The sequence below is a fragment of the Nocardia anaemiae NBRC 100462 genome (assembly GCF_001612725.1).
GTDB lineage: Bacteria > Actinomycetota > Actinomycetes > Mycobacteriales > Mycobacteriaceae > Nocardia > Nocardia anaemiae.
Window position 1 is genome coordinate 1 of the sequence record NZ_BDAZ01000016.1, and the last position, 57,671, is coordinate 57,671.

General features: G+C 65.2%; 54 protein-coding genes and 1 other RNA gene (1 of these 55 running past the window's edge). 27 read left to right on the top strand and 28 right to left on the bottom strand.

The annotated features are described in order from the left end of the window. Nucleotides 1–1,469 (bottom strand): aa3-type cytochrome oxidase subunit I (gene ctaD / locus NA5_RS10540; protein ID WP_245672185.1); only part of this gene is annotated, 1,469 nt, incomplete at its 3' end. Between the two features lie 291 nt (nucleotides 1,470–1,760). On the opposite strand from ctaD, the gene NA5_RS10545 reads away from it, so the two are divergent. Together NA5_RS10545 and NA5_RS10550 are read left to right on the top strand one after the other, a co-directional pair. Further along, complete coding sequence (locus NA5_RS10545) at nucleotides 1,761–2,045, top strand: hypothetical protein (protein ID WP_062984544.1); 285 nt, start codon at nucleotides 1,761–1,763, stop codon at nucleotides 2,043–2,045. Nucleotides 2,046–2,186: 141 nt separating this feature from the next. After that, a complete protein-coding gene (locus tag NA5_RS10550) occupies nucleotides 2,187–4,133 on the top strand; it encodes a bifunctional copper resistance protein CopD/cytochrome c oxidase assembly protein (protein ID WP_062984675.1) in 1,947 nt (648 codons plus the stop codon). 1 nt (nucleotide 4,134) lies between these two features. Here NA5_RS10550 and NA5_RS10555 read toward each other — a convergent pair whose 3' ends face one another. Both NA5_RS10555 and NA5_RS10560 read right to left on the bottom strand, forming a co-directional pair. Then, nucleotides 4,135–6,441, bottom strand: a complete 2,307-nt coding sequence (locus NA5_RS10555) for a heavy metal translocating P-type ATPase (RefSeq protein WP_281201702.1) — start codon at nucleotides 6,439–6,441, stop codon at nucleotides 4,135–4,137. Nucleotides 6,442–6,457: 16 nt separating this feature from the next. After that, entirely contained in the window at nucleotides 6,458–7,192 is a 735-nt protein-coding gene (locus NA5_RS10560; RefSeq protein ID WP_062984546.1) for a zf-HC2 domain-containing protein, read from the bottom strand. Between the two features lie 63 nt (nucleotides 7,193–7,255). Here NA5_RS10560 and sigC point away from each other — a divergent pair, with 63 nt between their 5' ends. Further along, nucleotides 7,256–7,822 carry an RNA polymerase sigma factor SigC gene (gene sigC, locus NA5_RS10565; protein ID WP_062984548.1) on the top strand — a complete coding sequence of 189 codons (567 nt, stop codon included), beginning with the start codon at nucleotides 7,256–7,258 and terminating at the stop codon, nucleotides 7,820–7,822. Nucleotides 7,823–8,030: 208 nt separating this feature from the next. After that, nucleotides 8,031–8,468 carry a VOC family protein gene (locus NA5_RS10570; RefSeq protein WP_062984550.1) on the top strand — a complete coding sequence of 146 codons (438 nt, stop codon included), beginning with the start codon at nucleotides 8,031–8,033 and terminating at the stop codon, nucleotides 8,466–8,468. Nucleotides 8,469–8,498: 30 nt separating this feature from the next. Here NA5_RS10570 and NA5_RS10575 read toward each other — a convergent pair whose 3' ends face one another. The 3 genes from NA5_RS10575 to NA5_RS10585 are packed head-to-tail and all read right to left on the bottom strand — an operon-like array spanning nucleotide 8,499 to nucleotide 11,469. Next, complete coding sequence (locus NA5_RS10575) at nucleotides 8,499–9,323, bottom strand: ABC transporter ATP-binding protein (RefSeq protein ID WP_062984553.1); 825 nt, start codon at nucleotides 9,321–9,323, stop codon at nucleotides 8,499–8,501. Further along, the gene (locus NA5_RS10580) at nucleotides 9,320–10,360 is read right to left on the bottom strand and encodes a FecCD family ABC transporter permease (RefSeq protein ID WP_084484026.1); all 1,041 of its coding nucleotides are present in this window, start codon (nucleotides 10,358–10,360) and stop codon (nucleotides 9,320–9,322) included. Before NA5_RS10580 ends, NA5_RS10575 begins: the two co-directional genes overlap by 4 nt. Next, nucleotides 10,357–11,469, bottom strand: coding sequence for an ABC transporter substrate-binding protein (locus NA5_RS10585; RefSeq protein WP_245672186.1), 1,113 nt, complete (start codon nucleotides 11,467–11,469; stop codon nucleotides 10,357–10,359). Before NA5_RS10585 ends, NA5_RS10580 begins: the two co-directional genes overlap by 4 nt. Nucleotides 11,470–11,613: 144 nt before the next feature. On the opposite strand from NA5_RS10585, the gene NA5_RS10590 reads away from it, so the two are divergent. Next, complete coding sequence (locus tag NA5_RS10590; protein ID WP_062984555.1) at nucleotides 11,614–12,069, top strand: STAS domain-containing protein; 456 nt, start codon at nucleotides 11,614–11,616, stop codon at nucleotides 12,067–12,069. Nucleotides 12,070–12,081: 12 nt separating this feature from the next. On the opposite strand, the gene NA5_RS10595 is transcribed toward NA5_RS10590, so the two are convergent. The 6 genes from NA5_RS10595 to NA5_RS10620 form a co-directional block, all read right to left on the bottom strand. Next, entirely contained in the window at nucleotides 12,082–13,260 is a 1,179-nt protein-coding gene (locus NA5_RS10595) for a DoxX family protein (RefSeq protein WP_063813289.1), read from the bottom strand. 327 nt (nucleotides 13,261–13,587) lie between these two features. Next, nucleotides 13,588–15,351: an N-acyl-D-amino-acid deacylase family protein gene (locus NA5_RS10600; RefSeq protein ID WP_062984557.1), complete on the bottom strand. Its 1,764-nt coding sequence runs from the start codon at nucleotides 15,349–15,351 to the stop codon at nucleotides 13,588–13,590. A gap of 4 nt (nucleotides 15,352–15,355) precedes the next feature. Next, nucleotides 15,356–17,026 (bottom strand): steroid-24-oyl-CoA synthetase, encoded by a 1,671-nt coding sequence (casG, locus tag NA5_RS10605; protein WP_062984559.1) that lies wholly within the window; start codon nucleotides 17,024–17,026, stop codon nucleotides 15,356–15,358. Between the two features lie 21 nt (nucleotides 17,027–17,047). Continuing rightward, the gene (locus NA5_RS10610) at nucleotides 17,048–18,088 is read right to left on the bottom strand and encodes an NAD(P)-dependent alcohol dehydrogenase (protein ID WP_062984561.1); all 1,041 of its coding nucleotides are present in this window, start codon (nucleotides 18,086–18,088) and stop codon (nucleotides 17,048–17,050) included. Continuing rightward, nucleotides 18,088–19,227 (bottom strand): serine hydrolase domain-containing protein, encoded by a 1,140-nt coding sequence (locus NA5_RS10615; RefSeq protein ID WP_062984563.1) that lies wholly within the window; start codon nucleotides 19,225–19,227, stop codon nucleotides 18,088–18,090. The genes NA5_RS10610 and NA5_RS10615 overlap by 1 nt, the downstream gene beginning before the upstream one ends. Nucleotides 19,228–19,237: 10 nt before the next feature. Further along, nucleotides 19,238–20,605, bottom strand: a complete 1,368-nt coding sequence (locus NA5_RS10620; protein WP_245672187.1) for a flavin-containing monooxygenase — start codon at nucleotides 20,603–20,605, stop codon at nucleotides 19,238–19,240. Between the two features lie 154 nt (nucleotides 20,606–20,759). On the opposite strand from NA5_RS10620, the gene NA5_RS10625 reads away from it, so the two are divergent. After that, on the top strand, nucleotides 20,760–21,380 hold the full coding sequence (locus NA5_RS10625) for a TetR/AcrR family transcriptional regulator (protein ID WP_084484027.1): 621 nt from the start codon (nucleotides 20,760–20,762) through the stop codon (nucleotides 21,378–21,380). On the opposite strand, the gene NA5_RS10630 is transcribed toward NA5_RS10625, so the two are convergent. From NA5_RS10630 to galK, 4 genes are all read right to left on the bottom strand, one after another. Further along, entirely contained in the window at nucleotides 21,377–22,606 is a 1,230-nt protein-coding gene (locus NA5_RS10630; protein ID WP_062984569.1) for an epoxide hydrolase family protein, read from the bottom strand. The genes NA5_RS10625 and NA5_RS10630 overlap by 4 nt on opposite strands. 73 nt (nucleotides 22,607–22,679) lie before the next feature. Continuing rightward, the gene (locus tag NA5_RS10635) at nucleotides 22,680–22,934 is read right to left on the bottom strand and encodes a hypothetical protein (RefSeq protein WP_062984571.1); all 255 of its coding nucleotides are present in this window, start codon (nucleotides 22,932–22,934) and stop codon (nucleotides 22,680–22,682) included. A 12-nt stretch (nucleotides 22,935–22,946) separates the two neighbouring features. Further along, complete coding sequence (locus NA5_RS10640; RefSeq protein WP_062984683.1) at nucleotides 22,947–24,653, bottom strand: sodium:solute symporter family protein; 1,707 nt, start codon at nucleotides 24,651–24,653, stop codon at nucleotides 22,947–22,949. A gap of 139 nt (nucleotides 24,654–24,792) precedes the next feature. Next, nucleotides 24,793–25,908: a galactokinase gene (gene galK / locus NA5_RS10645; protein WP_084484039.1), complete on the bottom strand. Its 1,116-nt coding sequence runs from the start codon at nucleotides 25,906–25,908 to the stop codon at nucleotides 24,793–24,795. Between the two features lie 194 nt (nucleotides 25,909–26,102). Between galK and NA5_RS10650 the strand changes: the two genes are divergently transcribed. From NA5_RS10650 to NA5_RS10660, 3 genes are read left to right on the top strand one after another with little or no spacing between them, the layout of a single operon-like run. After that, nucleotides 26,103–26,693 carry a pyruvoyl-dependent arginine decarboxylase gene (locus tag NA5_RS10650; protein WP_245672188.1) on the top strand — a complete coding sequence of 197 codons (591 nt, stop codon included), beginning with the start codon at nucleotides 26,103–26,105 and terminating at the stop codon, nucleotides 26,691–26,693. After that, the gene (locus NA5_RS10655; RefSeq protein WP_062984573.1) at nucleotides 26,690–27,301 is read left to right on the top strand and encodes a polysaccharide deacetylase family protein; all 612 of its coding nucleotides are present in this window, start codon (nucleotides 26,690–26,692) and stop codon (nucleotides 27,299–27,301) included. Before NA5_RS10650 ends, NA5_RS10655 begins: the two co-directional genes overlap by 4 nt. Further along, nucleotides 27,301–28,887, top strand: a complete 1,587-nt coding sequence (locus tag NA5_RS10660; RefSeq protein WP_084484028.1) for a GGDEF domain-containing protein — start codon at nucleotides 27,301–27,303, stop codon at nucleotides 28,885–28,887. Before NA5_RS10655 ends, NA5_RS10660 begins: the two co-directional genes overlap by 1 nt. An 80-nt stretch (nucleotides 28,888–28,967) precedes the next feature. Here the strand turns inward: NA5_RS10660 and NA5_RS10665 are convergent, their stop codons facing one another. The 8 genes from NA5_RS10665 to NA5_RS10700 all read right to left on the bottom strand — a co-directional run bounded on the left by NA5_RS10665 (nucleotide 28,968) and on the right by NA5_RS10700 (nucleotide 39,739). Then, a complete protein-coding gene (locus tag NA5_RS10665; protein ID WP_307188873.1) occupies nucleotides 28,968–29,783 on the bottom strand; it encodes a DUF6319 family protein in 816 nt (271 codons plus the stop codon). 347 nt (nucleotides 29,784–30,130) lie between these two features. After that, nucleotides 30,131–31,576 carry a PepSY-associated TM helix domain-containing protein gene (locus tag NA5_RS10670; protein WP_062984575.1) on the bottom strand — a complete coding sequence of 482 codons (1,446 nt, stop codon included), beginning with the start codon at nucleotides 31,574–31,576 and terminating at the stop codon, nucleotides 30,131–30,133. Nucleotides 31,577–31,867: 291 nt separating this feature from the next. Next, complete coding sequence (locus NA5_RS10675; RefSeq protein ID WP_062984578.1) at nucleotides 31,868–32,431, bottom strand: hypothetical protein; 564 nt, start codon at nucleotides 32,429–32,431, stop codon at nucleotides 31,868–31,870. A 133-nt stretch (nucleotides 32,432–32,564) separates the two neighbouring features. Further along, nucleotides 32,565–34,223 carry an acyl-CoA synthetase gene (locus tag NA5_RS10680; protein ID WP_062984580.1) on the bottom strand — a complete coding sequence of 553 codons (1,659 nt, stop codon included), beginning with the start codon at nucleotides 34,221–34,223 and terminating at the stop codon, nucleotides 32,565–32,567. A 153-nt stretch (nucleotides 34,224–34,376) separates the two neighbouring features. Next, nucleotides 34,377–36,002: an acyl-CoA synthetase gene (locus NA5_RS10685; protein ID WP_062984583.1), complete on the bottom strand. Its 1,626-nt coding sequence runs from the start codon at nucleotides 36,000–36,002 to the stop codon at nucleotides 34,377–34,379. 256 nt (nucleotides 36,003–36,258) lie between these two features. Then, a complete protein-coding gene (locus NA5_RS10690; RefSeq protein WP_062984584.1) occupies nucleotides 36,259–36,885 on the bottom strand; it encodes a hypothetical protein in 627 nt (208 codons plus the stop codon). A 205-nt stretch (nucleotides 36,886–37,090) separates the two neighbouring features. After that, the gene (locus NA5_RS10695) at nucleotides 37,091–38,311 is read right to left on the bottom strand and encodes an acyl-CoA dehydrogenase family protein (protein WP_062984586.1); all 1,221 of its coding nucleotides are present in this window, start codon (nucleotides 38,309–38,311) and stop codon (nucleotides 37,091–37,093) included. A gap of 33 nt (nucleotides 38,312–38,344) precedes the next feature. After that, entirely contained in the window at nucleotides 38,345–39,739 is a 1,395-nt protein-coding gene (locus NA5_RS10700; RefSeq protein ID WP_371856392.1) for an acyl-CoA dehydrogenase family protein, read from the bottom strand. A gap of 129 nt (nucleotides 39,740–39,868) precedes the next feature. On the opposite strand from NA5_RS10700, the gene NA5_RS10705 reads away from it, so the two are divergent. Both NA5_RS10705 and NA5_RS10710 read left to right on the top strand, forming a co-directional pair. Continuing rightward, nucleotides 39,869–41,401, top strand: a complete 1,533-nt coding sequence (locus NA5_RS10705; protein ID WP_063813293.1) for a glycosyltransferase family protein — start codon at nucleotides 39,869–39,871, stop codon at nucleotides 41,399–41,401. A gap of 278 nt (nucleotides 41,402–41,679) precedes the next feature. After that, nucleotides 41,680–42,645, top strand: coding sequence for an SMP-30/gluconolactonase/LRE family protein (locus tag NA5_RS10710; RefSeq protein WP_062984590.1), 966 nt, complete (start codon nucleotides 41,680–41,682; stop codon nucleotides 42,643–42,645). A gap of 28 nt (nucleotides 42,646–42,673) precedes the next feature. Here the strand turns inward: NA5_RS10710 and hisN are convergent, their stop codons facing one another. Next, nucleotides 42,674–43,456, bottom strand: a complete 783-nt coding sequence (hisN, locus tag NA5_RS10715; protein ID WP_084484029.1) for a histidinol-phosphatase — start codon at nucleotides 43,454–43,456, stop codon at nucleotides 42,674–42,676. 105 nt (nucleotides 43,457–43,561) lie between these two features. Beyond that, nucleotides 43,562–44,149, bottom strand: a complete 588-nt coding sequence (locus NA5_RS10720) for an NADPH-dependent FMN reductase (RefSeq protein WP_062984592.1) — start codon at nucleotides 44,147–44,149, stop codon at nucleotides 43,562–43,564. Nucleotides 44,150–44,353: 204 nt separating this feature from the next. Here NA5_RS10720 and NA5_RS10725 point away from each other — a divergent pair, with 204 nt between their 5' ends. From NA5_RS10725 to ssrA, 12 genes are all read left to right on the top strand, one after another. After that, on the top strand, nucleotides 44,354–45,211 hold the full coding sequence (locus NA5_RS10725; RefSeq protein WP_062984594.1) for a helix-turn-helix transcriptional regulator: 858 nt from the start codon (nucleotides 44,354–44,356) through the stop codon (nucleotides 45,209–45,211). Between the two features lie 56 nt (nucleotides 45,212–45,267). Continuing rightward, complete coding sequence (gene prfB / locus NA5_RS10730) at nucleotides 45,268–46,383, top strand: peptide chain release factor 2 (RefSeq protein ID WP_062984693.1); 1,116 nt, start codon at nucleotides 45,268–45,270, stop codon at nucleotides 46,381–46,383. Then, nucleotides 46,384–47,241: a mechanosensitive ion channel family protein gene (locus NA5_RS10735; protein ID WP_062984596.1), complete on the top strand. Its 858-nt coding sequence runs from the start codon at nucleotides 46,384–46,386 to the stop codon at nucleotides 47,239–47,241. Nucleotides 47,242–47,257: 16 nt separating this feature from the next. Then, nucleotides 47,258–47,383, top strand: coding sequence for a hypothetical protein (locus NA5_RS43550; RefSeq protein WP_503826372.1), 126 nt, complete (start codon nucleotides 47,258–47,260; stop codon nucleotides 47,381–47,383). A gap of 60 nt (nucleotides 47,384–47,443) precedes the next feature. Further along, nucleotides 47,444–48,124 carry a cell division ATP-binding protein FtsE gene (ftsE, locus tag NA5_RS10740; RefSeq protein WP_371856393.1) on the top strand — a complete coding sequence of 227 codons (681 nt, stop codon included), beginning with the start codon at nucleotides 47,444–47,446 and terminating at the stop codon, nucleotides 48,122–48,124. After that, complete coding sequence (gene ftsX, locus NA5_RS10745; RefSeq protein WP_062984600.1) at nucleotides 48,124–49,029, top strand: permease-like cell division protein FtsX; 906 nt, start codon at nucleotides 48,124–48,126, stop codon at nucleotides 49,027–49,029. Before ftsE ends, ftsX begins: the two co-directional genes overlap by 1 nt. Before the next feature lie 186 nt (nucleotides 49,030–49,215). Continuing rightward, nucleotides 49,216–51,102 (top strand): DNA helicase RecQ, encoded by a 1,887-nt coding sequence (gene recQ, locus NA5_RS10750; RefSeq protein WP_157110327.1) that lies wholly within the window; start codon nucleotides 49,216–49,218, stop codon nucleotides 51,100–51,102. Beyond that, complete coding sequence (locus tag NA5_RS10755; protein ID WP_062984604.1) at nucleotides 51,099–52,166, top strand: metallophosphoesterase; 1,068 nt, start codon at nucleotides 51,099–51,101, stop codon at nucleotides 52,164–52,166. The genes recQ and NA5_RS10755 overlap by 4 nt, the downstream gene beginning before the upstream one ends. Before the next feature lie 53 nt (nucleotides 52,167–52,219). After that, nucleotides 52,220–52,465, top strand: a complete 246-nt coding sequence (locus NA5_RS10760) for a WLR motif membrane protein (protein ID WP_062984606.1) — start codon at nucleotides 52,220–52,222, stop codon at nucleotides 52,463–52,465. A 51-nt stretch (nucleotides 52,466–52,516) separates the two neighbouring features. Then, nucleotides 52,517–52,990 (top strand): SsrA-binding protein SmpB, encoded by a 474-nt coding sequence (smpB, locus tag NA5_RS10765; protein WP_062984608.1) that lies wholly within the window; start codon nucleotides 52,517–52,519, stop codon nucleotides 52,988–52,990. Next, nucleotides 52,987–53,850, top strand: coding sequence for an EamA family transporter (locus tag NA5_RS10770; RefSeq protein ID WP_084484030.1), 864 nt, complete (start codon nucleotides 52,987–52,989; stop codon nucleotides 53,848–53,850). Before smpB ends, NA5_RS10770 begins: the two co-directional genes overlap by 4 nt. Nucleotides 53,851–53,915: 65 nt before the next feature. After that, nucleotides 53,916–54,286, top strand: a transfer-messenger RNA (tmRNA) gene (gene ssrA / locus NA5_RS10775). Nucleotides 54,287–54,323: 37 nt separating this feature from the next. Here the strand turns inward: ssrA and NA5_RS10780 are convergent. Both NA5_RS10780 and NA5_RS10785 read right to left on the bottom strand, forming a co-directional pair. After that, a complete protein-coding gene (locus tag NA5_RS10780) occupies nucleotides 54,324–55,580 on the bottom strand; it encodes a tyrosine-type recombinase/integrase (protein ID WP_245672189.1) in 1,257 nt (418 codons plus the stop codon). Further along, nucleotides 55,567–56,049 carry a helix-turn-helix domain-containing protein gene (locus tag NA5_RS10785; RefSeq protein ID WP_062984610.1) on the bottom strand — a complete coding sequence of 161 codons (483 nt, stop codon included), beginning with the start codon at nucleotides 56,047–56,049 and terminating at the stop codon, nucleotides 55,567–55,569. Before NA5_RS10785 ends, NA5_RS10780 begins: the two co-directional genes overlap by 14 nt. 112 nt (nucleotides 56,050–56,161) lie before the next feature. Between NA5_RS10785 and NA5_RS10790 the strand changes: the two genes are divergently transcribed. From NA5_RS10790 to NA5_RS10805, 4 genes are all read left to right on the top strand, one after another. Next, nucleotides 56,162–56,356, top strand: coding sequence for a DNA-binding protein (locus NA5_RS10790; protein WP_218020076.1), 195 nt, complete (start codon nucleotides 56,162–56,164; stop codon nucleotides 56,354–56,356). Between the two features lie 104 nt (nucleotides 56,357–56,460). Next, the gene (locus tag NA5_RS10795) at nucleotides 56,461–56,913 is read left to right on the top strand and encodes a hypothetical protein (RefSeq protein WP_157110328.1); all 453 of its coding nucleotides are present in this window, start codon (nucleotides 56,461–56,463) and stop codon (nucleotides 56,911–56,913) included. Continuing rightward, nucleotides 56,910–57,272: a hypothetical protein gene (locus NA5_RS10800; protein ID WP_062984613.1), complete on the top strand. Its 363-nt coding sequence runs from the start codon at nucleotides 56,910–56,912 to the stop codon at nucleotides 57,270–57,272. Before NA5_RS10795 ends, NA5_RS10800 begins: the two co-directional genes overlap by 4 nt. 250 nt (nucleotides 57,273–57,522) lie before the next feature. Beyond that, nucleotides 57,523–57,671, top strand: the beginning of a protein-coding gene (locus NA5_RS10805; protein WP_062984614.1) for a bifunctional DNA primase/polymerase. 598 nt of this gene lie beyond the right edge of the window; the window shows 149 of its 747 coding nt (coding positions 1–149); the start codon lies at nucleotides 57,523–57,525; its stop codon lies off the right edge, out of view.

Sequence of the window (57,671 nt, forward strand, 5' to 3'; positions counted from 1 at the left end):
ACGTTCCAGATGAACGGCAGCATCGACGCGCCGAGGATGAAGGCGCCGATCGTGGAAATGGTGTTGAGCGTGGTGAATCCGTCAGTGGGCAGGTAGTCGGCGTAGCGGCGCGGCATACCTTCTGCGCCGAGCCAGTGCTGCACCAGGAAGGTGGTGTGGAAGCCGACGAGTGTCGTCCAGAAGTGCCACTTGCCCAAGCGCTCGTCGAGCATCCGCCCGGTCATTTTCGGGAACCAGAAATAGATCCCCGCGAATGTCGCGAACACGATGGTGCCGAAGAGCACGTAGTGGAAGTGCGCGACCACGAAGTACGAGTCCGTCACGTGGAAGTCCAGCGGCGGTGAGGCGAGGATGACACCGGACAGGCCGCCGAAGAGGAAGGTGACCAGGAAGCCGAGGGAAAACAGCATCGGTGTCTCGAAGGTCAGCTGGCCGCGCCACATGGTGCCGATCCAGTTGAAGAACTTCACACCGGTCGGGACGGCGATCAGGAAGGTCATGAACGAGAAGTACGGCAGCAGCACCGCACCGGTGGCGTACATGTGGTGGGCCCACACCGCGACCGACAGCGCGCCGATGGCCAGCGTCGCGTAAACCAATGTGGTGTAACCGAATAGCGGCTTGCGACTGAATACCGGGAAGATCTCGGTGACGATGCCGAAGAACGGCAGCGCGACGATATATACCTCGGGGTGCCCGAAGAACCAGAACAGGTGCTGCCACAGCACGACGCCACCGGTACCGGAATCGTAGATGTGAGCGCCGAGATGGCGGTCATAGGCCAGCGCCATCAGAGCCGCGGTCAGAATCGGGAAGGCAAGCAGGATCAGGATGCTGGTGACCAGGATATTCCAGGTGAAGATCGGCATCCGGAACATGGTCATACCGGGGGCGCGCAGGCAGACCACCGTGGTGATCATATTGACGCCGCCGAGGATGGTGCCGACACCGGAGACCGCCAGCCCCAGGATCCACAGATCCGCGCCCGCTCCCGGCGCGTGCTCGATGGTGCTCAGCGGGGTGTAGCCGGTCCACCCGAAATCGGCGGCGCCGCCGGGCGTGACGAAGCCCGCCGTGGCGATGGTGGCGCCGAACAGGTACAGCCAGTAACTGAGGGCATTGAGCCGGGGGAACGCCACATCCGGCGCGCCGATCTGCAGCGGCAGCACGCAGTTGGCGAAGCCGAACAGGATCGGCGTCGCGTAGAACAGCAGCATGATCGTGCCGTGCATGGTGAACAGCTGGTTGAACTGCTCGGTCGACAGGAACTGCATACCGGGGCGTGCCAGCTCGCCGCGCATCAGCAGCGCGATGAGACCACCGATGAAGAAGTAGGTCATCGCGCTGGTCAGGTACATGACCCCGAGCACCTTCGGATCGGTGGTCGTGAGCATTTTCCAGAAATAGGAGCCCTTCGGCCCGACCCGCTGCGGATAGGGCCGTACAGCCTCGAGTTCGGTCGTAACCACGGCCGTCGCCACCTTCCGATCGCTGATCAGCCTTGTCCGGATTATGCGCCTTTTCTATCTCCGACATGCGCGCTTTGCACCATTGCCGCACTCGTTTCTACGCTTGGCTCCCAGCATATTCCGGTTGTGGTCGCGTTCCGCGCGTAGGCAAGATCCGGTGTCGCGGGCATGCCGCAAACGGTGGTGTGCGGCGTATCACGAGTAACGGCTAACGATTGGCTAACGATTGTTGGAGTGTGGGGACGCACGTGGTCACCGCATTCCGGATCGAGCCGTAGGGAGGCATTGCCGATGGATATCGCCTCGGCCCCAACGATTTTCGAGGATGTCGTCGAATCGTTGGACCGACTGCCCGGCTGCACCTTCCGCTTCGACAATGTGCCCTGCCGACATCGCGCCGAATGGCATATCCGACGACGCCGCTGCTGTCAGCCCAGCGGCGTCGACCTCATGTGCGACACCTGCTATTTCCGCATCCACTGCTTCTTCGCCATGGGCGTGCGATTCCAATGCGCCGGGTGCGGTGCGCGCTCGGATACCTTCGGCGCCATGTATCCCGTCGCTGTTCGGCTGTGACGCCTGCCGGATCCGCCATGTGATCTGCGTCGCACCGGTCGACGCCCGGGAACCAGCGTCGGGCCGCGGCCGACCTGTGTGCGAGGGCTGGCACCTCCATCGCCCGTCGCGGCTCTCCGGTATCGAGGATTGGTGGAAAACGTGCAGGTCAAGCGATCGCTCGAGCACGTCGTCTGGCTGATCGCGGTGATAGCCGCCGCTGCACTCGTGCTGGCATCGGTGCTCGCGGCCGGTGATATGCCCTACCGGTCGGCGGGTATCGCGTATCCCGGGTTTTTGGATGTCCTGCTCTATGTCGCGCTGCGGGTGGTCGCCGCGCTGGCGGGCGCGTTCACTCTCGGTGCGTTGATCTATGCGCTGTGTTGCACCGCTGTCACCGCGCGCGGTCGGGTCGACGTGGATGGATATGCGGGGGTCCGGGTTGCCGAGCGGGCGAGTCTGGTGTGGTTCGGCTCGGCGCTGGTTCTGATTCCGGTGAGCGCGGCGAATGTGGGCGGGTTGTCGATGACTGCCGCGCTGGAGCGGGGTGCGGTCGGCGCACTGATCGATGCGAGCGAGAAGCCGAAGGCGTGGATCGTGGTGGCGGTGCTTGCCGGTGTCGTCGCGCTGCTGACGCGCCTGACCTTGGCGTGGACGGGATTGGTTGTGCCGACCGTGCTGACGATGATCGCGGTGCTGCCGCCCGCAATGGTCGGCAATGCGGGGGAGGGGCCGAATCACGACTTCGGCACCGGCGCGATGATCATCTTCCAACTGGCAGTCTCGGTGCTGCCTGGTATGGCGTGGTGTGTGGCGGCACAGGTACGGCGCGACGGTGCCGAGGTGGCGACCGTGGTTCGGCGATACGTGTTCATCGGGTTGTTGTGTCTGGCCGCGGCCACGCTCACCGGGCTGGCGCTCGGTGCCATCCTGTTACCGTGGTCGGCGCTGTTCAGCACGGGCTACGGTCGGCTCGCGCTGGTGGTCGTCGGCTCGGGCGTCGCGATCGGCATTACCCTGAGAAGGGTTGTCGCCGAACCTGATTCGAGCGCCCTGATCGCAGGAACGGGCGCGCTGTCCGTCCTCGCGACGGCCGCCCTGGTTTCGATGGCCGTCCAACCGGCTCCGGCCTTCGCCGATCGCTCGTTCACCGCACAGGAGGTGTTCCTCGGATTCGATCTACCGGGGGAAGCCGATTTCTGGCGACTGATGACCATGTGGCGCTTCGATATCGTCCTGGGTACGGCCGCTCTCGCCGGTATCGCGCTGTACGCCGCCGGGGCCGTGCGGCTGCGGCGGCGCGGGGACAGCTGGTCGCCATGGCGCATGCTGTCCTGGACGAGCGGCTGTGTGGCCCTGCTGATTTCGACGTCATCGGGCATCGGCGCCTACGGCTACGCCATGTTCAGCATGCACATGATCACACATATGGCGCTCAATATGTTCGTACCGGTGCTGCTGGTGCTCGGCGCGCCGGTGACCCTGCTGCTGCGCACCGTCCCCGCCGCACCCAAGGACGCGGTTCCCGGTGTGCGCGAATGGGTTCTGTGGATGCTGCATTCGCGCCCGACCGCGATTCTGGCCCATCCCGGCACCGCGATCACCGCATTCGTGCTCTCGCTCTACGGCCTGTACTTCACACCGCTGTTCGAGAATCTGATCCGGTATCACTGGGGGCACGTCTTGATGAACGTGCACTTCCTGATCATCGGCTATCTGTTCTACTGGGCCATTATCGGCATAGACCCCGGCCCGCGTCGCCTGCCGCATCTGGGTCGGCTCGGTATGTTGTTCGCCATCATGCCTTTTCACGCCTTCTTCGGCGTCGCGGTGATGTCGATGAATACCATCATCGGCGAGCGTTTCTACCAACAACTCCAATTGCCATGGCATTTGGACCTGATGGCCGATCAGCGGGTCGGCGGCGGCATTGCCTGGGTCTCCGGCGAAATCCCGATCTTGCTGGTCGTCGGTGCGCTGCTGACGCAATGGGTGGCGCAGGATCGCCGCACCGCCGTGCGCACCGATCGCAAGGACGACGAGTACGCAGACTCCGAACTCGCCGCCTACAACGCCATGCTGGAGAAGCTGGCGCAGTCGCGCCGCTGACTCAGCGCGCGAACCGAACCTTTCGCAGCCGCAGACTGTTCGAGACCACGAAGAACGACGAGAACGCCATGGCCGCACCGGCGATCAACGGATTGAGCAGACCGAGCACCGCCACCGGAATGGCGACCACGTTATAACCGAAGGCCCACACCAGATTTCCCTTGATGGTGCGCAGGGTGGCGTGCGCGAGTTCGATGGCATCGGCAACGGCGGCGAGATCGTCGCGGACCAGGATGACATCGGCGGCGGCGATCGCGACATCGGTACCGGCCCCGATGGCCATGCCGAGGTCGGCGGTGGCCAGCGCGGCGCCGTCATTGATGCCGTCGCCGACCATGACAATGCGGCGGCCCTGCTCCTGCATGCGCGCGATGAGTTCGACCTTGCCCTCCGGCAGCAGTTCGGCGACCACCTCATCGATGCCGATCTCATCCGCGACCGATTGCGCGGCATAGGCGTTGTCACCGGTGAACATCATGACGCGCAGGCTGAGCGCGTGCAGCCGGGCGATGGCAGCTGCGGCGGTATCCTTCACGGTATCGGCGACCGCGATCACCGCGCGGGCTGCGCCGTCGATTGCCACGAGTACCACCGTGCGTCCCGCGCGCTCCTCTTGGCGCACAGCCCGACTCAGCTCTTGCGGAACATCGATGCCGCGATCGTTCAACAGGCGCAGTCGGCCGACCATGACCTCGCGACCCGCCACCACACCGCGCGCACCCAAACCCGGTAGCGCCGCGAAGGATTCGACCTCGGGCAGGTCCTCGAGCACCGTCTTCGCGTGCCGAGTGATGGCCGCGGCCACGGCATGTTCGGAGGCGGCCTCCACCGCACCCGCCAACCGCAGCGCCTCGTCCTCGGTCACCGAATCCGTCACGGTCACTCCGACGACGCTCATCACGCCGTTGGTGACGGTCCCGGTCTTGTCCAGCACTACCGTGTCCACATCGCGGGTGGCCTCGAGCGCCTGATGCCCCTTGATGAAAATGCCCAGCTGGGCTCCGCGGCCGGAGGCCACCATCAGTGCCGTCGGAATCGCCAATCCCAACGCGCACGGACAGGCGACCACGAGCACCGCGAGGGCCGCCGAGGCGGCCCCGTCCACACCGGAACCGAGCAGCCACCAAGTCGCGAAAGTGCCTGCCGCCACGGCGAAGACGAACGGCACGAAGACCGAGGAAACCCGATCGGCGACGCGCTGCATGCGCGCCTTCCCGGTCTGCGCCTGCTCGACCAATCGGATCATGCCGGAGAGCTTGGTATCGGCGCCCACTGCGGCCGCCTCCACGATCAGCCGACCGGTGAGTGCGGTGGTGCCGCCGATGACCGCCATACCCTCGCTCACCTCGACCGGAAGTGATTCGCCTGTCATGGCGCCGGCATCCACACTCGACTCGCCGGAAACCACCAGGCCGTCGGTGGCGATGGTCTCACCGGGACGTACCACGAACCGCTGGCCCTCGACGAGTTCGCCGATGGGAATTCGCATTTCGCGATGGTCGGGGGTCAGCACGGTGACCTCGCGGGCCCCGAGCGCGGCCAGCGCACGTAGCGCACTGCCTGCCGAACGCTTGGCCTTCGCCTCGAAATATCGTCCGGCGAGCACGAAGGTGGTGACACCCGCGGCGGCTTCGAGGTAGATCGAATCGCCGGACCAGAATGCGTCCCAAACGCCGTTCGGGGTTTCGGTTCGGTCGGCGTGCAGGAACATGGTGTCCAGTGACCACAGCGTCGCGGTCGTCACTCCGACGGATACCAGGGTGTCCATGCTCGCGGTGAAATTCTTCGCACCCGCCAGCGCCTTTCGATGAAATGGGGCGGCCGCCCACACCACGACGGGCAGCGCCAGCGCGGTCAGGATGACCTGCCAGCCGGTGATTCTGGTGGTGGGGACCATCGCGAACATCACCGATAGATCGGCGAGGGGAAAGAACAGCAGCAGCGCAACAACCAAGCGGCGGAACAGATCCCGGACCGCAGCCTCCTCCGGGGCGGAGCAGACCAGCCCGGTGCTCTCGGTTACCGGCTCCGCGCCATAGCCCGCCGCGGCCACCTCGGCGCAGAGTTGCTCGGCCGAAATGCCCTCGGCCGCATCGACGGTGGCGACGCCGGTCGCATAGTTCACCGAGGCCAGTACACCGTCGACCTTATTGAGCTTGCGTTCCACCCGGTTCGCGCAAGCGGCACAGGTCATTCCGGATACCGCGAGCGAAATGCGAATGGTTTCACGTTCCGGACGGAGGAGATCTGGGTCACCGGCCGCCCGAGCGCCATCCCTCATCGAATCGCTGCGCAATGCTGTGTTCATTCGATTCCGTTCGGTCTCAGGCGGCAGGATCTTCGGTCGAGCGCAGATGGCCGGTGCGGCGGCCGAATCGCGCGACGGGTGGCAGTACGAGATCGGTGGGTGCCGGATTGCTGGTACGCGTCGGCGGTGAGGTTTCGGGTCGGCGAGTGCGATGCACCACCACGACCAGCACCAGCGCGGCGACCAGAATGCCGTGCGAGAGCACCCGGGAAATCGGCACAACCCCCGAATACAGATCACCGATGACGAATGCGGTGAGCGTTGTCACCAGCACGCCGAGCACCGGAAGCACACCGGAGGTGGCGTGCGGCCGCAGCGCGCAGTAGCTGACTCCGATGCCGATCGCCAGGCTCCATGCCGTCGACTCGTTCATCAGATGCTGGGTCATCGCGGCACCGTGGTGATGGGTCATACCGAAGTCGAATCCGGCGAACTGGCCGATCGCCAGCATGCACTGCACGACGCCGAGCAGGCCGAGCAGCATCCTTGCCCATGGCAGCTCGAAAAGTGGTGTCCGCCAACTCGGTCCGCGCGGACGCTGCAACTCGGCGGCGGCGAAAATGGCGTCGGTGAGGTCTGGTGCGTACGCCGAACCGCCGCGCAGCAGGCGCGAGGTCTCCACGGCGGCCGCGTACCAGGAACAGCACTGTGCGCACTGTTCCAGGTGTTCGTCGACGCGCGCCGCGGCCGCGGTTTCGCGTTCGCCATCGATCCGGGCCGACAGCGCGGTCCGGCATACCTTGCACTCCACATCCAGTTTGTCGTCCGCGAGGACCGCAAAGTTCCCCGGCGCGCAAGGGTTATTGTCGAGCTCATGCCGACGCCCGCCGAGGATGACGAGACGACTCAGCTGGCACTCGCGGCGGCGCGTGGGGATCGACGAGCTCTGGAAGCTTTTATCCGGGCCACCCAGAAGGATGTCTGGCGGTTGTCGGCCCATCTCACCGAGCTGTCGCGTGCCGATGATCTGACCCAGGAGACCTATCTGCGCGCGCTGGGCAGTATCAAGCGTTTCGAGGGTCGTTCCAGCGCCCGAACCTGGTTGCTGTCCATCGCGCGTCGCGTCGTCGTGGATCAGGTGCGGATGGCCGTGGCGCGGCCGAGCATTGCACAGGGCGTCGACTGGGTGGCCGCGGCGGACCGTCAGGTGGCGCGGCGCGATGGGCTCGCCGACATTGTCGAGCTGAAGCTGCTGCTCGAGGATCTGTCCGCGGAGCGGCGGGAGGCGCTGGTGCTGACGCAGGTGCTCGGGCTGTCGTATGCCGAGGCGGCAGCGGTGTGCGGGTGTCCGGTGGGCACGGTACGCTCCCGAGTCGCACGTGCCCGCGAAGACCTCGTCGCCGCAACGCGTTTCGGCGGTAAGCGTCGCGCCAACGGCTGACTTCGGTCGACCGCTATCGAGACGTCCCGCGACTACCGGAGCCGAACTGGGTTGGTCGACTGGTCGCTGTCGGTGGACTCGACGATCGCCCAGGCGCATCAGCACGCGACGAACACAACCCGCCACACAGGGGGCTGGATCGAATTACACGAATCCGGCCGCCTGATCACGGTGTGGGCCGAGACCTAGGCTCGGTAGCATGCAACCCATGGCCATCAAACTCGAGAACGTCGGCATCGCCGTTCGCGACCTCGAAGCAACGATCGCGTTTTTCACCGACCTCGGTCTCACGGTCGTCGGCCGTGACACGGTCAGCGGCGAGTGGACCGACACTGCCGTCGGCCTTGATGGCAACCACGCAAAGGTTGCGATGCTCCAGACGCCAGACGGTCATGGTCGCCTCGAGCTCTTCGAGTACATCCATCCCAAGGCGATCGAGTCGAAGCCCACTCGTCCCAACGAGATTGGTATGCACCGCGTCGCGTTCTCAGTCGATGACATCGACAAAGCCCTCGAGATAGCCGCGAGGCACGGCTGCCGCCCGCTTCGTGGCGTGGCGACCTATGAGGACGTCTACAAGCTCACCTACGTCCGCGGTCCCAGCGACATCATCGTGATGCTCGCCGAGGAGCTGAAGAAGAGCTGACGGCCGATCGACCCATTCAGGGTGTGTTGATTATTGAGCGGCCAAAGGCCTTGCGGCGTAATGCAATCGGACGACACCATCGTCGTGCTGTTCGGCACTGGCATTGACACCGAAGACATCGCGCAACAGCTCGGGCGTCATGACGCTCAGCACCGCGCCCGCCGCGACGACCTTGCCGTGATCGAGGACGACCAGCTGATCGCAGCAGCGCACCGCCAGATCCAACTCGTGCAGCACGGCCAGCGTGGTGATACCGGTCGAGCGGACCAGATCGAGCAGTTCGAAGCGCGCGCGCACGTCGAGATGGTTGGTCAGTTCGTCCAGGACGAGCAGGCGCGGTTGCTGTGCGAGCGCCCTGGCCAGCAGCACCCGCTGACGCTCACCACCCGAGAGCGAGCCGATCGGACGTCCGGCGTAGTCGGTGACACCGGTACGCGCCATGGCATCCGCGACCGCCGCATGATCGGCAGCGGTGTCCCGGCTGAATAGCGCATGATGCGGATTGCGGCCAAGACAGACCAGCTCCTCGACGGTCAATTCCGGTGCACCAGAACCATTTTGGAGAACGGCGGCCGTGTTACGTGCCGCCGCGCGCACCGACATCGCACTGATATCGGTATCGTCGATCAGCACCGTGCCCCGCTCCGGTCGCAGCGAGCGATAAATGGTGCGCAACAGCGTCGTCTTACCGCTCCCATTCGGCCCCACCACGCCGACGAACGACCCCGGCGGCGCATGCAGTGTCACCGCATCCAGCACCCGCGCGCCCCCGAACGCGATAGTCACCCCGGCCACCGTCAACTCGGCGATCCGGCCACCCGGCGACTCGGCGCTACGGGCGGGTTGCCCGGTCATGCGGGACCTCCTTCGCGGCGGAGCAGCCAAAGGAAGAACGGCGCGCCGAATGCGGCGGTGAAGATGCCGAGTGGGAGTTCGTTGGGAGCGTCGACGGTTCGCGACAGCAGGTCGACCAGGACCAGGTATGCCGCGCCGAGCAGTGCCGCCAGCGGTAGCACCCGACCGTGGTCCATACCGAATGCCAGCCGTATCAGATGCGGAATCATCAAGCCCACGAAGCCGATTCCGCCCGCCACCGCGATCAGCACGCCGGTCAGCAGGGAGGCCAGCACCAGCAGAGTGATCCGGGTGCTGCGAACGTCGACACCCAGCGCGGTCGCCTGTTCGTCACCCGTGCCGAGCACATTGAGGCGACGGCCGAAGGCCAGCACGACAGTCACGACCACGAGGACCACCAGCGTCACCGGTCCGAGCCGGGACCAGCTCGCGCCCGAGACACTGCCCATGGTCCAGAACATCACCGCCCGAAGCTCATTCGGGGTCGCGCGTAACTGGAGATAGTTCGTCGCCGCCAGTAGGAGATATCCGACAGCGACACCGGCGAGCACCAGTCGGGTAGGAGCCAAGGTGCCTCGCCGCTGTCCGAGTGCGAAAACCACTGCGGCGGTGCCGATTGCGCCGATAAAGGCCGCAGCCGAGACGCCGATACCGCCGAGTGCCGCACCGGCGGTGACGATTACGGTAATCGCGCCGAGCGAGGCGCCGGAGGACAAGCCGAGCACATACGGGTCGGCGAGCGGATTGTTCACCAGTGCCTGCAGAAGCACGCCCGAGATCGCCAAGCCGCAGCCGCAGAGCGCGGCGAGGATGACCCGGGGGAGGCGGTAGTTCCAGACGATCTGGTCGACGGTGAACCCGACATCCGTTGTCCCGCCGAACAAGTGCGCGATGATGACTCGGCAGGTATCGGCAATCGAGACCGTCACCGAACCCGCACCGATGGATACCAGCATGACCATCAAGAGAATTGCCAGTGAGACGGCGATCGCAACGGGCAGGGGCGTCAACTGTTGCCTTCGGAGTGAGTTGGTCATGAGAACTGTTCGGGGTGTACGAGTTTGGCGATCTTCGCCACCGCGATGTCATTGCTCGGTCCGAGGTAGATCGAATCCGAGAGCACCGTGTAGTTGGTGTTCTTACTCGCATTCCACTGCGGGAACTGCTCGAGGATCCGCTTGGCCGCGCCATCGATATCGGAATTGCGATAGTTGACCACGATCAGCCCATCGATCGGGGTGACGGCCAGCTGTTCCTTGCTGATCGTGACGAAGGTGGTTCCGTCCGCCCGGTTGAACGGATTCAGCGCACCGGCCTGTTCGATAATGTCGTTCCACATGCCGCCTGCCGCAATGGCTGAAAAGTCGCCCCCATCGCCCATCCCCATATCCGGGAAGATGAGCAGCACATTCTTCTCGGGCTGTCCCGCCACCCGCGCGGAAGTCTCGGCGATCCTGCGCTCGGTGTCCTCTATGAGCTGTTCGGCGCGGCCGGGCACATCGAAGATCGTGCCGAAATCACGCAGCATGGCGTAGCTGTCCTCGATGGTCGGCGTGCCGGTGACCGCACCGTACAAACCGCAATTGGACCGGGGCACATAGGTATTGGCACCCGCGCTGGCCAGCTCCGCGCGCGTGGCGAAACCCTGATCGGCGGAGAAGCCGCCGCCCCCGGTGGAGATGACGAGGTCGGGATGCTGGGCGAGCATGGCCTCGCGGGGAATGTCCTGAAGGTTGTTGGGCGTGATACCGCCGGTCGGCAGGGCGGCGATGGCATCGGCGCGACCGGAGACATCGGAGGAGCCGTAGGACTGGGCATTGGCGATGACGCGGTCCGCGACGCCGAGCGCGACCAGCGACGAAACCTCGCCGATGGAACCGCCGTTCATCACCACGACCCGCTTCGGTGCCTCGGTGAAGGTGTAGCTCTTACCACAATTCTGCATGGTGACGGGATATTTCGTGACGCCCTCGGTCACCGCGGCGGGTGCGGTGGATGCGGATTCGGTGATTGTCGTCGAACATCCGGCGACGGCGAGCGTGCCGATGACCAAGGCCAGCACAGCGGCACATTTCAATGGCGGGCTCGGTCTTTCGATGCGGTCGCCGATTTCGGTAGGGCGCATCCGTAGTGCTGTGTGCTGCATGAACACTTAGTCGTACGGCACCACGGCCTGGTTCCCGAAAATTTTTCGTATCCGTTACCGTGTGGCCCGCAGGATCCCTGTACAGACCCGGCGGACCCTGCTTGACTGGTGAGACAGGTCCGACCGGACCGCAGGAGCCAGCGCATGTCCACCCATTTCGCTTATCCGGCAGGTAGACCCGCTGACCGTGGCAAAACCGAACACGGTGAGTGCGTCGATATTTCGACCGTGCCCGGAGCTCGGATCATCCAATTCACGGTCAGCCATCCGCGTGGTGATGTCACGCTGGTGGTCGTCGCAGGCGAGGTCGATTTGGCGACCGCGCCGCGGCTACGCGATAAGCTATTGCGCGCCTTCGGTTCTCGGATCATGGTCGTGGACCTGTCCCCGGTCACCTTCTTCGCCGCCGCCGGGCTGACGACCCTGGTGGAGGCGCAGGCGGCGGCCGAAAAGGCGCACCGCCGAATGGTTTTGATCACCACGGTGCGCTGCGTCGATCGGGCCATCGAGCTCACCGGACTCGCCACCAACTTCCGCCGCGTCGGCTCCCTGGCCGCGGCGCTCGCGGACCCTACACCGGGATGTGCTGCCCCGGTGTAGGGTCCGCGTGGTTCAGCCGAGCCGCGCCTCCACGCGGGCACGTGCCTGCGCGATCCGTTCCTGCGCGATCGCCGCCCGCTCCTGAGCTTTATCGAGCTTGCGCAGCGCCCGATTGACCCGCGGCTGCGCCTTCTTGGCACGCCGCTCGGCCTTCTCGGTCAAGCGCGCACCGCGCTTCTGTGCCTTGCCCGAAAGTTCGGCGCCGCGCTTGCGTGCGGTCGAGGTGAGTTCCGGTCCGCGTTCCCTGGCGAGCTCGGCGAGCTCGATGCCGCGGTGCTGGGCCTTCTCCGCCAAGCGCGCACTACGCTTCTGCGTCTTCTCCGAGAGTTCGGCGCCGCGTTCGCGTGCGGTCGAGGCGAGTTCCGGTCCGCGTTCCCTGGCGAGCTCAGCGAGTTCGGCCCCACGATGCTGAGCCACTTCGGCGAGATGCGCACCGCGCTCACGCGCCGTCGCGGCGATTCCTGGCCCGCGCTCCTTGGCGAGCTCGGCGAGTTCGGCGGCCTTCTCGGCCCACTTAGCACTGCGTTCCTTGGCCAACTCGGCCCATTCCGGCCCGTGCTCCTTGACCGAATCCGCGATATCGGAGCCGCGCTCCTGCGCGACCGTCGCGACCCGCGTCGCCGCGACATCGCCGAGTTCGCGGGCCCGCACGGCGGCATCGACCGCATGCCGTCGCAGGTTTTCCCCGGTCGCCGAATCCGTTGCGGTGAACGGCAATGCGGCCGAAACCGCCGCCGTGGCATTGCTCGCGGCCCGTCGACCACGCCAGCCGAGCGACGGCCTGCCCTCGGTATCCGCGCTGGCGATCATCAGACCGCCGAGCAGACTCACATCCTTGAGGAAGGCGTTGCGCTTGGCCGCCTTGCGTTCCGGATCCTTCTCCGCCCAGAAATCCTGTTCGGTGATGGTCGCGGGAATCACCGTCGCGGCCAAGGTGAGCGAGGCCAGGCGCGGGAACTTACCGAGGGCGAGCAATACACCGGCCGAGACCTGGGTGATCGCATTGATCCGCACGACCGTCCCCGGATCGGCTGGCAATTTCGCGGCGATATTGTCGGGCAGCGAATGCTGACCCTGCTGGACCAGGGCCGATGCCGCTTGGGTGCGCGGCTCTGGATGGACCAGCGCGTCGACCCCATCGGCGACGAACGCGGTCGCCAGCAGTGGTCGGGCAAATCGGCGTAGCAACATGACGTCCCTTTCCTCGATGGCTGAGGTTCGGGTAACCGCGTTCGGCGCCGTCAAACAACAAGATCAACACCCGAATCAGGGTGTGACCGGGTGTTCTGTCGCGCCGAACGGCCGTACCTCCGGACTGGACAGAAAGGTGGTGATGATGTTCGTTACGGTCTCTGGATCCTCAACCATAGGCAGGTGGCCGCATTCTGTGAGCTGAATTCGAGTGTGCGGATGCAGCGTCGGTGAAGATCGCCACGTCGCCTCCTTGCGAGCGGATAGGCGAACACTTGTGTTCGCCAGTAACGCTCAACCTAGGGGTCCGGCGGCGAAGCGAATTGTCTAGCGGGTAGTCGGGCGAGGTCGGGCGCCCGCCCGAAGGAAGCGTCCGGTGCGGCGCGTGCCCAGGACCGGCGCCGCCACGCCCGCGCCGAAGACGTACTCCCCGCCGACGAGCACCGCGACCACCGTGGCGTCATTGCGATTGACCATGCGCGACAGATTGTCGAAGACGGCGATCGGGGCTTCGGCGTAGGCCTCGACGGTCTCGTCCAGGTGTGCGGGATCAATGACGACCAGATCGGCGCGGTCACCGTGCCGCAGGTGGCCCGCGTCGATGCCGTACCAGTCGGCGAGTTCGCCGGTGATGCGATGCACCGCGCGTTCGAGGGAAAGGAATGGATGCCCCGCGCGCTCGGCGTCGTAGACCCGGCGCAGGAACCGCAGCCCGAAGTTGTAGAAGGCCATATTCCGCAGATGCGCGCCCGCATCCGAGAAGCCGAGTTGCACACCGGGATCGGCGGCGAATTTGTCCAGCACCTGTGGCCGGTGATTGGAAATGGTTGTGCGCCAGCGAACTTTGCCACCGTATTCGACGACCAGATCCAGGAACGCGTCCACCGGGTGCAGACCACCACGATCCTGCCCGACCTGACCGAAGGTCTTGCCGATCACCGAAGCATCGGGGCACTCGACGATTTCGGCGTCGAAGAAGTCGCGATGCCATACCCGTGGTCCGAACTTCTTGTCGTAATCCTTGCGGAAAAGACGTCGATAAGCTTCGTCGCGCAGGAGTTCCCGTCGCTGTTCCAACTGGTTGGACAGATGCAATGCCGCCGCGCCCGAACCGAATTCCTCGAAAACCGGCAGATCGATGCCGTCGGAGTAGACCTCGAACGGCACCGGCAGATGCTGCCAGCGGAAGTCGCCGCCCAGCCGATTGAGCACCCGCGCGATCAGCGGAAAAATCTGGGCGACAGCGGGAATGGCCTTGATATCGGCAGCCGACAGCAGGCTGACCTTGAGCGGTTTGCGGAAGATCCCCAGGCTGCTCGCCGCCATCGCGACCAAACTTTGTGGCCGGGCCACATCCGGACCGCCCTGGAGCGCCCGGCCGCGACGCCGCAGGATCGCATTGAGCCTGCGGCGTTCCCGGGTGGTCGCATAGGTCGATGGCAGGGTGCGCGATCGGCAGAGCTCACCGTCGAGCTTGTCGAATAGCAGCTGTTGCGAGGACATGCCGACAAAGCCCGCATCCAATGCCTCATCGAGTTTCGCCGCCATGGCGGCCAATTCGGCCTCGGTCGGTCGAATCTCCTCGCGGGTGGCGCGATCCAATCCCATCTCGGCGGCGCGAATATCGGAATGTCCGATGAAGGCGGCCAGGTTCGGTCCGAGTGGTAGCGCCTCCAGTGCCTCGACATACTCATGCGCCGAAGTCCAGGACTTGATTTCGGTCATTGCCGCGAGCACATGTTTGCGCGGAATGGCTTCCACCCGGCCGAATAGATCACCGGCATCGGAGGCATCGACATGCACCGTCGATAACGAGCACGATCCGAGCAGCACGGTGGTAATGCCGTGCCGGATGGATTCGGCCAGCGCCGGACTCTGCAGCACCTCGACGTCGTAGTGGGTGTGGATATCGATCATGCCCGGAAGCACCCATTTCCCGGCGGCATCGATGACATGCGGGCAGTCGGTCTCGTCGAGCGGTTCGGCCGAGATGACAGCGATCCTGCCGTCCCGGATACCGAGTGTGCGAATGGCCGACGGCGAGCCGGTGCCATCGAACCACCGTCCGCCTTTGATGATCGTGTCATACATGACTTCACTCCGAGCCGGTGTCGGATAGGGTTTCGGCGATCCCGGCGCGCACGACCTTGCCGGTCGCATTGCGGGTCAGGGGGGTCGTGGTGATCCGCCACCGTGCGGGCACCTTGTAGTAGGCGATGCGTTGTTTCGCGAATTCCGCCAGTTCCTGTTCGGTTGTGGCGGAGGCATTCTCGACCACAACCAGTGCCGCGACCACTTGGCCGAGATCGGCATCGGGCACCCCGACGACGGCGGATTCGCGCACCGCGGGATGTTCGTCCAGGCACTGTTCGACCTCGGTCGGGTAGACATTCTCGCCACCGCGCAGGATGAGATCCGAACGCCTGCCGGACAATCGGAGTCGGCCCTGCTCGAGGACACCGATATCGCCGGTGCGCAACCAGCGCTCGGGTGTGATGGCGGCGGCCGTCGCGGCCTCGTCCGCCCAATAGCCGAGCATGACATACGGGCTGCGCACCCAGATCTCACCCTCGACGCCCTCGCCGACGGGTTCGCCGAGCGCGTCGCGGATCTGCAGGTCGACCCCGATCACCGGACGGCCAACGGTATCCGGAAATGCGGCGAGTTCGGCCGGTGCGGCAATGGTCGCCGCGGTACTGCACTCGGTCATGCCGTAGCTGGTCACCAGTGCGGTCTTGGCGACCGGAAGTTGTTCGCGCAGTTGCTGTTGCAGTGCCGCCGAGGACGGTGCCGAATTGAGCGAGAAGGCGGCCAGCGAGGTCAAGTCGTACTTGGACAGATCCACTTCGAGCAGGCGACTGGCCATGGTCGGCATCGCACCCCAGTTGGTGATCCGCTCCCGTTCGATCAGCCGCAGTATCCGGTCGGCATCGAACGCGCCCTGGTAGATGACGGCGGTATCGCCGGTCGCCATGCGCGGCAGCACCAGATTGTGCAGGCTGGCGATGTGGAACAGCGGGGAGGTGAGCAGGAATCGGCGGCCCTTCGGACTGCCGTCGTCGACGCCGCCCTGGAAGGCGGCGGCGAGTGCGTCGTTGAAGCGGTGATAGTCGATGACCGCCACCAGGTTTCGCTGCGAATGCACCGCACCCTTGGGGCGGCCGCTGGTGCCGCTGGTGTAGAGAATGACCGCGGGATCGTCCTCGTCCACCGGGGTGTTCGGTAGCTCACCGTCGTCGAATTCGGCGATCAGCGCGGGCAGGTCGTGCTCCATGGTGAGAACCGGAACCGGAATATCCAGCCCCGCCACCTGACCCGCGCGTTTCGCATCGACGATGAGGACCTTCGGGCTGGTGTGCTCCAGTCCGTAGGCGATTTCACGCGGCATCCACCATGCGTTGTAGCCGACCGCGATGGCACCGAGCGTCTGTGCGGCCCAGAAGGCCACCACCCACTCGGGAGTGTTCGCCGCGAGAATGCCGATCCGATCGCCCTTTTCGACGCCGTACCGGTCTCGCAGCGCGCGAGCCAACGCGCCGACGGCGGCCGCGTGTTCGGCATAGGATATCCGCCGGTCCTCGGTGACCAGGTATTCGCGATCACCCAGCGCGACCGATGCCGCGAGCACTTCGCGCAAGGAGCGGAGCCGGTCCCTGATGACCGGAATAGGGGCGCCGAGCACATCTTCGACCGTCATCTCGAACTGCCCGCCGGGACCGGTCAGTCGTGCAACTGCCTGTGCGGCCAATGCCTGTGGGTCTGTCATAGCAGGAAATTCCTCATGGGTTCAGGGCACCAGGACGGCGCGGCCGGTTATGAGCCCGCGTTCCAGTCGGTCGAGGGCCGTGCGACCGTCCGCCAGGTCGAAGCGTTCGGTTTCGACGGTCAGCCGACCCGACTGGGCCAGGGCAACGGAGTTGATCAGGTCGGATTTGGTACCGCCGTAGGACTTTCGGATCGAAGCGCCCCACGGCCAGCCCGGGCCGCCCGCCGGTCCGGCCGTGATTTCCGGTGCGCCACCGCCTAGCCCGATCATGCGATAGGCGCCGTTGGGGGCAACCGATTCCACCGCCAGCCTGGCGGTCGCATCGACACCGACGAAGTCGAAAACGGCGTCGGCACCGCGGCCATCGGTGCGGTCCAGGATTTCGCGCGCGGTATCGGCGCCGCAGAGCAGGCCCTCGGCCGCACCGCAGCGCGCGGCCAGAGCGAGTTTGTCCGCGCTCACGTCGACGGCGATCACGTGCGTCGCGCTGGTCGCGGTCAGGATCTGCACCGCCACATGACCGAGTCCGCCGATGCCGATGACCACCGCGACCGACCCGGGATACAACTGTTCGCGCGCGCCATTGATGGCGTGATAGCTGGACAGTGCCGCATCGGCCAGCGGCGCGGCCTGCAGGAAATCCAGCTCACCGATGGGCACGAAAGAGCTCGCGGGGATGCGGATGTACTCCGCCATCCCACCGTCGGGACCGAGTCCGGGACACGGCGGCATGGCGGTGCGACCGGCGGCGACGCACACATTCTCATTGCCGCTCACACACTCTCGGCAGACACCGCACGACCAGCACAGATAGACGATGCCGCGTTCACCGACCACCCGAGCTTCGACAGCACTGCCGACCGTCTCGATGGTGCCCGCCACCTCGTGCCCCAGCGTCAGCGGATCCTCGCGCAGCTTGAACGGAATCTGCAGCACATGCAGATCGGAATGACAGATACCTGCCGCACCGACGCGCAGCAGCAGATCGGTCGGTCCGATCGCGGGCACCGCGACCTTGCGCAGTTCGAGCACACCCGGCTCGGTGAGCTGCAATGCGCGCATCATGAGCGCACCACCGAAAACACCGCGCGCAGATAGGCATTCGCACGATCGGAGCCGATGAGTCCCGGCGCCATCTTGTTCATGGTGTAGGCGAAGGTGACGCGATGATCGAGATCGTTGACCACGATGGCGCCGCCGAATCCGGCCCACCAGCAGACCTTCCCGTCGGGAACCTCCGGCGCGGTCTGCGCCTGTGGCAGCCCGTAACCGAGGCCGAAGCGCAGCGGCAGCAGCAGCGCCAGATCCGCGCCGTCGGACTGCTGTTCGAAGATCAAATCAATGGTCTTCTCCGACAACAACCTTCGCCCACCCAGCTCACCACCGCAGGCGACCAGCGACTGTACCGCCGCCACCGAATGCGCATTGCCGTGCCCGTTCACCGCACCGATCTCGGCCTCCCGCCACGCGGCACTATTGGCCTCCGGAATATCGAGCAGCGGACTGGTCAGCGTCTTGACCAGGATGCTGTCCTGGTCGAGCGCGGCCATATCGAATTCCAGCAGCGGCGGCGGGACGAGCGGTGCGATGCGGTGGTGATTCTCGGGGGCGGTGCCGATATGGAAATCGGCATTCAGCGGTCCGGCGAGCTCCTCGGCGAAAAACTGGCCAAGGGTGCGGCCGGTAACTCGACGGATCACCTCGCCGATCAGATGTCCGTAGTTCAGCGCGTGATAGCCCGACGCGGTGCCCGGCTCCCACCACGGCGGTTGGGTCGCCAGCCGTGCGCTCGCCGCCTCGATGTCGTAGATATCGGCCAGCTCGATCGGCCGCTCCCAACCCGAGACACCGGAGGTGTGGCCGAGCAAATGACGAATCTCGATGTCGCCCTTGCCATTCGCGGCGAATTCCGGCCAATAGTGTGCGACCTTCTGCTGCACATCCAGCTCACCCCGGTCCACCAGCAGCAGCGCCGACAGCGCGGTCATGGTCTTGCTGATGGAGAAGACATTGACCAGGGTGTCCTCGGTCCACGGCGCGGTCCGCTCGAGATCACGGTGCCCGCCCCAGATATCGACGACCGGTTCGCCGTCGACGGTCACGCAGATCGATGCGCCGAGTTCCTCGCCCGAGGCGAGCTGGTTCGCTAATTCCGTTCGCACACCGACGAATTCGTCCGCGCAGAATCCTGATGTCGTCATCGGGTGACCCTCACGCGTTCTCGAGCACTCTGGCGGGCACCGGCAGGGCATTGCCCGCGGCGGCGGCGCGCTTCGCGCCCCTTGCCATTTCCCGGTTCATATCGCGCACATAAGGCTCGAACTCGACCTGGATGGTGTGCCGTGGCGAGTGGTAATACCGTCCGGTGCGGCGCTGTTCGGCCGCCGCGATCTCGGCATTCATCTGCTCCTCCGACGGCGGCAGGTATTTGCCCGTCAGATATGCCGCGACCAACTTGCTCTGCTGTTCGGCGAAATTCACCAGCGTCGGCAGCGGTTGGGCCAGACCGAGATAGAACAGATTGTCCACACCCGGCTTGATCATCTGCTTGAACAGCGGGATGCGATTCTGCTCGTCCGGCACCAGCCGCGGATCGGAGAAGAACGGGAAGCTGATGTGATAGCCGGTGGCGCAGACGATGACGTCCACCTCCTCGGTGCTGCCGTCGGCGAAGCGCACCCGCGGCCCCTCCAGCGCGGTAATGGCCGGTTTGAAGGCGATATCGCCGCAGCCCGCGCGGTGCAGGAACTCCTCACTTGCCGATGGATGCGCCTCGAACGGTTTGTGATCCGGTTTCGGCAATCCGTAGAACTCCATATCGCCGCGGAACTTGCGCACGAAGCGCTGCTTGAGCTTCAGGCTGACCTTGCGCGGAATCCACGGCGGCACACTCTGCTTGTCGCCGACCTTGCCGTTCACATACTTCGGCAGCACCCAGACCCCGCGGCGCGCGGAAACGATGAGCTTCTCGGCGACGAAGCGCTGCGACAATTCCGAGGCGATATCCAGGCCGGAGTTGCCCATGCCGACCACCACGATCTTCTTACCGCGCATATCCACCGGATCGAACGGATCGTTGTAGGCATGGCTGTGCATCAGCACACCGTCGAATTCGCCGGGATAGTCCGGGACGCGCGGATCCCAGTGGTGGCCGTTGCAGACGATCAGCGCGTCGTAGGCCCGGGTGCGGCCATCGCTCGCGGTGACCAGCCAGCTGCCGTCGTCCTGCCGCTCGGCCGCGGTGACCTTGGTATTGAACAGGATCTTGTCGCGGAAGCCGAAATGGTCGACGTAATCCTTGAAGTACTGGAACAGCTGCGAATGGTGCGGGAAGTCGGGCCATTCCGCGGGCGCCGGATAATCCTCGAAGGCGAGCCGGAACTTGCTGGTATCGATATGCAGCGACTGGTAGCAGGCCGACATGCCGTTGGGATTCTTGAAATACCAATTGCCGCCGACCTCATCGCTCGCCTCGAAGACCTCGAAGGGAATATCGAAGTCCTGCAGGCGTTTTGCGGCGGTGATTCCGGAGGGGCCCGCGCCGATGACGCATACCCGGGGCAGATTGCTGTGAGTCAATTCCGTAGTCCTCGTCCGAAGGATTGCCGTCACCTGGGCGGCACCGGATCCGGTGCGGCGAACCATCCCGCGCCGCCTGCGGCACGTGGAGTGACGTAGGCAACAAATTAGCACTGACTAGACGAAGTGTCTAGTGAATGACATGATGTCTACCATGCCGACCAAGTCGAATCCGCCCGGACTGAGCCTGCGCGACGAACAGAAGCTGCAGACCCGCGCCAGACTGATCGACGGCGCCAAGGCGCTGTTCATCGAACGCGGTTATGCGGCGGTGCGGGTCGACGACATCGCCGCCGCCGTCGGGTGCAGCCGCGCCACCTTCTACCTGCACTTCAGCGGCAAGCTCGAGATCCTGCGCGCCATTGCCGAGCAGAGCACCGCGCCGACCGCACTGCACTTCTACGAGGATCTGGACCGGGTGCTCGACACCGGATCCCGCGCGGAATTCGTGGACTGGGTGACCCGCGCCATCGCCTGGTTCCACGAATACAAGGACCTGCTGCCCGCCTGGGACGAGGCCACCGCGCTGGAGCCGGAATTCCGCGACATCGCCCGCCGCGGCATCCTGGCCCTGCCCAATGCCATGACCTCCTATCTGGCGCGGTGGCCCGAAAGCCGCCGTGACGAGGCCCGGCTACGCGTGGAACTCCTTGTCGCCCAACTGGAACGCTTCTTCACCCGCTGGGCCATGCAGGGCACCATCGATGTCTCCGCCGACCAGGCCGCCGAAGTCCTCACCGACATCTGGTTCCCGGCTTTGCAAGCCCCCGCCTAGCGGCGGCCGCGGAAGGTGCGGCGCAGGTCCTCGGTCCAGAGGTCCGGGATTTCCCAGGGGATGAAGTGGCCGCCCTGGTCGTGGGCGGTCAGGTTGACGTGGTTGTACCAGGGGCCGCGATCGCTGGCGCGGAAGTGCTCGACGCGGTCGGCGGTGCTGACGCCGGGTGGATTCTCGTAGCCGACGAAGGTGATCCCGGTGGGGGCCTCGATGACGGGGTGGCGGTCGTGCGACGGGGTCCAGGGGTAGCGATTGTTATTGGCGTAGGTGCGGATCGAGGTGCCGATGGAATTTGTGGCCCAGAAGATCATCGCGTGGGTGAGCAGATCGTCCTTGGTGAAGACGGTTTCGATATCGCCGCCGTCGTCACTCCATTTCATCCAGCGCTGGAGTATCCAGGCGAGCATCCCCGCGGGTGAATCGGACAGGCCGAAGGCCAGGGTGCTCGGTTCGAGGACGTGCGCCGCGAGGTGGACGCCGAAACGGTGCTCCAGCTCGATGATTCGGGCATAGACAGCATCGGGCAGGCCGTCCGGAATGGGACGCCCGCCGCTGATATCCCAGGCTCGGTCGCCCTCGAACAATGTCAACTTCTGGCCCGAACCGATGTGGATGGCGTACAGCTCATCGGCGTATTTGTGGCCGAGCTGACCGGTGACCATCGCGCCGACATCGCACCCCGCCGCCGCGTACCTGGTGTAGCCGAGGGTTTGGGTCATGAGGGTGTGCCAGAGGTCGGCGACCTTCCAGAAGTTCATATCCGGATGCTTCGGCAGCGGACTGGAGAAACCGAAACCGGGGAAGGACGGCACGATCACATCGAAGGCATCGGCGGGATCGCCGCCATGAGCACCGGGATCGGCGAGCGGATCGATGACCTTGGCCCAGTGCCAGAATGTCCACGGCCAGCCGTGGGTGAGGATCAGCGGTATCGGATCGGGGCCGACACCGGGTTTGCGTAGGAAATGCACCGGAACGCCATCGACGTCGACCAGGTAGTTGTCATAGGCGTTGATCGCGGCTTCGGCCTTGCGCCAGTCGAATTCGTGCTGCCAGTATTCGACGAGCTCTTGCAGGTAGCGACGATCTATGCCGTAGTACCCGTCGTCATTGCCCGCATCCTCGGGCCAGCGCGTCAGTGCGAGTCGCTGCCGCAGATCGGCGAGCACCGCATCGGGTACGTGAATCGGCGTCGGCTGAAGTGGGAACGGGTCGGCGTGGCGCAATGCTCTCTCCTACAACCGCTTCGCGAATCTCGGATGCCCCGACCGTAACACCGGCGAAATCGCGAGCGGAAAGTCACGCCTCGGGCGGTGCGTCCTTATCGGGCGCCTCGGCATCCACCTTGGTCGGCACCGCGACCGGCCGCAACAACACCCAAGCCAGGAACGCGACCGCCACCGCTCCCATCCCGAGACCAGCCCAGATATTCACATTCACCCCGCCGGTCTTGGCCTCCTCGGCACCGGTGTCGTGCACCAGCCCGGTCACGACCAGAATGACGGCGTAACTGCCGAGCAGCGCGCCGACAATGGTGCGGATATCGAAAAGCATCGACTGGCCTCCTTATCCGACGATGATATTCAGTGCGATGACCAGGATCAGCGCGATCCCGGCGAGCAGCACCGGCCGTTGATACCAGGGCAGATTCGCCTCGTCCGGATCGTGGCGCAGTCGCTTCGGCGTCTCCGAATACACCAGCCCGACCAGCTCGGCAGCCGGTTTCGACCGCGTCACCTGGGTGACCGCGACGCTGACGACGATATCCACCACGAATGCCACACCGGCCGCGACGAAACTCGAACCCTGACCGGACAATTCGAAGACATCGGTCTTGTGCAGGATGAAAATTACAATGGCCGAGGCGGTTCCGAAGACCAGCCCCATCCAACCCGCCGTCGGCGTCATCCGCTTCCAGAACATGCCGAGAATGAAGGTCGCGAAAAGCGGTGCGTTGAAGAAGCTGAACAGCGTCTGCAGATAATCCATCATATTGCTGAAATTGCTTGCGATGAAGGCGGTTCCGATCGCCGCGACGGTAGCGCCGACCGTGGCAAGGCGACCGACGTTCAGGTAATACCCGTCCGGCCGGTCCCGCCGCACATACTGTTGCCACAGGTCATAGCTGAACACGGTATTGAAGGCGGAGATATTGGCAGCCATACCCGCCATGAATGCCGCGAGCAATCCGGCGAGCCCGACGCCGAGCAGCCCGTTCGGCAGCACGTCCTTCATCAGATACAGCAGCGCCTGGTTGTAGGTGACATCACCGGAGTAGTTCGGATCGGCCGTCACCGCCGCCTTGTACTCGCTCATCTGCGGCACCAGTACCGCGCTGATCATGCCGGGAATCACCACGATCAACGGAATGAACATCTTCGGATACGCGCCGATGATCGGCGTGCGTCGGGCGGCGGAAATGGAATGCGTCGCCAGCGCGCGCTGCACCTCGACGAAGTTGGTGGTCCAGTAACCGAACGAGAGCACGAATCCGAGCCCGAAGACAATGCCGACCACCGAAAGGAAGTCGTCGGAGAACCCGCTGAGCGCATTGCCCGGCCAGGAATCCAACTGCGCGCCACCGCCGGGCGATGCGCTCACCTTGTCGCGCAGCCCATCCCAGCCACCGGCCTTGTGCAGGCCGACCAGCGTCAGCGGCAACAGCGCGGCGACGATCACGAAGAACTGCAACACCTCGTTGTAGATCGCCGCGGACAATCCACCGAGGGTGATATAGGAAAGCACGATGGCCGCGGCGACGATCACCGAAACCCATAGCGGCCAACCCAGCAGCACATTCAGAATCGAACCGAGCAGATACAGATTCACCCCGGCAATGAGCACCTGCGCGATCGCGAAGCTCAACGCGTTCACCAGATGTGCGCCGGTACCGAAGCGCCGCCGCATGAATTCCGGCACACTGCGCACCTTGGAGCCGTAGTAGAACGGCATCATCACCACGCCGAGGAACAGCATGGCGGGCACCGCGCCGATCCAGAAATAGTGGAAGGTGGGGAAGCCGTATTCGGCGCCATTGGCCGACATGCCCATGATCTCGACCGCGCCCAGATTCGCGGAGATGAAGGCGAGGCCGGTAACCCAGGCGGGCAGCGAACGTCCGGACAGGAAGAAATCGATACTGGACGAGACCCGCTGTCTGGCCAGCAGACCGATGCCTAGTACGAACACGAAATACAGTGCTACCAGCGCATAGTCGACGGGCTGCGCGTCCAGGCGCAGGGTCGTCTCGGCTTGTACCGATACGGCATTCAGCGCCGATGGGAAAGCGGTCGAATCGGCAAGCGGCACAGCGGCGTCCCTCCAGGCGATGAAACCGGGCGTCTCGCGTTCTACTTTGCGTGATTGTGCCGTACCCGCGCGGCACAATCACGCACAAAAGCTGGACAGTTGGTCAGACGATGCGGTGCGCACCCGCATCGGGCACGACGACGAAGGTGCGCGGTGCCTGGAAACCCGATCGCGCGAACCGATCTCGCACCGCGTCCGCCACCGACGCGGTGTCGTCCCGATCGACCAGCGCGATCACGCTGCCGCCGAACCCGCCGCCGACCATGCGCGCGCCGTGCGCTCCGGCGTCGAGCGCGGCGGATACCGCGGCATCCAGTGCCGGAGTCGAAACCTCGAAATCGTCGCGCAGTGACTCGTGCGCCGCGGTCAGGATCGGCCCGATCTCGCGCGGATCCGCACCACCTCGCAACTTTTCGGCAACCATGAGCACTCGGGCATTCTCGGTCACCACATGTCGTGCTCGGCGCCGCAGCACCGCATCGTCGATGCGGTCCACGGCCGCCGCCGATTCGATATCGCGCAGCGCGGGCACGTCGAGTGCCGCTGCGGCCGCCTCACATTGGGCGCGCCGCCGCGCGTAACCACCGTCGATCAGTGCGTGCGGCTGTCCGGTATCGATCACCAACAGCTGCAGTCCGAACCGATCGAGATCGAAGGGAATCTGTTCGTGCGCGCCGCCGTCGTGCGCGACCAATCGACGCACATCCAGGAACAGCGCATGTCCGGCCGTGCACAGAATCGATGCGGACTGATCGAGCAGTCCGGTCGGCACCCCCGCGTAGTCGTTCTCGGCGGCGTGGGCCAGATCGATCAACTCACGGTCGGTGATAGTGGGCGCGAACAGATCTCGCAGCGCGACCGCCACCGCACACGACAGCGCCGCGGAGGAGGACAATCCAGCGCCGATCGGCACCGCACCGTCCAGCTCCAGATCGACGGCCGCGCGCACGTATCCACGCCGCGCGAATTCGGACACAACGCCCAGCGGATATCGCGACCATCCGGGCACCCGATCCCGTTCGGCGGCAAGCTCCTTCACCGCGACCAGTACCGTCTCGCCCGGCCGCTGCCGCGAGACCACCCGGACCCGCCCGTCGGTTCGCGCCTCCGCCCGACACTCGACTACCAGCGGCAATGCGATGGGCAGCACGAAACCGTCGTTGTAGTCGGTGTGTTCACCGATGATGTTGACCCGCCCCGGCGCCACCCACTTCGGCACGAATTTCCTCACTTCGTCGCATTGCCACGCCCACGCACCTCATCCCAGCAACCCTGGGCACCACACCCTACGAGACACGCCGCCGGAGCACGTCTTTCGGCCCGCGCGGATGCGTGATCGATCGTCTTGACGCACAGTCGAATTTGACGCAATACCGGCCTAAAAAATCCGGCCGATGGTTTCGGGAGGGCATTATGATTCTGACAACCCCACGCGGCGGCCTACTCGGGCTGCAGTGGATCGATCGACTACTCCCGCCCATGGGCAGGCCGGATCGCGGCGATCAGCGTGACTCCGGAGCTCCACTGACGATCGAGATCGGCGCGGCGACGGGGGTTGGCCCGACTGCTATGTCGGCCTTCGATGCGGCACTGCGTGACCTGGGAGTAGGTGATGCCAACTTGATCCGCCTGTCATCGGTCATCCCACCGCGCGCCGTCCTGGCTCGCACCACCCGCGCGCGCAAGCCGATTCGCTGGGGCGATCGGCTCTACTGCGTCTACGCCGCGCAGCATGCGAATGCGGTGGGCGAGCGCGCGGGCGCGGGCATCGGTTGGGTGCTGCGCGAGGACGGTTCCGGCGCCGGGCTTTTCGTCGAGCACGAGGCCGAGACGGCCACGCAGGTCGCGAGGTTGATTCGCGCGAGTTTGACCGATATGACCCGGAACCGGCCGCAGCGTTTCGGGCCGATCCAGCTGTGCACCACCGAAGCCCGCTCCGATGGCACGCCGACCTGCGCACTGGTGCTCGCGGCGTACCACACGACACCGTGGGGACGACCATGACAGCACTGCGCAGCGATTCGATGGGGCGGGCGACACTGCCCGAACTCACGGTCACCATCGAATCGACCATTCCGGACGACCGGATCGACATGTTCCACCTGCTGTACGAGGAGGCCTTCGGACCCCTGCGCACCAAGGCCATTGCCAGACAGGTGCTGCACCGGTCGGAATTCCGCGCGGAGATGATCGACCCGCGGGTGGTCAAACATGTGGCGCGCACCGCGACCGGCGAACCCATCGGGGTGACGACTTTGACCAAACATCTCGAGACCGTCCCGTGGATCAGTCCGGAGTATTTCGCCGCCCGCTATCCCGAACATGCGGCGCGTGATGCGATCTACTACGCGGGTTTCACCCTTGTTGCGCCAAGTGCCCGACAAGGGGCCGCATTCCATGCCATGATCAAATCAGTTGTCCAGGTATTGGTGGCCGAGCGCGCGGCGGTCGGTTGGGACATCTGCTCGTATAACAACACTCGGTTTTCCTTCGCCGACAGCATTCGAGCGGTGCTCGATGAGCAGGAGGCGGACGTCGAAGTCGCGGTAGAGGATTCCCAAACCTACTACGCGGCGCGGTTCACTGGGGATGGAGCGACCAAGGGGGGCTGATGACCGTCAGCGAAGAGCAGCCGACCACCATTCGGCACCGCCTCGAAATGCGGTGGTGCACAGTCCTTCTCGCGCTGACCGCAGTCGGCTTCGCGGTACTGCTCCGCATTGATGTCCGGCCGTTGTCGCTGCTCACCATGGCCGCCGTGGTGCTCGGCGCGCTCACCATGATCTGTATCGGCCTGCGGCGATATCGTCCCGAGCGGCCGCTGCCCTGGTACCTGCTCTCGGCGTCGGCCGTGCTGTTCGCCGCGGGTACGGCCACCCGCGAGATCGACCGCCACGGGCTGCATCCGATCGACGACCTGTTCACTCTCGCAGGCTATTTCGGCACCGGCGTGGCCGCGGCGCTGTGGTTGCGCCCGCGCCAGGTCCGGCCCAACTACGATCTGCTGCTCGACTCGGCGCTCATCGGTCTCGGCGCACTGCTCGCTTCGTGGACCTTCCTGATCTCACCGATCCTGCAGTCGCACGACACCACGGCGAACACCCTGGTGGCCGCCACCTATCCGGTGCTCGACGCGCTGCTGCTGACCCTGGTCGCGCATTCGATGGCGACCGCGACTCGATCGGAGACCTCACTGCGCCTGCTGCACGTCGGGTTGATCGCAGTGCTGATCGGCGATTTCGGGTACAGCCTCGATGCCGTCGGTCGCGCGCCCGTCGCGCACGAGCTCCTGCTGGTACCGCTGCTGGTGGCCTATCCGATCGTCGGCATCGCGGCACTGCATCCGACCATGGCGAGCCTCGGTGCGCCCCGGCGCATTCACCCGCACCATGCACGGCAGCGGGCCAGCTTCATCGCGGTCGCGTTGATCGTGGCCTCGCTGATTCCGGTGGTCGGTTCCAGTCTGGACACTCTCGATCGGGTGGTGGTCTCGTCATTGTGTGCGCTGCTGCTCATCGGGGTGCTGGTGCGCAGCGAACGCGCGATCGTCCGCAGTGCGCGCAGTGAACGGCGTGCGCAGTACCAGGCCGATCACGACATGCTCACCGGATTGCTGAACCGGGCCGCGCTGCTGCGCGCGTTGAATCGCAATCGAGAGCACTGGATCGAGCAGCCGCTGTGTCTGCTGTTCATCGATCTCGACGGCTTCAAGATGGTCAACGACAGCTACGGCCACGCGGTCGGCGACGAGCTGATCGCCAATGCGGCATCCCGGATCCGGCACATCATCCGGCGCGACGATGTGGTGGCCCGCTACGGTGGCGACGAATTCGTGGTGCTGGCCCCGCTGGACCGACAGGAGGCGGCCATGCTCGCGGAGCGACTACTCGGCGCCTTCGTTCGGCCGTTCGAGCTGAGCGCGGGCGAAATTCCGATCACCGCGAGCGTCGGCCTGGCCTGCGGCAGCCCGCGCAGCTCCGACGACACCATCTACGACCTCATCCGGGACGCGGATTCGGCGATGTACCACGCGAAGGAGTACTCGCTCGGCTACGCCTTCCACGACGATCTGCGCCACGGTGCGGAGCCGCGCAGCACTGACGCACGCTACAGCAGTGCCGACTCGGGACGCCGGATCTGGCGCCCGAGCGGCAGGTCGCGCAATGCGAGCGGCAAGTCCGCCAGCACTGCGGTCTGATCCGTCGAGCGGTGCGCGCTGTTGAGCACCACAAGCTGTTCGATCGAACCCTGCGGTCTGGTCCGTCTCGGCACCGCGACCTAGTCGGACAGTTCCTCGAGAAGTCGCCGCGCTTCCTCTAACTCGGCCTGTAACTGCTGCACCTTGGACTCCTGGACCACCCGGGCCGCCTCCAGGATTCCGGCAACCACCTCGGCCACCTCCGGATGCAGCACCTTGGCCGCCTGCGCCACCGCGGAACTCGTCACCGGCAGACCGCGCACGGTCTTCTTCTTGCCGCTGACCACATCGACCGACCATTCGCCGTCCGCGGTACCGGTGAGCGTCACCGTGACCTCCGGCGCCTTGGCTTTGCTCCGCGCGGCGGGCGCCTTCGCCGCGGGCTTGGCGGTGTTCGCTGGTGTCGCGGATTTGGCCGGTTCCGCCGCCGGGGCAACGGGTTTCGAGGCCGGGGCGGGCGGGGTGGGGCTCGGGGCGGGTGTCGCGGTGCTCGTCAAGGTCGACGGCTGGGTCACGGTGGATTCCTTCCTGGTTGTCGACTTCGGCTGGGCAGAGCTTGTGGTTGCCGCCTTATCCCGCGGCGGCTTGGTCAACGTGACTTCGGTCGGAGAAAAGGACAGTACATCCTTCGATCCGGTCGGCTTGACCCGCAGGAAGTCACTCTCGGATCGATCACCGATCTCGACCACCTTGCCGGAGCGCCCCTCCGGCACGCCCACCGCGGCCGCGGTGAACCACACCATCGGCGGGCGACCGCCAGCGATGTCCGTGGCGATCTGCTGAATCTCAGTGTCCGACAACGGCTGTGGTTTCGTTCGTGGGGACGGCATGGTGCACTCCGAGCGGTATTCGTGGATGGCTGCGTGCACAGATGATGCCGCACACCACCGACACATTCACAAGCCACCACCGAATCCACCCGACATCCCGCAACCTTCCAAACCTCAGCGAACACGCAGCAACGCCATGTGGCGGGTAATCGGGCAGTCACCGGTATTCGAGTTCGGCGATTCCTGCAATCGTTCTGTGCCGAGCGCAGGACGTTTCCAGCGTTATCGAGCGCCCCGCCCGGTTGTGACCGGGTGGGGCGCTCGTATTCGGTTGTGCGGCAGTCGTTCACGACCGGACGCGGATTGGTGATAACTGCCGGGGCCCCTCACGCCCCGGCAATTTCCGTTGGTGCGTCCCGCGCCGCGACATCGCTGCGCGGCACGTGAATCGGTGTGCGGGAACATCCGCGGCACTAGGCCGTCGTGCGCTCGCCCACGACTAGACCGACGATGACGTCGACGGCGAGGAAGGCGAGCAGGCTCAGTCCGACCAGCGGTGCGAACCAGCCGACGACCAGTGCGGCCGCCACGATGGGCGCGGCCAGCCACGGCGAGGTCCGGCGCAATACACCGCGACGCGGTGCGCGTCCGATGGCGAACCGTGAAGCACCGCGGGTCGGCCGCCGCTTCCACCACATCAGGTACCCGAGCACGAGCACGGCGATCAGCCCGATCATCACCGCGAGCAGCAGCAACTGGTTGAGCAGCCCGAACATCAGGCCCATGTGGAATTGGATGCCCCAGTTGGTCAGCTTGGCCATGATCGGCCAGTCGGCGTAGGCGAGCTTGTCGGTGACCGTGCCGGTCGCGCCGTCGACGGCGACCGAATCGACGGTGTAGGTGCCGGACATGCGCCGTTCCTTCACCGCGAACGCGACACCGGGCTCGGCGGGAATGGCGATCTCGGAGCCCTGGGTTATCCCATTGGCGCGGGCCGCGGCATAAACCCCGTCGAGCTGGGCGATCCGGGTCGGGACATCGACCGGCGCGGCCGTATGGCCGCCGCCGTGGTGCTCGCCTCCGGCGTGTTCCTGCGTGGCCGCACCCGGCAGTGCGGTGCTCACGGCAGGCGTGGTCCAGCTGAACTGCTCGCGCAGTTCGGTGATGTTCTCGCCAGCATAGGTCGACCAGGTCATCCCGGTCGCGGACAGCAGAAGGATCACCGGCATGATCCAAATGCCAACGGCCCCATGCCAATTCATCGAACGACCACGGCCGTGCTGGGAACCGTCCGGTGCCAGCAGCCAGGCAGGAGAGTTGCGATTACGGCGTCCGCGCACCCGCCGGATCCACAGCACCAGACCGGCCAGCGCCACGACCCACAGCCAGGACGCGGCGATTTCGCTGTAGATGCGTCCCGGTTCGCCCAGGTGCAGATCCCGGTGCAGCCTGTCGATCCAGGTGCGCATCGGGAGCGCCCCCGAACTGCCGTAGACCACATCGCTGCCGACCGGCTGCGCGGTGTACGGATTCACGAAGACCGCGCGCCGTTCGGATTCGCCGAGAGACGGGTCGTCGAACAGCACGCGGGTGGTGTCATCGGCCTCGGGTGCCGGTGCCACCGCGACCAGCTTCGGATTCGGCTGGGTGGCCACGGCTGCGCTGACCTGTTCGGACAGCGGCCGCATCTCGCCATTCGCCTCGACCTTCAACAGGTCGTGAGAGGTAATCGATTCCAGGGTCGGGGAGATGGCGTAGAGCGCTCCCGTGACCGCGGCGATCAGGATGAACGGTGCGACGAAGATGCCCGCATAGAAATGCAAGCGCATCGCGAGGGGATAGAGGCCGTTGCGCGACCGTTTTTCCTTTGCCGGAGTCGAGGATTCGGCATCCGGCGGACTGGTGTCCGTAATACTCATGATTCTTCGTTTCTGGAGTTCGGGGGGAACCCGGAAGATCGTCGACCGTCCGTGATCGGCGGAATCCGCTGCAGGCCGTCAAACTCCGAAATTCGTGACGGACAGTGGATCCCGACATGCACCGGGCGAGAAGCGCCACGCAATAACCCAGGCGAGCCGAACTCGGCAGCAAGGCCGACCGGCAAAATCAAAGGAAATCGATCTCACATGGTCATGTGAAATCACGCCCTCGCAAAGACGCTGCGCGGAAACGACGACGCACGAGCAGAGCTCATGCACCGGGTGAGGAAATCAGTGACCGAACGCCAGCGGCGGGCCGCGCGTGCGCAGCGACTCCGCGGCGAATATGCGCAGGATCACTCGATCGCGATGCGTCGCGCGCAGCGGCACCGGCCCGCGTATCGCGGGCGGGTGATACCGCATCGGCAGCACCCGCGACAGCAGCGCGCATCCGATCCGATACGCGGCCTCGGCACCCCGGATGACCACCGCCGCGAGCACGGCCGCGACGATGTGCGCGGCGACCATACCGGGCGTGAGCTGGGCATCGCCGTGATGCATGTGCCCCGAACTCCAGCCCATGGTGCTGTGTCCGAGCAGCTGACCTGCGACGAGCGCCGACATCAGTCCGATCGAGGTGTCGCGCAGCGGTGCGAGCCCGGCGACCACTGCGCCGACGACCGCGGAGGCGGCGGCGAGCAGCGCGAGCGTGGTGCTGTCCGGCGGCATCCCGCCGGACGCCCACCCGTGTGCCGCAATGGATATCGCACCGGAGATCGAACCGGCGCACGCGCCGCGCACCCGCGCGACGGCGCTGCGATGCCCCGCAGCGGCCGGGCCGAACTCGATACTCACGCGCTGATGATATCCGACGAATTACCCGCCGATTCCCACCCGATCGGCGGTCGGGACACTGCCAGTTTCCAGCTGGAAGAAATGCAAAAGCCGCACACCTACCGAATTCGCAGGTGTGCGGCTCAGCCTCGAATCAGTTCGCGTCGATTTCCATCTCGATCAACGGCTTGCGCAGCAACTTACCGGTCGCATTGCGCGGCAGCTCATCGAGGAAGATCACCTCGCGCGGCACCTTGTACCGCGCCAGATTCGCCTTGACGTAATCCTTGATCTCCTGTGCGTCGCGCTTGCAGTCCGGACCCGGAACCACGAAGGCGCGCAACCGCTTTCCGAATTCGCGATCGTCCACGCCGACCACCGCGGCCTCGAAGATATCGTCGCGCCCGGCGATCAGGTTCTCCACCTCGAGCGGGAAGACGTTCTCGCCGCCGGAGACGATCATGTCGTCGTCGCGGCCGTCGATGTAGAGCAGGCCGTCGGCGTCGAAATGCCCGACGTCACCGCTGGACATCATGCCGTCCACGATCTCCTTGGTGCGGCCGTCGGTGTAGCCGGTGAACGCAAAACCGTTGTCCACGAAGATGGTTCCGGTGATATTCGGCTCGGTGATCGGCTTGCGGTTCTCGTCCAGCAGCACGATCCGGATGCCGACCGGCGCCCTGCCCGCGGTGGTCGGCGCCTTGCGCAGATCCTCCGGGGTCGCCACGGTCATGACCGCGCACTCGGTGGAGCCGTACAGGTTGTAGAGGCTATCGCCGAAGTAGTCGAGGGTGCGGGTGACCACATCGGGTGCGATGGCCGAACCCGCCGCGAAGATCACCTTGATGCTGCGCGGGTCGTACTTGGCCAGTACCTCGTCGCCGAGATCGAGGATGCGCTGCAGCATGGTCGGCACAACGACCAGTGAATCCGCCTGGTAGCGCTGGATATTCGCCAGCGTTTGCTCAGGATCGAACCGGCGCTGCTGGAAGATCACCCGGTTGCCGAGGGCAAGCCCCAGGGTGAACTGAGATAGTCCGGTGCCGTGGAAGATCGGCGCGGCCATGATCATGGTGCCGTTATTGGGCAGCGGCACCCGGTCCACGAACTGCGCCGAGGCGAACGGGCTGACCCGGTCGCGCGGCGCACCCTTCGGCGTGTCGGTGGTGCCGCTGGTCAGGATGACCATGCCGCCGGGCTTCGCGGGCGCGGGCACCGGCGCGGTGGAGCGACCCTGGATCAGCGATTCGATGGTCGGGACCGAAGGATCGACATTGTCCTTCTCGTCCACCCAGGTGAGCACCCGGGGGATCTCGGCCGGGATCGCGCTCATCAGGTCGACGAATTCGCTGTCGTGCAGTACCGCCTTGACGTTCTCGCGCGCGGCCACATCGGCGAACTGCGGTTTCGCGAAGCCGGTATTCATCAGCACCGTGCGCACGCCGAGCTTGCCGGTCGCGAGCAGGCTCAGCACCATGCCGCGGTGATCACGCGCCAGTAGCGCGACGACGTCACCGGGCTTGATTCCCTTCGCTTCGAGCCCACGGGCCAGGGCGCTGGACTGCTCGTTGAGCTGGCCGAAGCTCACCTCACCGCGCTCGTCGACGATGGCCGCCGCATCCGGTCTGGTCTGCGCCGCGTGCATGACGACACCGGCGAACGGGCCGAATTTGAGTACGTTGAACGCGGACCGCGCCGCGTGATCGGGTCGGAGCGGATTGAACAAGTGCCGCTTGACCATGACATTCACGCCCTGGGCGAAATCGCCCGCTTTCCGGACGGAGTCATTCAACGCAGGCAGGGATAGGGACATTCGTCAACGCCTTCCGCAGTCCACCCACCGGGACCGGGGGTGGTGTGGACCGCAACTTCGGGATCCAGTGCTGCCGCTAACAATAGCAAGCATCTGTGACTCGCTGTGTCACGTATCTCAGTTGTCCCGATGTGGTGGCGCTACCGCCCAGGTCTAAGCCTTGACTTCGTACTCCACCAGCACTCGGCGCAGCAGCTTCCCGGTGGTGTTGCGGGGCAGATCGTCGAGGAAGACGACCTCGCGCGGCACCTTGTACCGCGCCAGATTCTCCTTGACGTAGGCCTTGATCTCCTCGCCGTCGGGGGTGTGACCGTCCTCGGGAACCACGAAGGCGCGCAGCCGCTTACCGAATTCCACATCATCGACGCCGACGACCGCCGCGTCGAACACATCCGGCCGTTCCAGCAGCAGGTTCTCCACCTCCTGCGGGAAGACGTTCTCGCCGCCGGAGACGATCATGTCGTCGTCGCGGCCGTCCACCATCAGCAGGCCGTGCTCGTCGAAATGGCCGACATCGCCGCTGGACATATAGCCGTCGATGATCTGCTTATGCCTGCCGTCGGTGTAGCCCTCGAACGGCGCACCGCTGCGGACGAAGATGCGCGCGGTGGTGTTGATCGCGCTGACCCGCTTGTCGTTGTCATCGTAGAGCCGGACCTCGCAGGTGATCGGTGCGCGGCCGACGGTGCCGGGTGCGATGGCCAGATCGTCCGGGTTCGCGACGGTCGCGACGGCGCATTCGGTCGAGCCGTAGAGGTTGTACAGGACCGGGCCGAAGATCTGCGTGGCCTTGACGCACAACTCCGGCGAGAGCGCCGAACCCGCAAGCAGAATGCATTTCAGCGAGGTGGTGTCGTATTTGGCGCGGATCTCCGGTGCCAGTTCGGTCATTCGGTGCAGCATGGTCGGCACCGCGACAAGCATTTCGGCCTTGTGATCGGCCACCATCTTCAGCGTGGCCTCGGCGTCGAAGCGGCGGCGCACCACCACTTTATTGCTCATCGCCGAGGCGACCAGGTAGGTGCCGAGTCCGGTGCTGTGGAAGATCGGCGACACGATGACCTGAGTTCCCCTGACCGGGAACGGAATTCGATCCACCATCTGCGCGGTGGCCAGCGGGGTCACCTTGCTGCGCGGTGCGCCCTTCGGCAGGCCGGTGGTGCCGCTGGTGAGGATGACGAACCCGCCCGGCTTGGACGGCGCTGGCAGATCCGCGGTCGAGTTGGCGGCGATGAGATCGTCGAGAGTTTTTGCGCCCTCGGGCAATTCGGTGCCCTCGTCGACCCAGGTGAGGTAGCGCGGCAGATTCGGCGGCAGTGCGTCGAGCAGACCGAGGAATTCGCTGTCGTGCAGGACCGCCTTGACCTTCTCGCGCTCACAGACCTCGGCGAACTGTGGTTTGGCGAAGCCGGTATTCATCAGCGCGACCCGCACACCGAGCTTGCCCGCCGCTGCCATGGCCAAGATGAGGCCGCGATGGTCGCGGGCCAGCACACCGATCACGGACCCCTCGGTCAGATTCGCCTGTCGCAGCCCGCGCGCGATGGCGGTCGACTGCTCGTCCAGTTGCCGGTAGGTCAGTTCGCCGCGCTCGTCGACCAGCGCGGGGGCATCGGGCACGACTCGAGCCGAATGCCGGATCAAGGTCGCCTGCGGTCCGTAGACCTTCGATTCCCGCACCGTCCGCAAGGTTTCCAGCGGCTTCGTGGGATCGCTGACCCCGCGCGCCCGCAATACCCCGAATGCCTTCACAACCTCCAGCGCATGCGCCAACTTCATCGTCGACCACCTCTACAACAACTCGCATCGGCACACGCCCAAGCGATCTGAACCACCGTCCTGTCTCACCAACCGTATCAGCGCTATGACCCACATCACACAACTCCGCCGAGGCGGGCTGGACAGATGATCATGTGGAAGCCATGGCGGCAAAACGCGAGGAGCCCTCACCACCGGTGTCACCTGATCTTGATCGTCTGCCGGGGACCAGCACAAAGCCCGGCACGGGGTCCGTGCCGGGCTTTGGGGCGGGGGGTTAGTTGTAGATGGAGCCGAAGGAGGGGACTGAGATGGTCGCGAGTTTGTACTCGAAACCGTCGGGGTGGGCGTCGCTGACGGGGACGGACCAGCGGTGCCAGAGCGTGCCGTAGACAGCGCCGACGACCAGGCCGCTACCGATGTCGAGCGGGCGGGTGCGGATGGTGGTGTCGACCACGGCGTCATTGTGCTCGGAGAGCACCTCGGTGCCGCTGCGGCCATTGGACAGATTGATCCACAGGACCTGGAGCTTGGCCCCGGTCTGATCCGGTGCGATCGTGCCCGGTCCACCGAAGAAGCCGAATCGGAACCCGTCGTAACCGAGGGCGACACCGGACCCGTAGACGCCCGGCCCGTCACCGCGTCCGATATCGGATTGCGCCGGGATCTGGAACGGCTGTGCGGGCAATGCCACCTGGGTGGCGACCTGCCCGGATGTCAGCAGCCGGTCCACGGCCTGTTCGGCGGCGGGATTGCCGCTGGCGGCCTTACGCAATTGCTGTGTGGCCGCATTCCAATCGATCGTCGTCGGCTCGGCCACGGCATGACCGGCGAAGACGGCGACGAATGCGGTGCTTGCCGCGATTGCGGCGGTGAAGCGACGTATCAAACCCAGCCTGTGCATAACCAGTCTCCTGTTGGGATTCTTGGTACTGCTCGATGGAATTCGTCCGCTGAATATCAGCTCGCCAAGATACCGTGCGTCACTTCACCACTTACGGCGGGTGTCTCCAGAGCGATCGCGGGGCCGAGATGCGTCCATGCCCCACGGCCCGGAAACCAGGAAAACCGGCGCGCCGCACCCGCACCGGTTTCCCTTGCAGCACTTGCTATTTCAGTTCGGCGCTGGTCTTGCCGAGGATGCGGCGCGCCACGATGAGCTGCTGGATCTGCTGGGTGCCTTCGAAGATGTCGAGGATCTTCGAGTCACGGCCCCACTTTTCGAGCAGCGTGCGCTGCGAATAGCCGATTGTGCCCGCGAGTTCCACGGCCTTGAGGGTGATGTCGGTGCCCGTGCGGCCCGCCTTGGCCTTGGACATCGAGGCCTCCAACGAGTTCGGTTTCTTATTGTCCGCCATCCACGCCGCGCGCAGCGACAGCAGGTACGCGGCCTCGTAATCGGCCTCCATCCGCAGGAATTCGGCGGCGGCCGCGGGCTGGTTATTGGCCGGGATGTCGTAGGACGGCTCGATGCCCGCATCCTTCAGAATGGCGCGCAGCTCTTCCAGTGCCGCCCGCGCGACACCGACCGCCATCGCGGCCACCAGGGGACGGGTGTTGTCGAAGGTCTGCATGACCCCGGCAAAACCCTTCTCCACGTTGACTTCCGGGCTGCCGAGAATGTTGTCTTTCGGAATCCGGCAGTCCTGCAACAGCAGTACGGCGGTGTCGGAGGCCTTGATGCCGAGCTTGTGCTCGAGCCGGGCCACCGAAAGTCCGGGAGCGTCGCGCGGCACGACGAACGACTTGATCGCCGCGCGGCCCAGGCTGCGGTCCACCGATGCCCACACCACGATGTGGGTGGAGCGCTGACCCGCGGTCACGAAGATCTTCTCGCCGTTGAGGACCCACTCGTCGCCGTCGAGTACGGCGGTGGTGGTGACGGCGGCCGAGTCGGAGCCGAAGGACGGTTCGGTGATGGCCATCGAGGCCCACACCTTGCCGAAGCGCTTCAGCTGCTCATCGGTGGCGACGGCCGCGATGGCCGCATTGCCCAGACCCTGGTACGGGATCGACAGCATCAGGCCGACGTCGCCCCACGAGGTCTCCAGCGCGTTCAGCAGCGCGGACATATTGCCGCCGTTGGAGTTTCCGAGCAGTTCGGTGGCGTGCTCGTCCGTATCGGAACGGCCACCGGCCGCGCCGCCGATCTTCTGGGTGCCGGAGTCGGCGAGGCCTTCGACCATGGCGGCCATGGTGTCCAGCTCGACCGGGTAGTCGTGCTCAGCGAGATCGTACTTGCGCGAGATCGGCCGGAAGATTTCCTGGGCGACCTGATGGGCCTGGTTGGCGCTGGCCCGCAGCTTCTTGGGGAGTTCGAGATTGATCATGGTGATGTCTCCTGGAAGTAAGGAACCAGCCGGTCAGACGAGCACGACACCTTCGGCGACGCCGATGGCCCGCAGATCGCGGTACCAGCGCTCGACCGGGTGTTCCTTGGTGAAGCCGTGGCCGCCGAGCAGCTGCACGCCGTCGAGGCCGATCTGCATGCCCTTGTCGGTGGCGAGCTTGCGGGCCAGTGCCGCCTCGCGGCCGTAGGAAAGGCCCTGCTCCGCGCGTGACGCACCGCGCAGCGTCACCAGGCGCAAGCCATCCAGTTCGATCGCCATATTCGCGACCATGAACGCGACCGCCTGACGATGCGAGATCGGCTCGCCGAATGCCTCGCGCTCGTTCACATACGGAATCACGTAGTCGAGTACGGCCTGTCCGGTACCGATGGCCAGCGAGGCCCAGCCGAGGCGGGCCAGGCGCACCGCGTCGGCGTACTCCTCGGCGCGGGTCGTGGCATCGCCGTCACCGAGGATGGCGTCGGTGCCGACCGCGACATCGTTGAGCAGCAGACGGCCGAGACCGGCGGCACGCAGACCCATGCTCGGATCGGCCTCCACGACCAGACCCTGGCTGTCCGAAGGCACGATGAACAGGGCGGGGCGACCGTCGAGTTCGGCTGCCACGATGAATAGCTCGGCGTCACCGGCGGCGGGGACCAAGCTCTTCACACCGTTGAGGCGGTAACCGCTCGGGGAGCGGGTTACCTTGGTCTGCAGGGCGAACGGGTCGAACAGTGCGCGCGGCTCACTGATCACGACCGAGGCCTGCGGCACATTCTCGCCGGTGAAGGCGGGCAGGTAGGTCTGCTGCTGAGCGTCGGTGCCCCACTGGGACAGGGCGACCGCGACACCACTCGGCGCGAGAATCGGCAGGGCCAGACCCATATCGCCGTGCGCGAGCGCCTCGGCGACCAGCGAGTTGGTGACCGCGCCGCGCTCGGCGGCCGCGCCTTCCAACTCCTCGGGCACATTGATCAGGGTGATGCCGAGTTCGGCGGCGCGCTCGAGCAGGTCGCGCGGGGCCTTGGCCGCATTGTCGGCCTCGTAGGCGGCCGGGCGCAGGATCTCGGCGGCGAATTCCTTCACCGTCTCGACGATCATCTGCTGCTCGTCGCTCGGGGTCAGGTCGAAGAAGTCCTTGTTCTTGGACTCGTTGTCCGCCAGGCGTTTCGGCGCACCGCCCCCGGCGACCTTGCCGAATGCGCGAGTGGCGGCGCCGAGGGTGCGGAAACCGGTCTTGGTGCCTTCATAGGTGACCCGCTCGATCGGCTTGCGCAGGTTGTACTTCTCGGCGAGCTCCGACCCGGTAATGGTCGTCATCACCCGCATTGCCGCGCCCATCCAGTCCCGCTTGGGGTGGTTCAGGCCGACCGCGGACGTGTCTGGACGTCGCTTCGTTGCGCTGTCTCGAGTGCTCATCATCACCTGTTTTTCTCGGGTGGGTGGGTGAGGTCTTTTCCCAGCTATCTTACTCCTGAGTAAGGCTATCTTACTCCAGAGTAAGAAGTGCGTCGAGGTGCAGCATACGCCGCCGAACCATGTCAGGCTGGACAAGTGCCCAAAGTCGCGGGACGACCACTGTCCGTAGTCGCTGTGCTGTTCGCCGCACTACTCACCGCATTCGCCACGCGCTACGGCTATCACCGTGACGAGCTGTATTTTCTGGCGGCGGGCAGGCATCCGGACTGGGGCTACTCGGATCAGCCGCCGCTGACTCCGCTACTGGCCCGCGCGATGTCGGCAATCGATGCCGATTCGTTACTGCTGCTGCGGCTTCCATCGGTCGCGGCGGCGACATTCGTTGTCGTTGCCGCGGGATTGATGGCGCGCGAGCTCGGCGGTCGACGCGGGGCGCAGGTACTGGCATCGGTTGCCACCGCGAGTGCGGCAATGGTGATGGGGATCGGTCATCTGCTGAGCACCGCGTCATTCGATATGGCGGCCTGGGTGTCGGTTTGTCTGCTGGTGCTGGTGTTGTTGCGAGGCGCGGGTGGTCGCGTGGCGTTGGCGTTGGATGGGCGCGAGGGCGCAGGTGATCGCGCGGGGCACGCAGATATCGGCAGGTGGGGGCGGTGGTGCTGGGGCGGGGTGGGGCTGGTGGTTGGGATCGGGTTGCAGAACAAGGCGCTGCTGATCTTTCCGGTGCTGGCGCTGGTGCTTGCACTGGTTCTCGTCGGTCCGCGGAAGATATTCGCTACCAGGTACTTTCCGACGGCGGTTGGACTGGCGGTGGTGATCTGGCTGCCGTATCTGCTGTGGCAGTGGCGCAATGGCTGGCCGCAGTGGGAAATGAGTCGGGCGATCGCGGGCGGATCTTCCGGAACCTCGGATTCGCCGATGATGTTCGTGCTGTCGCAATTCGGGCTGATGGGACCACTGCTGGTACCGCTGTGGGCATTCGGGCTATGGCGACTGTGGCGAGATCCGCGTCGACGTGCGTTTCCGGTCGCGTACGCGGTGCTGTTCGTGGTCTTCCTTGTCAGCGGCGGTAAGGCGTACTACCTGGGAGGGATGTATCCGATCCTGTTGGCCGCCGGTGCGGTGCCGGTCGCCGCCTGGTTGGGGAGTCGGCGAATCCGTTGGGCGGCGGTTGGTTCGGTGATCGCGGTGAATGCGATCGTCTCGGCGGTGCTGTTCCTGCCGGTGTTACCCGTGGCGGTGTTGAAGGATTCGCCGGTCCTCGCGATCAACTACGACGCGGGCGAAACCATCGGCTGGCCGCAATTCGTGCGCCGAATCGCCGAAGTGCGCGCCACGCTCGGACCCGATATCGCCATCCTCACCGACAACTACGGCGAGGCGGGCGCGATCGAACGCTTCGGCGGCGAATACGGATTGCCGACTCCCCATAGCGGTCACAACTCCTACTGGTGGTGGGGTCCGCCCGGTGATACGGCCACCGCGGTGATCGTCGTCGGCCTCGACCGTGACCACCTGACCCGGTACTTCGCCGACGTCGAACCCGCCGGTCACATCGACAACGGTCTCGGCATCGACAACGACGAACAGGGCAAACCGCTGTTCGTCTGCCGCAAACCGCGAGCGCCGATGCCCGAAATGTGGCCTGCGGCGAAACACCTGAGCTGAGCGGCCCCGTTTGCAACCATCCACCGGCCCGACGGCAACGAAGAAGGATCGACGCCTATCTACAAAGGTGCCGCCCACAGTGCTCGGCCGGTGTCCTTCCGTCGAGGCTGAAATCCCGCTGTACGAGTAAGGAGATGTCATGGTTCTTCGCATTGTCGATCAGTTCGTCTCCGGGGTCCTCAACATGATCGCGACGCTGTTCGTTCCGTGAGTCGAGTCGCCCGGGGCGGCCGGTCCGCCCCGGGCAACATTCCAGCGCGGCTGTTAGGTTGTGCCGCATGGCAAGACGGCCGCGGAGTCGGCGACTGAGGGCAACGCTGCTGACCGCGGCGATTACGGCGGGTATGATCTCCGCGGCGACGGCCGGGGCGCAGACGCCGTCCGGATCGTGCGCGGATGGGTGGGACGTTTCGACGATCGTCAGCGGGGTCGGCAATCTGGAGAATCTCGATTCGGACGGATCTGGTGGCTTCTATGTCACCGGAATCCTCGACGGGTACCTGGCTCATATCGATGTCGAGGGCAAGTTCGAGAAGCTGGTAACCGGTCTCGATCACCCGGCGGGTGTGCGGGTCGTCGGACGGTCCGTGTATTTCGTCACCGGTGATGGTTTGGCGGAGGCGCCGGGAACCCTGCGGCGCTACGACATCGACACCGGTGCGGTGACGATTCTGCTCACCGAGCTGGACGGTCCGAACGGGCTGCTCGAATTGCCCGACGGCGACCTGATATTCGCGACCATCGGCATCCATGGCCCGCCGACCGGCATCTCGCGGTATCGGCCGTCGACGGGGGAGTACACGAAGACCTGGTCAGATCTGCCCTGGACCAACGGGTTGGCGCTCGCCCCCGACGGGAAGTCGATCTACACCGACAATATGACCCTGCGCGTCTTCCGCGTCCCGCTCGACGATCCCAGCAACGCCACGGTCGTCGCCGGTGCTCCCGATCTGGTCGCCCTGCTGGACGATATGGAAGCGACCCGCGCGGGCCAGCTGTTCGTCACCGACCACATCCAAGGCGCCGTCTACCAGATCGACCCCGCCACCGGCGCGGGCTGCACCATCATCACCGGCCTGATCAAACCCGGTCCGATGCGCAACCCACCGGACGGCCCCACTTCCGTGCGGATCGCTCGCGACGGTGGCGGGTGGGCGCTGTTCGTGACGAGCATGGACGGAACCTTGCGTCGACTACGTCCACCCGCGGGCATCGACCTGACCCCTGCCGATCCCCGGCGATAGAAAGCGCCTGTGCCCGAACGCTCGAGCGTCAGTTCAAACGGGTGAGGACGGCGTCGTGGAGGAGGGAGTTGGTGGCTATGGCGTCGCCGTTGTGGGGGCCGGGGGTGCCGGAGAGGGAGGTGAAGCGGCCGCCCGCTTCGCGGACGAGGATGTCGAGGGCGGCCAGATCCCACAGGGAGACTTCGGGTTCGGTGGCGATATCGACCGCCCCCTCGGCGAGCAGGCAGTAGGTGAAGAAGTCGCCGTAGCCGCGGACTCGCCATACCGCGTCGGTGAGGTCGAGGAACTTCTCGCGCAGACCGCGTTCGCGCCACCCCGACAGGCTGGAGAAGGCGAGGCTGGCCGAGCCGAGGTCACCGACCGCCGAGACCGAAATCGGTTTCGGCGCATCGGAATCGACGCTGGCCCAGGCTCCGGATCCAGCCGCCGCCCACCACCGTCGCGCCATTGCGGGGGCACTCACCACGCCGACCACTGGAACGCCGTCCTCGAGCAGTGAGATCAGCGTCGCCCAAATCGGTACCCGCCGCACGAAGTTCTTGGTGCCGTCGATCGGATCGATCACCCACTGCCGCCCGGTGAACTCGACGTCACCGCCGAACTCCTCACCGAGCACCGAATCCCCGGGACGCTCCTGTCCGAGGACCTGGCGGATCGCCTTCTCCACCGCCAGATCCGCATCCGACACCGGTGTCAGATCCGGCTTCGAATCGACCCGCAAATCCAACGCCCCGAACCGCGCACGAGTAATCCCATCGGCCGCATCGGCCATTCGCAGCGCAAGTTCGAGATCGCAGGAGTAATCAGCCACCCCCGAACCCTATCGCCCACCCCCTGTCCGGTCGGACGCATCCCCGCTGCCGCATAAGCAGTGCGCACCTCGCATAGGCCATACCTTGTGCGAGGTAGTCACACGTTATGCAGCGGCTGGTACGGAGCGGGCGGCGGCGAGGGCGCTCGCCCACCAGTGGAGTTGGTCGAGCATGGCCTGCGCGGCTGCGGCGGGTTCGGTCGGGTCGAGCAGTTTGCCTTCGGCATCGAAGAGCAGGTAGTAGCGCGGGAAGCTGACGTAGTTGCGGACGGTGTGGGCATTGAGTTCGTTGAAGACCTGGCGCAGGTGTTCGATGGCGAGCAGGCCGCCGCTCCCGCCGCTGTAGCCGACGAAACCGATTGCCTTGCTGTCCCATTGGGTGAAGTGCCAGTCGATGGCGGCCTTCAGCGCGGCCGGGTAGCTGCGGTTGTAATCCGGCGTGAGGATGACGAAAGCGTCCGCTTCACCGAGCCGCCTGCTGAGGTCGGTCATTCCGGCCGGGCGTTCCGGGTCGGGCTGCATCGCCGGGGGAACCGCGGGCAGTGCCAGTGGCAGATCCGCCTCGGCCAGATCGATCAGGTCGATCTCGAACTGTCCGTGCCGGGCGGCCTGCTCGACGAACCAGTTGGCCACGGTCGGCGCGAAGCGTCCCTCCCGGACGCTGCCGATGATCACCGCGAGCTTCAAGGACATGGTGTGCTCCTTCGATCTCGAAATTGTTCGAGTCCCAATCTGCTGCCCGGCATCGCCACCAGGAAGACCGCGCGAAGAGTGGTAGTGACAGGGACACCCTCGGCGCCGACCGCACTTGTACCGTCGACGTGTGAGCGAGCGTCAGCGAGTGCGCCATCAGCACAGTGCGTTATCGGCGGAACCGACCGGCAGCGAGGTGCGGTTGTGAGCGACAACGAGTTGGGCCTGTTCCTGCGCACCCGGCGTGAGGCGGTGACACCCGCCGAGGTCGGCCTGCCCACCGGACCGCGCCGCCGAACCCCCGGCCTGCGTCGCGCCGAACTGGCAACGCTTGCGGGCGTGAGTGTCGAATACATCACCCGCCTCGAGCAGGGACGCGACCGCCGACCCTCGCCGCCGGTGCTGTCCGCACTCGCCGACGCCCTCGTCTTGACACCGAGCGAACGCATCCATCTGCACCGTCTCTCCAAGGGCGCCGATCCGGGGTTCAGTTGCATGGGTGGTGCGCAACCGCCGCGCGCTGTGCGCCCCGCGGTCCGCGCCATTCTCGATCGCCTGGAACCCGCGGCCGCGTTGGTGGTCAATCGACTGCGCGAGGTGCTCGCCCGGACCGAGGGATATGAGCGCCTGATGGCGCCGATCGGACTGTTCGACAACGAAAACGACGCCAATCTCGCCCTTTTCGCCTTCACCGACCCACGCGCCCGCACCGCCTATCCCGACTGGGACCACATCGCGGACGAACTGGTCGCCGCACTGAAACAGGGCCCGTTCCGCAGTGACCCGCACATCGCCGCCTTGGCCGACGAACTCACCGTGGCCGCCGGTGCCGAGTTCACCCGCCGCGTCGAATCCGTCCCCGGCCTCGCCGCCGCCACCGGCACCACCCGCCTCACCCACCCCGAGGCAGGCAACCTCCGTCTCACCTACGAAACCCTCGAACTCTCCGCCGACGACGACCAGCAGCTCATCGTCTACCTCCCCGCCGACGACGCCACCGCGGCCGCCCTCGACGCCCTGGCCGGTCGGCGCCCAGGCGGACTGCGCGCCGTCTCCGGCTGAGGACGGCACCACCGCGTGTTTCACCGTCTCAACCCCGCCCAGTAGGCTTGAGCATCGTGCATCCTGACGTCTCCGCTGACCTCGCCGAACTCGACGCCACGCTGAAGACCGTCGAGTCGGTCCTCGATGTCGAGGAGCTGCGTCGACGGATCGATGAGCTCGAGCATCAGGCCGCCGATCCCGATCTGTGGAACAACCAGGAGCACGCGCAGCAGGTCACCAGTGAGCTGTCGCACGCTCAGAGCGAGTTGCGCCGGGTCGAGGAACTGCGCCAACGCCTCGACGATCTGTCCGTTCTCTATGAATTGGCCGAGGAAGAGGAGGGCGAGGCCAGGGTGGCCGCGCTCGCCGACGCCGATGCCGAGCGGGCAACGCTGCACAGCGATATGGAGGCCATGGAGGTCCGCACGCTGCTCTCGGGCGAGTACGACAAGCGTGAGGCGCTGGTCAATATCCGCTCGGGTGCCGGTGGTGTGGACGCCGCCGACTGGGCCGAAATGCTGATGCGCATGTACATCCGCTGGGCGGACCGGCACAAGTACTCGGTCGAGGTCTACGACACCTCCTATGCCGAAGAGGCGGGCATCAAGAGCGCCACCTTCGCGGTGAAGTCGCCGTATGCCTATGGCACCCTCTCGGTGGAAATGGGCACGCACCGCCTGGTCCGGATCAGTCCGTTCGACAATCAGGGCCGCCGCCAGACCTCCTTCGCCGAGGTCGAGGTGCTACCGGTGGTCGAGACCACCGACCACATCGAAATTCCCGAGGGCGAGGTCCGCGTCGACGTCTACCGTTCCTCGGGTCCCGGCGGCCAGAGCGTCAACACCACCGACTCCGCGGTGCGCCTCACTCATATCCCGACCGGCATCGTGGTGACCTGTCAGAACGAGAAATCCCAGCTGCAGAACAAGATTTCGGCCATGCGGGTGCTGCAGGCCAAGCTGCTGGAACGCAAGCGGCAGGAGGAGCGCGCCGAAATGGACGCGCTCAAGACCAACGAGGGCGCGTCCTGGGGCAACCAGATGCGCTCCTACGTGCTGCATCCGTACCAGATGGTGAAGGATCTGCGCACCAACTACGAAGTCAACAATCCGACTGCCGTGCTCGACGGCGATATCGATGGTTTCATCGAATCCGGAATTCGTTGGCGAATGCGAGAGCAGGCGAGCTAGTTGGACGTACCCCAGGCTTTCTCCACGTCCACCGACTTCACCACCTGGCTGCGGTCCTCCGGTCTAGAGATCGTCCTGCTGCTCCTGGGTGCGGTGCTGTTCAGCCGTTTCGCCACCTTTATCCGGGATCGGATCACCCGCAGGATCGACGCCGGATTCCGCAGCAGCGACGCACTCGTGCGTTCCGAGGCGGCCAAACATCGGCATGCGCTGGCCCAGGTCGTCACCTGGGTGGTGCTGACCGTCGTCTATGTCCTGGTCGGCATGGAAGTGCTGCGGCGGATGGGTTTCGCGGTCACCGGTCTGGTCGCGCCCGCGGCCGTGCTCGGCGCCGCGCTCGGCTTCGGCGCACAGCGGATCGTGCAGGACATCCTTGCCGGATTTTTTCTGATTACCGAGCGGCAGTACGGGTTTGGTGATGTGGTTCGCATCGCTGTCACTGGATCCGCGGAGCAGGCCGAGGGTACGGTCGAGGACGTCACGCTGCGGATCACCACGCTGCGCAATGCCGATGGTGAGGTGATCACCGTCCCCAACGGCCAGATCGTCAAAGTGACGAATCTGTCCAAGGATTGGGCACGCGCTGCGATCGACGTTCCGGTCGCGGCCAGCGTCGATATCACCAGGATCAACGAGATCCTGCACGAGGTCGGTACAAAGGCGTACGAGGACCGCAGATTGAAGCCGCTGCTGCTCGACGAGCCCACCGTGATGGGCGTCGAAGATCTGACAGTGGACCAGATGAACATCCGAATGGTTGCCCGAACATTGCCGGGTAAGCAGTTCGAGGTCGGTCGCGAGTTGCGGGTGCGAGTCGCCGCGGCATTGCGCCGGGAGGGAATCAGTGAGACCACGTAGATCCACGGCGATCCTGATGGGATCATGGGTCGCCACGTTCGTGTTGTACCTGTTCGTCAAGCCCGATCAACCGATCGTGACATCGCCGGAAAAACTCAACACCGTTCCCGTAGTGATGAGTACGGCTACGCCGGGTCATTGACCATGATGTAGCTGGTGGCTGCGCGACGGTTGCTGGTTACACTGGCCAACCGTGATCGCTATGCGGAACGTGACCAAGTCGTATCAGACCTCGACGCGACCCGCGCTGGACAACATCACCGTCGATGTGGGCAAGGGTGAATTCGTCTTCATCATCGGCCCGTCCGGTTCGGGCAAGTCGACCTTCATGCGACTGCTGCTCAAGGAAGAGGCCCCGACCGCGGGCGAGATCCGGGTCGCCGACTTCCGGGTCGACCGGCTGCCCGGGCGCAAGGTGCCGAAGCTGCGTCAGCGCATGGGTTGCGTCTTCCAGGACTTCCGGCTGCTGCAGCAGAAGACCGTCGCCCAGAATGTGGCGTTCGCGCTGGAGGTGATCGGCAAGCGGCGCCAGTTCATCGACCGGACCGTGCCCGAGGTGCTCGATATGGTCGGGCTCGGCGGTAAGGCCGATCGGCTGCCGCACGAATTGTCCGGTGGTGAGCAGCAGCGTGTCGCGATCGCGCGGGCCTTCGTGAACCGCCCGCTGGTCCTGCTCGCCGATGAGCCGACCGGCAACCTCGATCCCGATACCAGCGCCGACATCATGCTGCTGCTGGAGCGGATCAACCGCATCGGCACCACCGTGGTGATGGCCACACACGACAATCACATCGTCGACGCGATGCGTAAGCGAGTGGTGGAGTTGGATCGGGGTCGCCTGATCCGCGACGACGCGATCGGCGTCTACGGGGTGGGCCGGTAATGCGCGCTGGATTCCTGTTCAACGAGGTCCTCACCGGCCTGCGTCGCAATGTCACCATGACCATCGCGATGATCCTGACCACCGCGGTATCGCTGACCATGCTCGGCGGCGGTCTGCTCGCGCTGCGAATCGCGGATAAGACCCAGAACTACTTCATGGATCGGGTCGAGATCCGGCTCTACCTCACCGACCTGGTCTCGGCCAATGATCGGGACTGTTCGCAGAATCCGTGTCAGCAACTGATGTCGGATCTGAAGAAGACCGACGGTGTGGTCTCGGTCCAATTCGTCAACAGCGACGAGGCGATGAAGGAAGCCACCGAGGTGACCTTCAAGGACCAGCCCGAAATGCTGGACATGATCAAGGACACCCGCCTGCCCGCGTCCTTGCGTGTGAAGATGACCGACGCCGATCAGTACCCGCGGATCTACCAGACATTCAACGGTAAGGACGGGATCCAGAGCGTACTCAATGACAAGGACACCGTGGACCGCTTGGTCGGGGTATTCGACGGCCTGCGGAACGCGGCATTCGCTTTGGCGGCATTGCAGGCATTGGCGGCGCTGCTGTTGATCGCGAATATGGTGCAGATCGCGGCGTTCAGCCGACGCGAGGAAGTCGGGATCATGCGGATGGTGGGTGCGACGCGCTGGTACACCCAGCTGCCGTTCCTGCTGGAAGCGGTGGTCGCCGCCTTGGTCGGGTCGATTCTGGCGGTCGTCGGATTGTTCCTCGCGCAACCGTTGGTAGTGAACCGAGGCCTGGGCGCGCTGTTCAACAGCAACGTCTTCCCGCACCTCACAGGCGAGGACATCGCACTGGTGTCGCTCACCATCGCCCCCCTCGGCATCGTCTTCGCCGCCATCACCGCCTACGGCACCCTCCGCTACTACGTCCGGGACTGAGTCCCACAAAGCTGCTGACGGCCTCGCACACCGTCTACCTTGTGCGAGGCCGTCGGTGGGTGTGCGACGACTCCGCCGCGTGGCGAGCGAAATCGGTTGTGCACATGTGGACAAGTCGGCCGGTCACTTGGGGTTCGGGTCGATGTAGGGGTTCGGTTGTCCGAGTGCGCTCGTAGGATGGGCCGCGTGGAATCCCCCAATGCTTTCGCGGCTGTATCGACCGACGGCGCCCCGGTCGCCGAAACCGGTGCGGCACAAGAGGTTCTACGCCGGGTGTTCGGCTACGACAGCTTCCGCGGTGATCAGCGCGAGATCGTCGAGCATGTGGTCGGCGGCGGGGACGCGCTGGTGCTCATGCCGACCGGCGGCGGCAAATCGCTGTGCTATCAGGTGCCCGCGCTGGTGCGTCCGGGCGTCGGCGTGGTGGTGTCACCGCTGATCGCGTTGATGCAGGATCAGGTGGACGCACTCAGCGCGCTGGGCGTGCGCGCCGGATTCCTGAACTCGACGCAATTCCCGGATGAGCGTCGCATGGTCGAGGCGCAGTTCGTCGCGGGGGAGTTGGATCTGCTGTATCTCGCGCCCGAGCGGTTGCGCCTGGAGTCGACCGCCGCTCTGCTGGATCGCGGCAAGGTGGCGCTGTTCGCCATCGACGAGGCGCACTGCGTATCCCAGTGGGGCCACGACTTCCGGCCCGACTATCTGTCCCTGTCGATGCTGCACCAGCGCTGGCCGGACGTGCCGCGCATCGCGCTCACCGCGACCGCGACGGCGAAGACCCGCGACGAGATCATCGAGCGCCTCGACCTCGGCTCGGCCCGCCGTTTCGTCGCCAGCTTCGACCGGCCCAATATCCAGTACCGAATCGAACCCAAGAACCGGCCGGATCGGCAACTGCTGGACTTCATCAAGACCGAACACGCTGGAGACGCTGGCATCGTCTACTGCCTGTCGCGCAATTCCGTCGAGAAGACCGCGGCCTTCCTCACCGAGAACGGCGTCGCGGCGGTTCCGTATCACGCGGGCCTGGATTCGCGTACCCGCGCCGCCAACCAGGCGCGGTTCCTGCGCGAGGACGGCCTCGTCGTGGTCGCGACTATCGCCTTCGGCATGGGCATCGACAAGCCCGATGTGCGCTTCGTGGCCCATCTCGATCTGCCCAAATCCGTGGAGGGCTACTACCAGGAGACCGGGCGAGCGGGGCGCGACGGGCTGCCGTCGACCGCGTGGATGGTCTACGGACTCGCCGATGTGGTGCAGCAGCGCAAGATGATCGACTCCTCCGATGGCGACGCCACCCACCGCAGGCAACTGCAACTCCATCTGGACGCCATGCTCGCGCTGTGTGAAACGGTGTCCTGCAGGCGAACTCAGCTACTGGCGTACTTCGGACAGACGGGACAGTCGTGCGGCAATTGCGACACCTGCCTGACGACGCCGGAAACCTGGGACGGCACGGTGCCCGCACAGAAGGTGCTCTCGACGGTGCTGCGGCTCAAACGTGAACGCGGACAGAGCTTCGGCGCGGGCCATATCGTCGATATCCTGCTCGGCAAATCGAACCCCAAAGTGCTGCAGCATGATCACCACGAGCTGAAGGTCTTCGGCATCGGTACCGATCTACGCGATGTCGAATGGCGCGGTGTCATAAGGCAATTGCTCGCACAGGGACTACTCGCCGTGCACGGCGACTACGGCGTGCTCATCCTCACCGAGGCCAGCAACGAGGTGCTGTTCGACGGCCGGGAAGTACTGTTGCGCCGCGAGCCGGAGCGTGCGGTCAAACCGGCCAGGACACCAAGGGCCGCCAAGGGCAAGTCCCCGGCTGCCGATCTCGCCTCCGCGGACGTGCCGGTCTTCGAGAAGCTGCGTGAATGGCGGGCGGCGACGGCCAAGGAGCAGGCAGTACCCGCCTACGTCGTCTTCCACGACGCGACGCTGCGGGAGATCGCCGCACGCAAGCCAGCGAGCCTGGCCGAACTCGGCACGGTCGGTGGTGTCGGTGAGAACAAACTGGCCAAGTACGGCGAAGGAGTGCTCGCCGTACTTGCCGCGGAAGCGAGCAACGCGTGATCGGGCGGCGCCGGTTCCTGACGGGCGCGGCCACTGCCGCGGCGGGTGCGTCGCTGGTCGGTCTTTCGCCCGCCGATGCGGTTCCGGTCGCGAGCGGCGTCACCAAATTCGACTTCCCGACCGATCGCAATGTGCGGGTACTCGTCACCGGCGATGCGGGCACCGGCACCCGCGCCCAGTGGGCGGTCGCCGACGCCATGTGGGATTACCATCGCCGCCAACCGTTTTCGCTCGCCCTCGGCCTCGGTGACAACATCTACGAGAGCGGCCCGAACGGCGCCGTCGATATCCAGTTCGCGGACAAATTCGAAAACCCCAATGCGGGACTGGATTTCCCCTGGCTCATGGTGCTCGGCAATCACGACAACAGCTCGATCCTCGGCGGCGACGGCGGCTGGCTGTTGCGCGGCAACAGCGAGGTCGAATATCACGCGAATTCGCCGCGCTGGTGGATGCCGAGCCGGTACTACTCGGTGCGGATACCCGAGCAGCAGCCGGTGGTCGAATTCTTTGTGCTGGATGTCAATCCGCTCGCCGCCTATATCCCGCCGATCTTCGATCCGTACTGGGCGGTCGACGGTCAATTCATGAACGAGCAGCGTGCCTGGCTCGACCACGCTATCGCCGAATCACCCGCTCAATGGAAGATTGCCTGCACCCACCACCCCTACCTGAACAACGGTCCGCACGGTGACGCGGGTCGCTACGAGGGGCTGTCCGTGGCACCGATCAACGGCATCCACGCGAAGCAGTTCTTCGAGGACCATGTCGTCGGCAAGTGCCACTACATCCTCTCCGGGCACGATCATTCGCTGCAGGTGCTCGAGCCGACCGCGGCATCGAAGGGCACCCGCCAACTGGTCTCCGGCGCGGCCGCCAAAACCGTAGCGGCGGAACCGAAGCCGAATTCCGGCGGCTCCGGCAACGCCGCCCTCTTCGAGAACTATCACGAACTCGGCTTCATGGTCATGGAGCTCACCGCGAGCACCGTCGACCTCACGGTGGTCACCGTCGATCTCGTGAACGGGGGTGCCAGGGCGGCGTTCGAGCGCCGACTTGCCTGAATCGCAATGAAATTGTCCGGCGTCGAACCGGTTCGGCGGCTAGCGTGCACGCTATGGCATCCGGTGATGGCCCCACCGACGACGGGCCCGACCTCGGCGGCTCGCCGTCCACCGACCCTGGCGATCCGCTGCCGTATCGGCGCGGCACCCACGACCCCGCGGTGGAATCCGTGTGGCTGCGCCACCGCCCGCCGCTACCGCCGCGCCCGCGCGGCCTGCCGCGCATGACCACGGTCTTGCTGGTCGCGGCCTTCATCGCGGTACTCCTGCTATATCTCGCGGTCCGGCCGGGTGGCTAGCGCAACAGGCGCGGAATAATCCGGTTGCCGAGTCACTTAGAGTTGACCGTTATGAAGGAGAAGGGGCGCAAGGTCATCGCGACCAACCGCCGGGCGCGGCACAACTACACGATCCTGGACACCTACGAGGCCGGGATCGCGCTGGTCGGTACCGAGGTCAAGAGTCTGCGCGAGAGTAAGGCCTCGCTGGTGGACGCCTTCGCGACGGTCGACAACGGCGAGGTGTGGCTGCGGGGTCTGCACATTCCCGAGTTCAGCCACGGCACCTGGACCAATCATTCGCCGCGCCGGGTGCGCAAGCTATTGCTGCACAAGCGCGAGATCGAGCGGCTGGTCGGCAAATCGCGCGAGGGCAACCAAACTTTGGTACCGCTGTCGATGTACTTCTCCGACGGCAAGGTCAAGGTGGAGCTCGCGCTCGCCAAGGGTAAGCAGGACTACGACAAGCGACAGGATCTGGCCAAGCGCACCGCTGAGCGCGAGGTCACTCGGGAACTGGGGCGGCGGATCAAAGGTATGCGTTGACCGCTGTCCTATTGGCGCTGCTGGCCGCGGTCGGTTACGGCGTGAGTGATTTCTTCGGTGGGGTGGCTTCGCGGCGGGTGACTGCCCTGCGGGTCGTGGTCGTCTCGTATCCGATGTCGACGCTGTTCGTTCTCGTGCTGCTGCCACTGGTCGGTGGCACCCCGGACACCGCATCGATGCTGTGGGGACTGGCGGCCGGTGTGGCGAGCGGCTTCGCGGTCTGGTGGTTCTATGCCGCGTTGGCCAGCGGCCCGATGGCGGTGGTGTCACCGCTGACGGCCCTGTTGGTCGCGGGTATTCCGGTGCTGGTCGGTCTGCTGATCGGCGAGCGCCCCGGCACGCTCGCAATCGCTGGCATTGTGTTCGCGCTCGGCGCGGTCTACCTGGTGAGCCGGGAGTCGCCCGATGACGTCACCGAGGAAATCACCGGCGGCCGCGAGCTGCGCTTCACCAGGAACGTGGCGCTGCTCACCATCGGCTCGGGCGCGGCCTTCGGACTCGCCTTCGTCTTCCTGCACGAAACCCACGCGAGCGCCGGAGTCTGGCCGCTGCTGGCCCAACGCGGTGCGGCAAGTCCGATGGTCTGGCTGATCGCGTTGTCGGCCGGGGAGTTTCGGCCGCTGCGCGGTGAACCACTGCGGTTGGCGGCGTATATCGCGGTGCTGGACACCATTGCGAATGCCGCACTGCTGTATGCCTTCCACGGTTCGATGCTCTCGCTGGTCAGCGTGATCGGCTCGCTGTACCCGGCGGCGACCGTGCTACTGGCCATGGTGCTGCTCGGCGAGCGGGTCGGGCGACAGCAGCAGGCCGGGATGGTGTTGGCGCTCGCTTCGGTCGGGCTGATCGCGGTGGCCTGATAATGGAATGAATACGGCATGACCGAGTGTTAAAGTAACTAGCCCGACAAGGTGTCGGGACGTACGGGGCTGAACGGTTTCGACTGCGTACGTAGATTTAGGGGAAGCGTGTCGGTGCAGGCAAGAGACCACCGTAAGCGTCGTTGCAACCAATTAAGCGCCGATTCCAATCAGCGCGAGTACGCCCTCGCTGCCTAAGTAGCAGGCGTCTCTGTCAGTCCGGGTTCGTCCCTCGACCCGGGTACTGGCATCAGCTAGAGGGAATTACCGTCCGGCTCGGTCGCGGAGTCGGACGGGACATCCAACAGCGACTGGGATCGTCATCCGAGCTTGTTCGCGAGACCCGGAGATCCAAGTAGAGACCTAGCGAACTGCACACGGAGAAGCCCTGAAGACGCGGCGGAGGACCCGGGTTCGATTCCCGGCAGCTCCACGAAGGCCCTTCACTTGTTACGGCAGGTGAGGGGCCTTTTTCATGCGCTGACGGCCTCGAGAATCTGCTCTGTGCCCACATTTTGCCCACATTCCGCCGCTGCCTTCCGCAGTCCCGCGCCCATTCGTTCGGCCACGTCATCGAGATCGTCTTCGAACAGATGCCCGTAGTTGTCCAACGTCATGACCGCCGACTTGTGCCCCAGCTGGCGTTGCACGGTCTTCACGTGCGCGCCGCTGGCGATCATCAACGACGCCGCCGTGTGCCTCAGCTGATGCGCGGTCACCCGCGGGAACGTCGCCGCGCCGGTCGGGTTGCCGTCGTCATCGAGCGGTATCGACGCCTTGATGCATCGGCGCACGGCACCCCCGAACCAATGGGTGGTTGTCGGCGGCCGCAACGGCTCACCATCGGGTCGCGCCCACAGCAGTCCGTTCGGGTCGCGCTGCGCCTTCACGATCGGCCGGAGAAGTTCGGCGACTTCGCCCGGTACCGCCACCGTCCGAATCTCCCACGTCTTCGGGTCGCCAATCACGCTGCGGGAATTCACCTTGGACGCCGACCGCATGATCCGGATCCGGCACCGGTCGATATCGACATCCCGGGGGCGCAGCGCTGCCATCTCACCCCACCGGCACCCGCTGTACGCCAGGAACATCACGATCTCAGGGTGCTTGGATTCGGCGGCCAGTCGCGCGACCTGTACATGGGAGAGGTAGTTGTGGTCGGCACCCTTGCGCTTCGGAATCTTCACGCCCCGAGCGGGATTCGACGGAATCCGCTTCTGTGTCACGGCATCGTCCAGGATGGACGCGAATACCGAATGGATGTCTCCGAGCGTGGATGGGGCGCGGCCGATACCGGCGATCCAGTCGCGGACTTGCGTTGAGTCGATCGACATCACGGCCCGTGCACCCCAGAACGGTTCGATGTGGCATCGCCAGATCGACTCGACGCGCGTCCCCCACGATTCCTTGTCGAACACCTGCCCGTCGAGCCACGCCTTACCCAATTCGCCTACGGGTATCTTCCCGAGCGACGGCGCGATGTAGCTGCCCTTCAGCTTATCGACCTCGACGGTGTTCGCGAACTGCTCTGCATCGCGCTTACGTCGAAAGCCTCGCTTGTCGGTCTGCCGCCCGTCTGGCTTGCGGTAACGGACACGGTAGAGGGTGTGGTCGGCCTTCCTGCACGGCTCATCGGGCTCGCTTCCATCCGGTCGAGCCTTGGTGCCGTAGTGCTTCTGGCCGCAGATGGTCAGGCACGCCGTCGTCTGATACGCCTCAGTCGTCGCCACTGTCGTTCGCCTCTATCGGATTGGATTCAATGTTGGGCTGATCGGCGATGTCCTGCATTGCCGGATTCGAGTTCAGTTGGAGCTGCGCCGTCGCCCGCTCGATACCGCCTGGGGGCTGTTTCGGCACAGGCAGCGCCTTCTCCCCCCGTGCCCACTCCCAGACATTCGCTGCGGTTTGCCAACCGGCACAAGTGATTTGAACCATCCGCGTGCTGTCTTCAATGGGAGGCAGCAAGAGGGCATTCGGGGTGACGTTCAGGACTAGCGCGAGCGCAACCAAGTCGTCAGCATCAACGCGACGCGCGCCTAGTTCGACCTCCGACACCGTGTTGTACGACATCGGCCGGTCGGTCCGCTCGAGCCGGTTGGAGATGTCTTGCAGGGTTAGGCCCTGCTGCTTCCGGATCCGCTTGACGTTCGCTTTTAGGGTCTCGCCCGTTCGGCCGAGTTCGATCCTTCGTTTCGCCATAACGCAGAGATTATTGGAGACCTTGCAGGATCGCAAGGGAAGGTGTAAGACTGTGCGTAGCCAGTTGTTGGCTGAAAATGTTCTGCACTTTACAGAATTGAGGGAGATCAGATTGAGCAGACGACTTACCGCCGAGCACCTGAGCGAGCGGTGGGAAGGAACGCCGAGCGTGAAGACGCTGGCGCAGTGGCGCTACTTGGGCATTGGCCCTGAGTACATCAAGGTCGGCCGACAGGTTCTCTATCCCCTGGAGTCGGTCCTGGAGTACGAGCGCGCGAACACGGTGCGGCCGCGGGGTGCCGCCTAATGCAACCCACCCCCCGAAATGAACCAGCCCGGGAGCGGAGTGGCGCCCACCACTTGATCGCTCACCGGGCCATCGAATCCACCACCCTCGCGAGGAAGCGAATCATGAGCAAGACTAGCCCAGACCTCCCCATCCCGACGATCCCTGGCAACGGGTTTTCCGGTCTGATGAGTGCCCGAATGCGGGCGTTGGTCACCTGGGGTGACCTCAGCCTCGAGGAACTCGAGGAAGCGACCGAAATCACTGCCCGCGAATTCCGCGACTACTTCGCGAACAGCGCAGCCTGGACGACCTGCGATATCGAGCGGGTCGCCGAAGCCCTCGAAGTCGACTTGTTCGACCTATTCACCAGCACGCCTGCACCGATCGAGATGCGCATTTCTGAGCTCATTGTTTGGTTCTGGAAGCACTATGACGTTCACTGCCGTGCCTCCGACGTCATCGACATGATCGTCGCCAACGTGGACTTGTCACCGTTCGAACAGTGGTGCGCTGTGGTCGAGCGGAGCGACCGCATTGCCATCGAATCGCTGCGCACCCTCGGGGGTGGACAGTGACCGGCAACCCGATTGAGCCGCCAACCGCGTTCATGGTCGTCGGCGACGACGGCCTTCCGCGCGGTTTCGTTGACCTGGACAAGCTGCAGGATGCGGCAACGATCCTCATGTACCGATACGCCGCAGCGGCAGGAGATGACGACGCGATCGACGCCGTCTCTATCGACTGGATCGAGGACGTCGACACCGACGCGGCCGGATACATCACGGCCATGGCGCTACCCATGATGGCGAAGAACATCATCGCGCCGATGCTCGAAGTGCTCGGCACGATGTCGCCGGAACTGGCGGCGAGCTTGCGTTCGAAGTTCGCCGAGTGCCGCGATTACGCGCAGGCCACGCTAGGGGGCGGTGCGTGAGCGGATCCCTAGATTCCAACGAAGAAGTCCAGGGCGCGGCCGCTTCGGTCGCCGCGCCTTCGGGCGTGCCCCTCAGCGAGCGCACAGAGGATTTCCTCGAGGCCCGATTGCTCGAGGAGGCCCAGCGGCACGGGTTTCGGTTGGCTGTCCGCTGCACCAGGTGCAGGCACTGGCTGATCTCCCGTCGAAGTGTCGCAACGCATTTGGGTCCGCGATGCCGCAAGTTGGCGGGCCAGCAGGAGGCAACCCCATGAACGACGCCGCCCTGCTCGACCATGCCCTGATGTACGCGGCCGCCGGATTCCCCGTGCTGCCCATACACCCTCGAGGCAAAGCGCCCAACGGCAATCTCGCTCGCCGCGGCAAGGACAGCGCCACCATCGACCCGACCGTAATCGG

Bases quoted from the DNA above. Each gene is read 5' to 3' on its own strand.
- NA5_RS10545 (WP_062984544.1), top strand. From the start codon at position 1,761: ATGGATATCGCCTCGGCCCCAACGATTTTCGAGGATGTCGTCGAATCG.
- NA5_RS10555 (WP_281201702.1), bottom strand. From the start codon at position 6,441: ATGAACACAGCATTGCGCAGCGATTCGATGAGGGATGGCGCTCGGGCG.
- sigC (WP_062984548.1), top strand. From the start codon at position 7,256: ATGCCGACGCCCGCCGAGGATGACGAGACGACTCAGCTGGCACTCGCG.
- NA5_RS10570 (WP_062984550.1), top strand. From the start codon at position 8,031: ATGGCCATCAAACTCGAGAACGTCGGCATCGCCGTTCGCGACCTCGAA.
- NA5_RS10575 (WP_062984553.1), bottom strand. From the start codon at position 9,323: ATGACCGGGCAACCCGCCCGTAGCGCCGAGTCGCCGGGTGGCCGGATC.
- NA5_RS10580 (WP_084484026.1), bottom strand. From the start codon at position 10,360: ATGACCAACTCACTCCGAAGGCAACAGTTGACGCCCCTGCCCGTTGCG.
- NA5_RS10585 (WP_245672186.1), bottom strand. From the start codon at position 11,469: ATGCAGCACACAGCACTACGGATGCGCCCTACCGAAATCGGCGACCGC.
- NA5_RS10590 (WP_062984555.1), top strand. From the start codon at position 11,614: ATGTCCACCCATTTCGCTTATCCGGCAGGTAGACCCGCTGACCGTGGC.
- NA5_RS10595 (WP_063813289.1), bottom strand. From the start codon at position 13,260: ATGTTGCTACGCCGATTTGCCCGACCACTGCTGGCGACCGCGTTCGTC.
- NA5_RS10600 (WP_062984557.1), bottom strand. From the start codon at position 15,351: ATGTATGACACGATCATCAAAGGCGGACGGTGGTTCGATGGCACCGGC.
- casG (WP_062984559.1), bottom strand. From the start codon at position 17,026: ATGACAGACCCACAGGCATTGGCCGCACAGGCAGTTGCACGACTGACC.
- NA5_RS10610 (WP_062984561.1), bottom strand. From the start codon at position 18,088: ATGCGCGCATTGCAGCTCACCGAGCCGGGTGTGCTCGAACTGCGCAAG.
- NA5_RS10615 (WP_062984563.1), bottom strand. From the start codon at position 19,227: ATGACGACATCAGGATTCTGCGCGGACGAATTCGTCGGTGTGCGAACG.
- NA5_RS10625 (WP_084484027.1), top strand. From the start codon at position 20,760: ATGCCGACCAAGTCGAATCCGCCCGGACTGAGCCTGCGCGACGAACAG.
- NA5_RS10635 (WP_062984571.1), bottom strand. From the start codon at position 22,934: ATGCTTTTCGATATCCGCACCATTGTCGGCGCGCTGCTCGGCAGTTAC.
- NA5_RS10650 (WP_245672188.1), top strand. From the start codon at position 26,103: ATGATTCTGACAACCCCACGCGGCGGCCTACTCGGGCTGCAGTGGATC.
- NA5_RS10655 (WP_062984573.1), top strand. From the start codon at position 26,690: ATGACAGCACTGCGCAGCGATTCGATGGGGCGGGCGACACTGCCCGAA.
- NA5_RS10660 (WP_084484028.1), top strand. From the start codon at position 27,301: ATGACCGTCAGCGAAGAGCAGCCGACCACCATTCGGCACCGCCTCGAA.
- NA5_RS10665 (WP_307188873.1), bottom strand. From the start codon at position 29,783: ATGTGTCGGTGGTGTGCGGCATCATCTGTGCACGCAGCCATCCACGAA.
- NA5_RS10670 (WP_062984575.1), bottom strand. From the start codon at position 31,576: ATGAGTATTACGGACACCAGTCCGCCGGATGCCGAATCCTCGACTCCG.
- NA5_RS10680 (WP_062984580.1), bottom strand. From the start codon at position 34,223: ATGTCCCTATCCCTGCCTGCGTTGAATGACTCCGTCCGGAAAGCGGGC.
- NA5_RS10685 (WP_062984583.1), bottom strand. From the start codon at position 36,002: ATGAAGTTGGCGCATGCGCTGGAGGTTGTGAAGGCATTCGGGGTATTG.
- NA5_RS10690 (WP_062984584.1), bottom strand. From the start codon at position 36,885: ATGCACAGGCTGGGTTTGATACGTCGCTTCACCGCCGCAATCGCGGCA.
- NA5_RS10695 (WP_062984586.1), bottom strand. From the start codon at position 38,311: ATGATCAATCTCGAACTCCCCAAGAAGCTGCGGGCCAGCGCCAACCAG.
- NA5_RS10710 (WP_062984590.1), top strand. From the start codon at position 41,680: ATGGCAAGACGGCCGCGGAGTCGGCGACTGAGGGCAACGCTGCTGACC.
- NA5_RS10720 (WP_062984592.1), bottom strand. From the start codon at position 44,149: ATGTCCTTGAAGCTCGCGGTGATCATCGGCAGCGTCCGGGAGGGACGC.
- NA5_RS43550 (WP_503826372.1), top strand. From the start codon at position 47,258: ATGGGATCATGGGTCGCCACGTTCGTGTTGTACCTGTTCGTCAAGCCC.
- ftsE (WP_371856393.1), top strand. From the start codon at position 47,444: ATGCGGAACGTGACCAAGTCGTATCAGACCTCGACGCGACCCGCGCTG.
- ftsX (WP_062984600.1), top strand. From the start codon at position 48,124: ATGCGCGCTGGATTCCTGTTCAACGAGGTCCTCACCGGCCTGCGTCGC.
- NA5_RS10760 (WP_062984606.1), top strand. From the start codon at position 52,220: ATGGCATCCGGTGATGGCCCCACCGACGACGGGCCCGACCTCGGCGGC.
- smpB (WP_062984608.1), top strand. From the start codon at position 52,517: ATGAAGGAGAAGGGGCGCAAGGTCATCGCGACCAACCGCCGGGCGCGG.
- NA5_RS10785 (WP_062984610.1), bottom strand. From the start codon at position 56,049: ATGGCGAAACGAAGGATCGAACTCGGCCGAACGGGCGAGACCCTAAAA.
- NA5_RS10795 (WP_157110328.1), top strand. From the start codon at position 56,461: ATGAGCAAGACTAGCCCAGACCTCCCCATCCCGACGATCCCTGGCAAC.